Raw genomic sequence first — 54,384 nt, forward strand, 5'->3', positions numbered from 1 at the left:
GCAGCCCGCGAACGGGCCGGAGGAGCCGCGCAGCTCCCGCAGGGCGGGGTCCAGGTGATCGCGGTGCCACACCGACGGCCCGGTGTATCCGCAGGATGCCGGGTCGGTCAGCTCTTGCCACGCCAACCACACGGCGTGCAGGCGGGCGATGGCAACGCTGTGCTCGAACCAGAGGTGGCACCACTTGGCATCGGCCGACGGTTCTGCGAGGTAGCCGGGCACGAGTACGCCCTCGACCCACTCGATCAGGGCCCTCAGCTCGTCGTCGTACTCCGGGGGGTCGAGCAGCAGGATGAACGGCGGGTACTGCCACTCATCCTCTTCCGCCGCTTCCTCGTCGGCCTCCCCGCCGGCCGTCGCCCCGTCGTCGGCGGAGGCCTCGCCCGACTCGGCGTCGCCGTCGCCGGTGAGGGTCTTGACCAGGGTCGTCAGCTGCGCGAGCTGGGCCTTGAGGTCTTCGATGTCCTCGAACATGCCCATCGGCACATTCAACTCCGGGACCTCGTCCGGCTCATCGCTCACTGCGTGCCGCCTTCCGCTCCTCGTATGCGGCGACGGCCCGCTTGGTGATGGCGTACTCCTCGTCCTTCATCTGCGGGCCGATGTGCTCCATCAGCTTCTCCGCGTACCAGGGGCGCAGACCGATCTGGGCGACGGGCATGCCGGTGGCCAGCAGCAGGGCCGTCCCCTTCTTCATGGCACGGATCTCGGCGGGGTCCTTGATCTGCTCGCGCTGCTCGGACCAGCTACGGCTGTGGCCGTCCTTGGACTTGGAGTGCGAGCCGCGTTCGACGTAGTGCGCGCCGGTCAGACTGCTGATGTCCTGCGCGAACTTGGCGTCGTCAATGCCGACACCGATGACCTTCTTGGTGGCCGCCGACCACATCGAGTCCATGCCGACCTCACCCCACGCCCGTACGCCCTGGCGGTAGCTCTGGAGGATCACGAACGGCGTGATCCCCCGCGATCCGAGGTGCGAGTACAAGTCGGGCAGGTCGGCGATCTTGCAAATGTTGGCGGCCTCGTCCAGGACGGCACGCATCGGCTCGGGCAGGCGGCCGCCCGCCCGCTCCCCCGCCTCGGTGCCGGCGGTGAAGACCGCGTCGGCGACCGCTGCGACCAAGGCGCTCGACGGGCCGCCCTTCTTGCTCAGCAGGTACAGCGTGTCCTTGCTGGTGGCGAAGGTTTCGGGATCGAAGCGCGGGCGGCTGCTCTTGTCGGGAGTGACCCACGCGAGGACCTTTTCATCTCGCAGCGCTGACATGGCAGTTCGGGCATTTTGATAGATTCCGGACTGCGTTTCTTCGGCAATGTTGATCGAGCTATCGACCTGCTCGGCGAGCACCGGCTCGTACTGGTAGAGCACGCGGAGCGGCGCCTTCTCCTTCGGGTCGGACAGCCACTTCATGACCTCGCGGACGGTGGCGCCCTCCCACCACGCGGCCCGGAACAGGCCGGTGAGGAGGTCTCCGGCGGCCTGAGACCAGAAGGGATCGGCCTGCTCGCTCGTGATCTGGTTGACGAAGTGACTGGCGAGTCGTTCGGCGCCCTCCAGCGTCTCGGCCTGTGCCACCAGGTCGATCCACACGTCCCGCTCGGCCTGGGCCACGCCCTGGGTGTCGAACAGGAAGGTCGTCCCGATCTGCGCGCGACTGTTCCTTGTCGCGGCGTAGACGTCGGCCTTGTTGCTGGTCATCAGCAGAGCACCCGGCGCCTCTTCGGCGACCGGGATCGCCAGGGCCGTGGACTTACCGGCGCGCGGCGCCATGATGGCGACGTAGGTGTCCTCGTCCGAGCCTCGCAGCTCGACGCCGGACGGCATGTGGTCACCAAGGAGCACTCCCCGGTCGCGGGCCGGAACGTCCTTCGGCTTGATCTCCTTCAACGACGCGCGCAACCGGGTCGCGGTACGGGCGGCCTGTTTCGGTGTCAGCTCCCGCACCTGGTGCAGCGTGGCCAGGCTGGAGGGGTTGCGGTGCCAGCGGAACGCGACCCGCAGTCCCCACACCACGAGGATGACCACGGCGATGTCCAGGAGTGCGGCGCCGATGGTGGACGCGGTCTGGGAGTGCGGCCACACCGTCGACCACTCGGTGGCCATCTGGTAGGCGCCCACCACGGACAGGGGGAAGTCGGCAACGTCATCGCCGGTCACCAGCGCGCCGGCCGCCGCCCCGGCCCATGTCGAGACCGCCAGAGTCACGGCACCGCCGAGGAGAATGCCCCCGCCCGCCCACGCGCGATCGTTCTCCGTCATCATCAGCTACCGCCTCCTGTGGTGATCCGGCGCCGGTTGGTGTCCGTCCGGTACAGCCTCTGTTCGGTCGCGGTCAGCTCCAGCGACGCCGCGATGCCCGGCCGGGTACCGATCTTGATCAGGTACTTGCCGCGGCCCGGGTGCCGGGTGCTCTCTTCATCCAGGGGCGCGTTGCCGTCGGCGTCGTCGAAGGTGGGGTCGATGTCGAGCCCGGTGCTCGTCGCCGACGACCACGAGCCGATCATCATGCGCTCCTGCTCGGTGAGGCTGCGCTTGCCGGTGACCCGTCGCAGTTCCTCCTCGGAGGACGCGCCGATCACCCACGTGTCGCACCGGTCCATCAGGCCCCTGGCCTTGGCTCGGTCCTGCTCTGTCGGCAGTGCCTCGACATCGAGCAGGGAGTGCGTCACGTAGATCGTGACGTCGTTCGTCGTACGGTTCAGGCGGCTGATGGCGTCCATCGCGTCCACCAGGCCCGGGCCGGACCGCAGCGCGCGCCACATCTCATCCATCGGCAGCACGAGCGAACGGTCCATCAGCCCGATGCTGCGGGCGGAGTCGATCGCGGAGTAGGTGTACGCCCACGTCGCGATCATGCCCGCGCTCACGACATCGTGGCCGCGGGCCCGCAAGGCGCTGATGTCGACCGAGACCGCAGGGGCGTTGATGTCCAGCGGGGTCGTGGTCTGCCCGTCGAAAAGGCCCTTGAGCGGGCCGCCGATCAAGTTGTCGAGTCCGGCGATCACGCTGCGGGTCAGGTCCTGGTACCGCTCGCCGTCGGCGGCAAGTTTCGTCCGCAGCTCCTCCGGGGCCGCCCGCAGTACCCGGACGACGTCCGAGACGATGGGGTCGCTGCCCGACTCCTGCGCGGCGGAAGCGACCTGGACGGCGGTGTCGAGCGCGCTGCGCTCGATCTCGTCCGGGGCCCGGCCAAGCCCATGCTTGGTGGACAGCAGCGCCACCAGCGTCTCCAACCGGCGCCCGTTCAGAACGTCCAGCAGGGACTCGCGGCGGTCGACGGACAGCGTGTGCAGACGGCCCTTGAGCGGACCGGAGTCCAGCGGGTTCAGACGGCCGATGCCGTCGCCGATCTTCACCACCGATCCGCCGAGTTCGTGGATCAGGGTGCTGTACTCGCCTTTGACGTCGCCCGGGACGCACACCATGTGCCCGTACGCCGAGTAGACCAGGCACACGCGCTTGACCAGCGCCGACTTCCCCGCGCCGGGCTGGCTCATGACCCACATGCCCGGGTTGGTCGTCAACTTGCCGGTCCAGCCGGACGGGTCGATGCACACCAGTTCTCCGGTGAGCACGTCCCGCCCGACCGGCACGCCGCGCGGCGGCAGACCCGATCCCAACAGGAATGGATAGATGCCGCCGGCCTGGGTCGTCGGCCCGGTGAAGACCGTGCCGGTGTCCTCGACCGGCACACGGCCGCCGAACCGCCCGCCCCATCCCAGCCGCGGGGCGAAGCGGCCCCTGAGCTTCCTCTCGACCCGCCGCTCGTCGCGGCTCGGGCTCTGCTCGGCCGCCCGCACCACGCGCTTGGGAGTGGTGACCGGTACCTGCTTGGGCTTGCGCGCCATCGTCAGTCCTTCACCAGCGGGTTGTAGCCGATGGGCAGTTGGGCCGCGAACACCGCGGCCTGGGCACCGTAGGCGGGCCTCATGCGGATGCCTCGGGTGGCCTTGACCGCGCGGGCCAGCTCCTGGCGCGCGGCGGGCAGATCGGCCGTACGGCGGGCGGTGGCGGTCACCATGAGCGTCCAGTCGACCACCTGGGAGCCGCTGGCCACCTGGGCGGCCGCCTTCTCCGCGCGCTGGGCATCGGCACGCTGCGACCACTTCGCACGGCCCTTGACCTCGGCGGTCGCCTGCGCGCGCTGGTGGGCGTGACTGATCTCCCGCTCCAGCACCGCCTCCCCCTCGTAGGGGTCGAGCACGCGGTAGGCGATGGTGATGCGCCGCTGGTACCGCCCGGGGGCCAGCAACGGCAGCAGCATGCTGTACGGGAGCGGCCGACGCGGCATCTCCCGCAGCACCCAACTCACGGACACCCCGCCGTCGTGCGCGTACTCCTCCCAGCCGTCGTCGGCGGCCTGCGGCCCGCACTCCGACCACGACAGGTCCTCGAACTCGGCGTCCCGCGCGTTGAAGACGTCCGGGTCGTACGCGCTGCGGACGATCCGGCGAAGGTCGACGTCGGTGGCCCGGCGCTCGATGTCCGTGCCGGTCCCCGACAGGTCCAGCCCGTCGACCACCCGCAGCGCCTCGGCGACCTGCTCGGCAAGGTCCGCCGGCGCGTTGACGGTGGCGTTCGGGTCCACCGTGACGCTCATCCAGGGCGCCACGCTGGCGGTCGCGTGCGGCGTCGTGCGCACCAGTTCGTCAATGATCCGTTTGGCCAGCTTCGGGGCGTTCGGGTCCGTACGGGCCTTCACGTCGTCACCAAGCGCCTCCCCCGCCCCCGGGGTGATCTGGATCGTCACGCTCGCGCCCTTGACCTGCTCGTCCGTGCTCATCGCATCGAGCACGGACGACCAGGTACGCAGACTGCTCTGCACCGCCCCGGTCGGCGCCATGAGACTGCCGCCCGGAGCGAGAAGAGTGGTCAGGGTCATGTACCCGGTCATCCGGTTGTGGACGACACCGACGGGCCGACCGGATGTCGGATCGTGGACCTTGATCAGGGTGGAAGAGGCCCCGACCCCCGGAAGGTCCAGGGCGTACGGGTGCGGGAGGAACAGCCTTCGATAGGAGGTGGCGTCGAACCGCGCCGCCCTCTTCCATGAGGCCTTGGCCCAGTAGTAGGCCAGCGCGGACATCCCGTGACGTTTCGCAGCCGCCAGGGCGAACACCATGCCCGTCACCGGCAAGGTGACCAGCAGGGAGAGCGGCGCCTGCGTGGCGATCAGACCGTCCGCCATCAGCACCACGGCCCCGATCATCGTCGCGGTCCGCGACAGCCCGCCGAAGCCGAAGCTCCGGCGGGCACGGAAGCCCTCGACCATCAGGGTCTTCGGCACTTCATGGGCACTCACTGCTGATCTCCTCCGACCGCTCCGCTTGCTCCCTGCACCGCGTCGTTGACGCCGTCCAGGACCTGGATCGCCGCGGCCACCGGGAGGGCGACGCTGGAAGCACCCGCCGCCGTACTGCCGGTGGTGCCCGCGGCGCCTTCCGTCAGGCCCTCCCCGACACCCCCGACGCCTTCGGGTCCGCCCTGGCCGGGCACGCGTGCCCCCTCGTTCCGGGCGGCCTGCGCCTGGGCGTCGCTGCCCGCGCCCTCTTCGCCTTCGCCGCCGCCCTGCGGACCCATGCTCTGCGAGACGCGCTGCGCGTGGCTCACCGCGTCGTCCGGGCCGCCGCCTTCACCGCCTCCACCGCCTCCGCCGCCGCTGTCACCGTCGTCCCCGCCGAACTTTCCGGCGGCGTAGCTGGCGGCCGCACCGAGCGCGCCACTGGCTCCGCCCGCGCTCATCCCGGCGCCGACCGCCGCGCCGAACGGCGCGAAGATCTTCGTGAGCGGACCGGGCGCGATGACCGCGAGGACGAGGGTGGCGCAACCGCGCAACCACTCGGCCAAGGTCTTGGAATGCCCGAATTCCGCGAAGCCGGTGCAGATGATGATGGCCACCGTGGGCTTGTACGCCACGATGACCATGCCGCTGGTGATCAGGGTGGGCGCCCACTTACGGGTGGTGTCACCGCCGGTGCGGCCGCCGCCGGCCACAGGCAGCAGCAGGCAGATGATGGGGATCGCGCTCTGCCGAAGGAAAATCATGACCAGCTGAACGAAGCCGATCAGCAGCAGAACGGCGACCACGGCGAGGCTCGTGATCGGGTTCCCGATCGTGGGGAGCAGTACCTTGACGATCCGCTCGTAGGCCTGTCCGTCGTCGGCGAAGGTCGCGTTGACCAGACCGGCGCTCATCGCGTCCCCGAGGACCAGCAGAAGCGCGAACAGGGACACCCCGAGGGTGGACAGGAAGAGGTTCTCGATCCATCCGGTCATCGCGCGACCGGCGTGTTTGGTCTGCCCGGTGAGCGCCATCTTGCCGATTTGCCACATGATCCCGGCCACGGCGATGAGCAACCCGAACCAGGTCAACATGCCTGCGAGGGTCGCTTTCCCGCCCCACAGCCCGGTGCCCTCCAGGTCCACCGACGGACCCAGCAACGAGAAGGTCAGCGTCTTCTTGATGACCCACTTCCCGACGTCCTGGCCGCTCTTGACGATGTCGCCCAGGACGCTGTCCCAGACGTTCTTCCAGGAATCCTTGATGACCTTCTCGCCCGCGTCGCCGATCGCGTCGCACATCCCTGAGCCGGTGAGGCCGCCGACACCGGTGGGCTTGCCCTTGATGCCGAGGATCGTGCCCAGGACCGGGCCGGTTCCGACTCGGCAGAGCCCTTCGATGCCGTTGCTTATGGGCCCGTCGGCGACCGCGGGCGGCGGCGCGGACACCGACACACCGAACACGGCGACCAGGGCGAGCAGCAGCGTGACGAGCCGCCGCCTCACGACGCTTCCCTTATGGCCGTCCATCCGGACGTGTTGAACTCGGGGTCGCCCGGGGCCGCCATCTCCGGCTGGAGCTGCCCCTGGACGGCCTGCTGCGCACGCTCGGTGGCCACGCTGGTCACCTTCCAGTCGCCGCCCTCCCACTGCGCGCCGGCCAGAGTGCGGGTGTAGGAGCCGGACTCCTTCGTCATCTCGCCGGCCTTCTGGACGGCCCGGGACAGCAGCCACACGCTGACCTCGGTGTCCGACTTCTTGATGACCTTGTAGCCCACCACGGCGCTGCGGACGTACGCGCCCGGCGGCAGCGGCTGCCCGGCCTCCACACTCATCTGCTTGGCGAAGGCCTTGTCGCTGTCGATCGCGTTCAGCTCGATCGCCTTGGCGTTCTCCGAGGACTGGTCGGCCTTGCCGATGTACGAGTGGTAGATACGCAGCTGCTCGTCGACGTTGGACTTCTCGCCCTCGACGGCGGTCGTGTTGGCGGCCACCATCATCGCCACGGCGCCCTCGGTGCTCTTGGGGAAGCCGACCTGGCTGCCTCGCTCGTCGGTGCGCTCCCCCCGCGGCAGCGCTGCCCACTGGCTCGGCTCGGTCCAGTCGTCCGGCGGCGCGTACGACGCCGACGGGGACGGAGCCGCGCTCGCACTCGCACTCGATCCGCCCTTGGCCGGTGTGTCCGCCCCTTCGTCGTCCCCGTTGAGCACCGCGTAGCTCGTCAGCGCGAGCACGGCCGCGAGTGCGACGCCCGCGAACCACATGCCCTTGGTGTTCCATGTCCCCCTGGTGCGTGCCATGTCAGCCTCCTCAGCCTGCGATGCCGTTGAGGATGGCGATCAGGGAGCTGGACAAGAGGATGGCCGCGATGCCGCCGCCCATCCATTTGAAGGGCTCCGACCCGCCGCCGTTACGGGACTTGTCCGCCACGGCGAGCTTGTAGACGCCGTAGCCCGCACCGCCGACCCCGGCCAGGATCAGCAGCCACAAGCCGTATCCAAAAATCTCGGCGACGGGGCCGTCCATCCCGGGGATCTTCGTGGGCTTGGCCCCGGGAATGAGGCCGCCCTTCTTGTCGCCATCCGCCGCCAGGTACATCGTCGCGGCGAGCCGTTCCAGGGCCATGATCAGTTCCTCTCCATCGTGCGCCGCAGCTTCTCGGCCGCGGACTGGACGTCCTTGTACTCCAGGGCCTCGTCAGGCCCCTTAACAGCTCGCAGGACCGGCAGATACGGCACCTTCGCCACCCCGGCCAGACGCCCTTCCAGGGCGCGGATCAGGAAGCGGGCGTCCTGGACCGGACGTACCGGGGCGTCAGCCACCCACACGAGCCACGGCCTCGGCAGGGGCCCCCACCGCAGCAGGGTCTCCTCCACGCGCGTCGCACCGTGCAGGGTCGTGTCGGCCACGAGCACCGGGGCGACTCCGTACGGGATGTACTCCCCCGGCGCCAGGACACGGGCACGGGCGCCGCCGGCGTCACCGTCGAGCATCCGGGCCACCGTCGCAACTGCAATGCCGTTGCCGTCCACCGGCATCAGCGCCCACCGGAGTACAACCGGCGCTGCGCTGCCCGGGGTTGACGCCACCTGTTGGGCGGTCATGCCGCAACTCCCCCCTGTATGCCTTCGTTTAAGTCACGATATTGGGTTCTTGGGATCACTGAGGCTAGCGTGAACCTCCGACAAACCTGGACGGTGTTTTCGCGGTAGCTGGAGGTCAGATCACAGATGCAGCTCTACGCCAATACGCAAAGGCACAGACTCGGCTCGCCAATCAGGAGTTGTTTCGAGATGGCGTCCGCATCACCGCTGGTGACCCCGGCACTCATCGCCGCGTCAACATTCGCATCCATCAGCCACACCCCCGAGTCGCCAACAGTCCCGCGCGGACACCGTCATTTCGCTGCACGAAATGAAGCGGTCCATATTTCGCTGAGCGAAGTCCACCCATGCGAGACCTGATCTGACCCTACGTGAACCGTGGTCACGCTCACGGCCCGGGGGCCCACGCAATGTAGGCGCACATGTCGATCGCACCGTGATCTAGTACGGCAGAAAGTCACACGACTGGCACGACTGCGAAGAGAGAAAAAAGCACGGGGGGATAGCGCGTGAAGGTGCTCGTTGGAGCCGTCGCCGCAGTAATAGGCATCGTCCTGCTGGCGTTCCTTGGGGTGGTGGTGCTGATCGCGGACGACGACGCATCGGCCACCGAGATGTCCGACGGCGGTGGTGGGTTGCAGGGCGTTCCCGAAGAGTTCCGCAAGTGGATCCTGAAGGCGGATGCCGACTGCAAGGAACCGGGGATGACCCCGGCGCTGCTGGCCGCTCAGCTCTACCAGGAGAGCAAGTTCAAGACCAGCCGCGAGGAGGCCACCAGCAGCGTCGGCGCGCAGGGCCCGGCGCAGTTCATGCCGGGGACCTGGGCGACGTGGGGACGCGACTCGGACGGCAACGGAGAGGTCTCTCCGTGGGACATAGGCGATGCCGTCATCGCGCAGGGCCGCATGATGTGCTCGCTGATGAAGTCGGCGAAGAACTCCGGCTACCCCGGTGGTGTCCAGTCGCTCGCGCTGGCCGGGTACAACGCGGGTTGGGGCCGCGTCCAGGAGTTCGGCGGGGTGCCGCCTGAGTCGTTCGCGAAGGGCGAGACCTTCAACTACGTGAAGCTCATCCTGTCGACCATGGACCGCTTCAAGGGCCCCGGCCTGCTCACGGTCTCCGGGTCCGGCGCGGGCGCGGACGCGCTGCGCAAGGCGTCCACCCGGATGGGCACCCCGTACGCGTACGGTGGCGGCGGACCGGGAGGCGCGTCGACCGGCTTCTGCGACGGCACCAACGGCTACAGCGGCGGCCGGTGCGCCGCGAGCAAGACCGTCGGCTTCGACTGCTCCAGCCTCGTCCAGTACGCCTACTGGCCCAAGCTGAAACTGCCCCGGACGGCCGACGCACAGTACGGCGCCACGTCCGACCGGCCCGTCTCCCGAAGCGATCTCAAGCCGGGCGATCTGCTGTTCTGGGCACACGGTGGAAGCGGCTTCATCTACCACGTCGCGATGTACGCGGGCGACGGCAACGTGCTGCACGCGCCGCGCACCGGGCGCCACGTGGAAGTCGCACCGCTCACCTCGGCGATGCCCCAGGGTGACTACGTCGGCGCGACCCGCCCCTGACCCTCAAAACGGCGTGTGCCGCAGACCCGAAAGGGCCTGCGGCACACGTGTGTCGGGGCGTGGACTACCTGGTCTTGCCGCCCTTCGCGATGGGCCCGGTCTCCCGGTGCGGAGCCACCGCCGGTGAGGTAGGCGCCGCGCCCTTCGCCGCGGTCGCCTTAGTAGGTCCCACGCTCGGCGACTGCGACCGGGCGGCCGTGGTGTTCACCTTCACGCGGGACTCCGTCGCGGGCCCGCCGGCCGCCTTGCGCAGTGCATCGTTGGCGGCCTGGACCAGTCGTCCCCCCATCTGTGTCTTCGGTCCCTCCTGCCACGACGTGTCCTTCGACAGGCGTGCCAGGTGGTCCGCAACCGGCTTGCCCTCACGCTCCATGTCGGCCATCCGCGCGGCGACCAACGGCCACTGCTTCGCGGTGACGAGCAGGTCCGCCTCCCGCTCCATTCCGGGCATCGCCTCGCGTGCCATCCGCATGAAGCGTGCGTTCTCCGACGGTGCGATGGCCAGCTGCCGAAGGGCTCGCTCCCGGTCGGACAGATCCAAGTCCTTCGGGATGTCCAGCCCGGTCGTCAGCGGCCCGTACGACAACATCGCGTCGCGACTCGTGGTCGGCACCTCGGCGGCCGCGAGGACCTTCGCGACGGCCTGGTCGACGCCGACGCCTTCCTCGTGCGCGGACGCGAGGATCGCCCGCACGTCGACACCGCGCTCGTCCAACTTCGCCATCGTCGCCGCCATCTCGGGCCACGCCGGAGAGGACAGAATCGCCTCGCGCACCGGTCCCGCCGGCGTCGTCTCCCGCAGCATCTTGGCCCACGTGTCCGTGCCCTCGCGGGCCACCCGTTCGGCGTTCGCAGCGACCGCGTCCCGGACCGTCACCGTGATCTCCCCGACGCGCGGGAGCATCGCCTCCAGGTCCACCCCGGCATTGCGCAGAGCCATGAGCTGCTGCGCGAGTTGCGGCCAGTCCGCGCCATCCATTAGCGCCGCGCTGATGTCCGGCGGCAGGAACTTCTTCACCTCCTCGGAGGCCTCGGTCGTCGCCTTCCCGGCGGGCGGCAGTTCCTCCTCCTTCCCCGCCTTCTTCTGCTGCTGGCGCCGCACCGCGTCCGCGATGGCCATGACCAGACGGAACGCCATCACGGAAGTCTGCACCGCTTCGGCGGCGGCCGCCGCGAAAGCCTCGCTTGCCTGCTCCTCTGGCGTTGGTGTTGCCATGTCTCGCTCCCCTCGTTACCGGGACCGCTTCGGTCCCTTGCCCTGCTCATCGCCCGGCGGCCGACGTGTCGGTCCGGGCGCCCCCGTCTTGCGGGCTGTACCGGTGCGTCCGGTGCCCCCCGTGGACGTCGGCGACGGATTCTTGCCGGAGGTGGGCGCCGTCGAACCTCGTTGGCGCTGCCACCCGTCCAGACGCCATGTAAGCACCTCTGCAACGGAGTCCGCTGAGGTCATCTCCCGGCGTGCGGCGACTGCGGCCAGAACATCGGTGGGGTCTTCGCCCGTCTTCTCGACCGCGATCAGGCGTGTACGCAGTGCGGGCCACGCCGGGTCCGCGAGCACTGCGGCCGCCTGCTCGGGCAGAGCCTGTTGGACGACACCCGCCATCGGCCGCTCGCCTGACACGGCGGGTGTCCGGCGGGGACCACCAGGTCGTGCGACCGCACGCTTGGGGCGGGGTCGGTACTCCCGGGCGGCGGCCGCGCCGGCGGTCACCTCGACCGCCTCACGCAGCAGTCGACCGGCCCGCCCGGAGGCCTGCGCCTGGGCGCGGTGGTCCTGCGCCTGGTGCCATCGCCGGGACGCCTCGATCGCCGTCACCAGGGCCAGCAAAAACCCGAGCGCGGCGACGGTGTCGCTGCGACCGGCCGCAGCCACCGACTGCGACAGAAGTTGCGTCGACTCCCGGTAGAGTCCGCGCGCCTGACCCTCCAGCGCGCGGTCGCCGGGTGCTCGGGCGGCTCGCTCGAACTCGTACGCAGCTTCCTTGATCTTGTTGCGGACCAGGCGCGGCGAGACGACGGCGGCAACCACGATCAGGTCTCCGAGCGCGGCCACGTCCCCTGCCCCCTGGGCCAGCCCGTCGGCCCCGAGCTGATCGGCGGCCGCGCGCACTTTGCCCTCGGCCACGCGCCACATTTCCTCGGGCGCAACGCGCTGTGCTGGAACGGCCGTGTTCCAGCGCTCCCGCACGCGGGGCAGCGACAGGTCCGGCGCAAGTCGTGCTCCGGAGAACCAGATCGGCGTCTGCTCCGGGTTGCGGTCCCCCGGCATCGCGACGGAGTAGCCGGTCACCCTGCTGTCCGGGGCGACCCGCTGCTTCACACGTAGCCCGGACGCTGCCAGTCGAGCGAAGAAGTCGGCCTCGCTCGTTGCCGCTGCGGCCGCCTCGCGCACCGTCCGTTGCAGGGTCACGCGCGGCGCTTCGTTCAAGCCGCGGCGCTCCGCCTTCTCCAGCTCGCCGGCCTTCCGCCAGCGTGCTGCGGTCTTGTCTCCGTGCTTGAGGCGACGGAGTCCAAACTGCACCTCGAAGGCGCGCGCCGCAGCCTGCATCTTGACGATGTCCTGGCGCAAGTTCGGCTGCCGTCCGTCCTCGCGCACCTTGGTCGCCACGAGGTGAATGTGGTCATCCGCGTGCCGGATAGCCACCCATCGGCATGCCTCGTCATCACCGTGCTCAGCGAGCCCGGCGGCGTGCACCATCTCGCGCGCCACCTCCGCCCACTCCTCGTCACTGAGGATGCGATCCTCGGGGGCGTTGCGAACTGCCACGTGGTACACGTGCAGCTTCGGCTTCTTCCCCCGCATCGCGAAGACTGGGGCGTCCAAGAGCAGGGCGAGATCCGAGATCGTCATGTCGGACGAACGGGCCGGGTCATCGACGTACGGATCCCACGCCATCACCATGTGCGGGTCCGTGTGCTCGTCGCGCCGCCCCGGCCCATACAGGTAGTGCAGCAGCCCGTAGGTGTCGCTGCCCTCGTCCAGCTTCTCCGGAATCACCCCCGCTCCTTCCTTTCTCTCATCACCTGGAGCGTGGCTTCGTCCAGGTGCCGGATAGCCGTCAGCAGTGCCCGGTGCACTGCAAGCATTTCCGGGTCGGTCACCACGCCGTCGGAGTTCAGCACCTTCGCGATCTGGTTGTAGTTGACCCCGATCCTCTTGAGCTGCTTCCGCGCATCGATCAGCTCTGCGACCACGGCCTTGGCGTGGACGGGCGTGGGCACGACGATCTCCTCGGCAACGTCCAGTGATACGCGTCCGACCCAGGACGCCGTTGCCTGACGCTCGCGCTCAGCAGCCGCTTTGACGATCGCGTGTTCGTCGTCGTTGTACGACACCTTGATGCGTGTCTCGCGAGTGCCGCCGGCCTCGCGCTCGCGTCGCCGCGCAGCGGGGCGCTGACGTGTCTCATCCGCTGTTGGCTCTGCCACCACAGCCCCTTCCGGTCTTCAACCGGTCCGTGCTCGGACCCATGATCACCGGACGCCACCCTAATGGAGGGGCGAACGGGGATGCCGCTTACTGGGCCCAGTGAGCACTACCTTGCTGCCTGTGGTTACTGCCCTCTATAAAGCGCGGCCCATTCATGACGTGCGGTCAATACCGCTACCGACTGCGGCATTCCACCCGCATTCCGGCTGGCCGTCAGAATGACAGACGCTACGATCACCGCATGCCAAGCGCTGATGAGATCTTGCAGAAGATGAAGGAAGTCCAGGAACGCCGGATGGCGGCCGCGGGCCCGCTGGTGGACGTCCTGGCCAAGCGGAGCACCCTGCTAGACCAGCTGGCCGAACTCGACGAGCCGTACGGCAAGGCGTACGTCGACGCCGAAGCCGCTGGCTGGACGTCGGATGAACTGACGAAGCTGGGCGCGGACGAACCGGCGAAGCGGCCGCGGAAGCGGTCACGGCCGACGGCGAAGAAGGCCGACGGACAGTCCTCCAGGACGACCGCCGAAGGCTCCTCGCCGGCGGGGACGATCCCCGCGCAGGAAGGCACGTCCGCGACTGCGGGCGCCACCTCCTCGGCCTGACCGCTCGACACTCCCAGCCACACAGCGAAGGGCCCCGCGATGCGGGGCCCTTCGCCGTTCAGCCTCTCGCCCGTCCACTCAGACGGCGGGCTTCCAGTCGGTGACCGGAGCCGGGGTGCGCGGGGCGAACAGGGTCCGCAGCAGGGTCTGCTTCCCGAACAGCGTCAGCTGCTCCTCGACCTCCGGCCGCACGGTCGGCTCGGCCGCCGCGTGCAGCTGGTAGACGGCCGCCTGGTAGCCGGTGACCGGCTCGTACCAGTCCTCGCCCTGGACTGCGGCAGAGATGGCGGCGCCGATGAACGGCGAGACGGCGTCGACAATCATCTGCGCGATGTTCCGGGTCCCCTTCGCTCCCGCCCGGGCGGGGATGTATGTCCAGGGGTGATCCCGGGGGAAGCCCACCAGGGCACCCAGATCCGGCAGGGAGATCTTGACGGTGCCCTCGCCCTGGGGGACGTCCGCGGGCCGGAACTTGATCCCGTACCAGGGTGCGGTGGCGCACGGTCCCACTCGGTTCAGGGGGAAGCTACCGCCACCCCGCAGGTGGCCGGTCTCGGGGTTGACCGTGCGCTTGCCGCGGGTGTCGGCCCACCAGTTCGCCGGGAGGTTCAGCGCCTCCGCGACGGTCACCACCGGCAGTGCGGGGCGGCCCTGGTAAGGCTCGATGCGGCGGTCCAGTTCGGGCATCCAGTCGGGCAGCTGCCCGGTCTTCTTGAGCACGTGCGCGAACATCTCGCGGGCCGCCGCCTGGCCGTCGACGTGGTCGGCGTAGCGGGGCTGCTCGTAGCGGGTGGCGACCATCCACGCCCGCTCGCGGTGGGTGGCCGCGCCGAAGTCGGCGGCGTCCGCGATCTGCCACGAGCACCACGCCCAGCCGAAGCCCTCCACGCTGGTGATCTCGGACTGGATCGCCTCCGCCAGGGCCGGGGTCTGCCGGAGCAGGTTCGCCGACTGCTCCATCGTGATGGAGACCAGCGGGGCGCCGATCTGCACGAGGCACATGGGCCAGATCAGCATCTCGGCCATGAGCGCGGTGCGCTCGTCGGAGACCGCCGAGGCGGCCCACTCACGGAACGCGGCGGGGGTCATGCAGGGGGGCAGGTGACCCCCTCCGCACTGGTCGCCCCAGCCGTCCGCGTCGGGGTGATCCTCCATGCCGTCGATGACGTCGCCGTAGTAGTGGTGGGGTCCGCCGTAGAGGCTGCACAGGTCGTCGACCTCCAGGAAGCCGAACGCCTCGGACGCCTGCCACATGATGCTCTGGAGTTCGGAGATCTCCTGCCGATTCCAGCCGGAGCGCTTGCCCCCGTCGGAGAGGGTCTGGCAAGGCGGCGAACCATGGAAGCGGCGGGTGCAGCGGAGGGCGGGGTGGCGGGGGTCCAGCGTCCTGATGTCCGCCTCCACCACCCAGTGACCGGCCGCCCGGGCCGTCGCCGCGGCGTCCCGGTTCTGCTCGATGAGCACCCAGTCGCCGCCGTCGTCGACCAGCTCGCGCCCGGCCGACATGCCACCTGGTCCGCCGAACGCCTCGACGCCGCGCTCCGGCTCGCCCTCCTGCCAGGTGCGCGCCCAGTGCGGCGGGTAGGGGAACGCGAAGTCGGTGCACGCCCGGCAGTCCGCGCAGTCCGCGCCGGTCTCGCAGACGGCACAGTCGTCCTCGCACGTCCAGCCGTCCCAGTCGCTCACCGCTGGCGTGAAGCCGTTCGCGTACGGGCGCCCGCCCTCGTCCGTCGTCGCGGTGACGTCGCGCACATCGCTCATGTGCTCTGTCCTTGTCGTTGAGGTCTTCCGTGGTGCCGGTCCGGGATTCCCGCCCCGTTCCGACACTGCTAATTCAATCAAGTTTTAGGGGTCAGGTCAAGACGTTCATGCAGGTCACATGCCGTTTCCGCTCCGGCGTCGGAACGCCGTACGACGACCCCGGTCGGGGGGCTCCCTCGTCGGTCGGGCAGGCGTCAGCCGCCGCGGGCCGTGTCGGGGTGCCGGGCTCGCCGTAGGCGACCGCCGCAGGCGGCTTGGCCTGGCGGCCCGGCGCGGGCTGTGGCCCCCTCGGGGTGTCCGTCCGGCGAGGGAGCCCCCCGGCCGCCCCCACCCCCGCACCACCCACTCACCGCAAGGTCGGCATCCGTCCCCCCGCCCCCTTGGAGAGAGGGCCAGGGGGTGTGGGGGGCAGCGCCCCCCGCGTCACCACAAGGCGGCCTGCACCGCATCCGCCTCGGGCGCCCGGACGGTCGCTGCGGCCTGTACGGAAGCGGGCTCGGGCGCCGCCGGCGGAGCGGCCGGAGCAGCCTTCGCCTTCGCCGTCGGACGGGCCGGTGCGGGGCCGTCCTTGGGGCACTCGCACCGGCACCACCACACACACGGCTCGCCGCCCGGCCGGGGGATGAACTCGGCGACGGTGCGCCCCTGGTGGCTGGTCACCCAGTCCCGGTTGTTGTCGACGTCCGGGCCGTTCTTCTGCCGGTGGACGCAGATGTCGTGCCGCCCGGAGAGACAGTTCCAGCACGTGCCCCGCTCGCACATGCTCCACCGCTGGAAGCCGAATGGATACCTGTCCTCCGTCGGCTGGAAGTGGGCGGGCCACACGTGCTCACGCACCCACGAACCGTCCTCCTCCGGCATCGGCGACGCGTTGGGGACCGGGTCGGTGATGCCCATGATCAGGGCTCCCTGGAGGTTGAGCAGCGGCATGTCCTGCACCCGCTCGCGCTCCTCTGGAGTAAGGATGCGCTGCGGGCGCCGGATGACCGTACGGACGTCGTGGGCGGACCGCTGCTTGCGGGCGGAGCGCGGGGCGAACAGGCGCCGCAACAGGGGCCGATCGGCTCGCACTGGCGCCGTCACCGGTACCGGCGCCGCTGTCGGAACGGCGGCCGCGGGAACGGGCGCGGTCTCCGTCGGTGCCGGGGCGCCCGCGCGTCGCGCCTCGCCCTTGAAGTAACGCCCCTCGGACTGCAACGGGTAGCCGTTGCTGCGCTCCGGAAGCGGGGTGAGGCGGGCATCCTTCGCCGCGGGTCCGGCGAAGCCCTGGCGCTCCGCGCGCCACACCAGACGGGCCACCCGCCGGCCGGTCGGGGACTTCACGAGATGGCGGCGGCCGTTGCCGTCCGGGCGCACATCCAGCAGCCCGGCCGCCCACAGTCCGGTCACCCGCGCACGGGCCACGCGCTTGTTGACGTCCCACCGGTCCGGGACGCAGTCCAGGGCCCAGAACCCGTCGTCGAACTCGGCCAGCTCGGCGTGCTCGGCCCAGCCCAGTACGGTGCGCTGCGCGTCCGACAGCGGCCAGCGCTCCACCTCGGCGATCTCCTGCTCGTTGAGTCGGTCGTCGGCCGGGCGGTGGGCCTCGTCGTAGTGCGCGTGGGCGGCGTGGGCGGCGTCGTACTTGTCGTTCCACTCGCCGGGCAGCTCGACGCGGATGCCGCCCTGGCACCGGCCGCACTGGATCGCCCACCAGTCGTGGAGCCGGGTCGACAGCAGCGGCAGGAAGTACATGCCGGACGGGAGTTCCGGCCCGGCCGGGCCCGGCCTCACGGCGGGTGCGGCGGCCGCCGTCGGCGCGTCCTCGACGGCCGGGCGGGGCGTCTCGACGCCGGGGCAGTAACCGCCCTCGTCCTCCCACTGCTCGGCGGCCTCGCGTGCGGCGCGGGCCTCCTGCTCGACGAGCGTCACCGGCCGCTGGTACCGGCGCACGGTGCTGGATTCCAGGGCCGGAAGACGGCGGGCGGCCGCCTTCTTGTCGTCCATGCGCTTGTGCCGCTTCGCGTAGCGGGCGTAGCGAGCCTCGTACGCCGCCTTGTCGCTCTCATACAGGCCCTCCGGGTGCAGCCGCGCAAGCTCCAGGGCCACCTGTCCCACGGGGGTGAGTACGAGCCGCTGGATGCCATCGACCGCGGCGACCGCGAGGAGGTATCCGGCGTCGCCCAGAGCCTGCGTGCGCTCCCGGCTGACCTTGCGGCCACCGCTCCACACCCCGTACGCGGCGGCCTGCCGGGCCTGTCCGTCGCGCCCGTACAGGCGGCCGGTCTCCGCAGCCTCCAGCACCCGCACGTGTCCGGCGGTCCAGCCGAGTGCGGGCACGATGCCCTTGGCGAGATGGACGTTCATCGCGGCCAGGTGCCGGTTGTCGGAGTCCATGCCGGTGGCGGCCCGCTCGGCGGCCTCCTGCTCCGCCTCGGCGCGGCGCCGCCCGCCCTCCCGCTCGGCGTACTCCTCGGGGGTGAGCCTGCGCTCCAGCTCGGGGCGCAGCGCGGCAGCCGTTACCTCGACCCCGGCCGCCTCCTGGGCGCGGACGGCGTGGTCGACGGCGCCGCTCGCGCAGTAGCGCAGCGCACTGTCCGGCATCTCCGGGTCGACGGCGTACTCCTGCGCCCGGGCGGCGTGCCGTTCGGCCTCGACGGCTTCCCGGTGCACGGCGTGCATGACCTCTTCCCGGTGGGCCTCGGTGCGGGAGCTGCTGTGGCACATGGCGTTCAGCGCCTTCTCGTCTGCGGCGGCAGCGAGTTCGGCGGCCGCGCGGGCCACTCGGAGACAGGTCTCGGGGGTGGGTTCCCCCGCCTCGTTCTCGGTCATCGGTCGGTCCTTGTCGTTGAGGATTCTCGGCCTGCCGGTCCGGGATTCCCGCCCCGTTCCGACACTGCTAATTCAATCAAGTTTCGGGAGGTGGGTCAAGGCGAAAGCACAGCTCAGAGCCGGTGTCCGTTCCCAGCGGAAGTGACCGAGTCCCGCTCGATCTGCTCGGCGAACTGCGCGGGTCCTGCTGGTTCTGGCCCGTCAAGCGGGCTCATGCCCCCTACGGGCTGAGGCAGGTGTACGAGTACCGTTCCTACTCAACAAAGGAGGGGGCCTCAATGACCAACTACATCGGGAGATGGTTCGCGCGCCGCAGGGCCGGCCGCGTCGCCGTCGCCGCACTGCTCGCCAATGAGCTGGAACAGGGCGACCTGCGGGAAAGGATCATGAGGTACCTGGCCGACCACGGGGCCGATCCGGTGATCCGCGAGGCAGTGGACCGAGAACTCCTACGCTTCCGCCGCACCGCCGACCGGGGCATGAAGTTGGCTCAGCTCAGCGATCTGGTCGATCTTGAGAAGCACGGTACGCCGCCGTTCTTCGCGCCCATCGAGATGGCGGACAAGCGCGCCCAGCGCCTCCTTCCGAGTGGCCAGGATGCCGAATGACGGAGCCATCCGGATGGCACGAGACCGCTCCGCTCACTTCTGCTGGGACCGAATCGGACGTCGAGCGTCCCGGCTGAACTGAACGGGCCCTGACCAGAGGCTGCCTGACCCATCACCTCTGCTGGGAACGGACAGCCGGTTTTCTGACCTTCTCCCGAGACGCACCGGCGGCCAGCGTCCGCCCGGTCGGGACGGTGCTGGCCGGGCGCTCCGCCGTCGGTGGTCAGCCCTGCCTGCGGGCCTCGGTGACGGCGCGCTTCCAGGTGCTCAGCCCCCCGCCGTACTGCTCGGCAAGGGCGGCGGCGGTCTCCCCGGCCTTCCGGCCGGGCTCGGCGGCCAGGGCCTCGACCGCCAGGGCGACCTTGGGGTCCGCCCCCTCCGCCGGCGTACGGCCGGCCACTCCGGCCCGGGGCCCGGAGTCGGCGTACTCCCACAGCTGGCGCCGGGTGCGGTACTCGCGCACACGGCCGCTCTCCAGCCTCTCCTCGCGCGCGGGGCCGGGCCATCCCGGCGGCGGGTTGTCGCGATAGTGGCTGATCGCGCTGGCGTTGATCCCGAGCACCTTGGCCTGGCCCGCCGGGGGCAGTTCCTCGTCGGCGTTGCCGCTGTAGTCGACGCCGTTGCCCTGTCGTCGGTACTCGGTGAACCAGCGCTCCCAGACCTCCAGGTCCCAGAACAGGGCGCGGTCGATCCGGCGGGCGGGCGGGTGGCCGTTGCTCTCGCGCTCCGCCCACAGTGCGCGGAGGGTGGCGTCACCCTTGTACCCGGCGCGGGCGGACAGTTCGGCCCGGGTGGCGTACGGCCGTCCGTCGATGGTCTTCATCAGTGCTGCTCCTTGGTGGTGTGCGGGACGCGTCTACCATGTTGACGCGCTCGGTTGTGGTGGCCTCGTCGTTGAGGGCCCTTCGGCAGCCGGGCCGTTGCGGCCGACGGGATTCCCACGCATTTTGCGCCCCGTCGGCCGCCTTGCGTCTCCGGCCGGCGCCCCGCCGGCTCGTCGGTCGTGAGGCGACGCCCCCACGGCCTGTGGCCAGCCGGGCCCGGGGTGATCCGGGTCCGGCTGGCCGTACGAGCGGCGGGGCGGAGCTACTGGCCGTAGGCGGCGATCAGTTCGCGGACCTTGGCGTCACCGACGCAACCGGCGGGCGCTCCGAACTCCTTGGACGCCGAGTGCCGGTGGGTGCTGGGCAGCTCGCCGTTGCGGCCGCGCTGGTGCGACCAGTAGCGCGGACCCTGCCAGCCGCACAGCTCGCACTCCTGCCACCACGGGTTGTCGCTGCCGGGGAAGCCGGTGTACGGCTTCCAGCGGTGCAGCACGAGCGCGGCCATGACCTTCTCCGCGGCCTCGACGTTGCGGGGGCTCTGCGGCATCCGCGGGTGCAGCAGCGGGACCGGGCCGTCCAGCACGGGCACGGCGGCTGTGACATCGGCCAGGGTCATGGACGTGATGCGACCGGCTGCGTACTCGGTGGCCACCTGTCCGGCCGCCGCCAGTGCGGCTGCCTTGGGGACGCCGCGGCGGCCCTTCTCGGGGCGACCGAGGTTGTTCTCGCCGTCGCTGGTGAGGGTGAGCCAGTCCCGGTGCCAGCGGAAGACGGCTCCGATCACGGTGTCGGCACCGATCAGGACGGGGTAGCGCTGTTCCCAGTCGGGTTCGCCGAGTCGGTAGGCCAGGGTCGTGGTGGTCATGTCGTGCCCTTCGTTGAGGTTGATCGGTGTTCGGCGGCCGGGCCGGTGGCGCGAGCGGGATTCCCGCCCCGCTCGCGCCACCGGCGGCGACCGGGTGTCAGCGACAGGTCGGGGTGCCGTGGACCATGCAGCCGTGCTGCATGTGGTTCATGAACTCCAGGTGCTCCTCGCACATGCGGGGCGTCCACGGGAACAGCGGGGAGACGGGGAAGTAGGTGCAGCGCTCGGGGTGCGCCTGGGCGGCCCGGGCGGCGTCGCAGTCGTCGTACAGCTCGCCGTCGCTGCCGCCGTCCGCGATGCGGATCGCGACCCATCCGCGGCCGCCGTACTCCAGGTGACTGTCGATCACCTCGCCCATGCGGGCCACGGCACCGGCGACGGCGAACTCACGACGGGCGAGGGATGCGGCGTGCGCGTAGCTGGCGGCGGTGTAGGTCAGCAGGCTCAGGTACCCCCCGGCGTCCCGGCAGTCCCCTTCCAGCTCGTCCCACTGGAGCTGGCTGACCACGGGGTGGTCGACCTGGCGCTCGACGTAGACCACGCGGCGCTGGGGAAGCCGGTCTTCGCGGCTGCGCTCGGCCCAGCTGGTGTGCGCGTCGCGGTCGTCGACGATGACGAGGTATCGGGCGGGGTGCTTGTCGAGATCCGTGCGACAGGCGGGGGTGTGGCCGGTGATGGTCATGTGCGTGCCTTTTCGTTGAGGTTGATCGGCGCGGACCCGGGGGTCCTGGTGTCGATTGGGGATTCCCGCCCCTTTCGACACTGCTAATTCAATCAAGTTTTGGGCTCAGAGTCAAGCCAAAACAGCAGCTCAGACGGCATTTTTCGGCGTCCCGCCCGGCGTCCGCACACCGCACGACGGGCCGGTCGGGGGATTCCCTCCGCGGCGGGGCAGGCCCTGCCGACCACGGGCCGTGTCGGGGGGCAAGCCCGGGATCAGCCGCGAAGCGGCCCGGGCTTGCGGCCCGGCGCGGGCCGTGGTCCCCTCCGGGTGCCCCGCCGCGGAGGGAATCCCCCGGCCACCACCACCCGCCACCACCCACCGGCCGCAAGATCAAAAACGGCGCCCCCACCCCTCTGTGGAGGGTCGGGGGGTGTGGGGGGCGGAGCCCCCTGCGTCACCACCGACGGCGGACACCGGGCCGGAATGCCGCGCCCCCACCCTGTTGTGCCAACACAACGGGATGGGGGCGCGAGAGGATGCGTTGTTGGGTCGACACAACGGCGGCGGTCAGTCGTCGTGGTCCTCGCGCCACTCCCTCATCGCCTTGGACAGCGTGGCCGGGGCGACACCGACCAGGGAGGCGAACCTCGCCTGGGAGGGTGCCGGTTCCTCGGCCTCCTTGGCCCGGAGGAAGTCCTCCGCGAGGCGCCGGCGCCCGGCACGGTCCTCGCTGTACGGGCCGCCGGGCTGTTCGCGGCTCTCCCCCACCGTGGTGTCGGCGGCGCCTTCGCGGTACCCGTTCGCGCCGTTCACGGTCGGCCCGGGTGCGTACGCGGAGGTGTTCGCGGCGAGCGCCCCGGCGTTCGCGCCCACCAGTTCGCGGTCGGCTCCGGCTACGGCCCCGTCCGGGTGGTACGGGGCAGGGACGGCGCTCCTGACGACCGCCCTCGGTGGCGCGGCCGCAGGGACCACCGAGCGTTCGCGGTGCGAATCGCGCAGGTCAGAGCCCACATGAGGGGCTGACTCGACGGGCGCGACCGGCAGGCGTTCGCTCGCCGGTTCCCAGGCCGTTCGCGCTGTCTCCATGTCGATGAGGGGACCGTTTGCGGCGGCCGGGTTCATCGACATGTCGTTCGCGGGCACCGCCCCCTCCTCGTACGCGTCACCGTTCGCACCGTTCGCGGAACGGCCGCCGGGGGCGAGTTGTTCACGGTCGCCCTTCGCGCCGTTCGCGGTGAGCGCGGGGGTGGCGTTCGCGGTCGGCAGCTCGACGTTCGCGATCAGGTGCGCGGGGATCGACAGGCCCCGGCGCGCGTCACGCATGGCGCGCAGTTCGAACGCCCGGGCCTCCTTCTTCCACTTCCTGCCGTACCTCTCGCGCAGTTCGTCGCGCAGGGTCAGCCGGTCCCGCTCCAGATCCAGCGCGGCGGAGCGGGTGTAGACCTCCCACAACCGCATGCGCCGCCACACCCCGAAGGTGGAGAAGGGGGCGAGGAACCAGCGGGCGAGACCGAGCGGCTCGTACTCGTGGCCGTCGGCGATGCGGGCCCGGCGGGCGATGGCCCGGCGCAGGGCCTCGGTGATGACGACGACCAGCCCGGGCATCGTGGCGTGCGCGGCGGCCTCGACGTAGTCCATCCACCCGGCGTTGCCGTTCGCCGGCCACCCGCTGGACGCGTTGAAGACGATGGTGGCGACGGTCAGCACCCACGCAAACCACCGCAGGATCGGGGCCGGGGTGCGGATCGCGCACAGGAACAGGTCGGCGGCGATCAGGCCGATGATCCCGACGTCGATGCCGACGGGGAAGACGTAGGCGAACCAGCCCCATCCCCAGTCCAGCGCGAGTTGGCGCACCGAGCGGTACGAGCCGGTGAAGCCGATGACCGCGAGGACGGTGGCCGCGGTGGCGACGACGGCGGCCGCGGCGAGCAGACCGCCGCGGATCGGGACCAGGGCGTCGCCGTCGGCTGCGGCGCGGCTGGCGGGTATCGGCGGTCGTCGCTCGGCGCCGGGCACCGCGTGCGTGGTCACGGCGGGCACTCTCCTCGTTCTCGCGGTCGGGGGCGATCAGCACGGTACGCCGAAGTGGGTGACCGGTGATGCCGCTGATGCCGCCGGGCACGAAGAAACCCCCGCCGGCGGACCGGCGGGGGCTCCTCGCGCGGGAGGTGACGGGCGCTCACCCGGCCCAGACGATGTCCAGCACGTACAGGTACTGGCGGGGCTGGTTCACGAGGTACACGACGGTGAGCGGGCCGATCGAGGCCCGGCGCAGATCGGGTCCTTCGGGGTCTGTCGGGTCCCACTGGGGCCAGCCCCACGGCTGGCGGGAGGCGATGTCGAGCACGTCGCGCACCATCTCCTGCACCTCCGGCGGGAGTCCGGCGAGTACGGCCGACGCGTTCGGGGACAGCCGGGCGGGCCAGGCCGGGGTCACCCGCGGGACCCGATGACGTCCTCCAGGGGGACGCCGTCGGAGGTGTCCGCTCCGCCCGCGAGGAATGCGGCGACCGCCGGGGCGGTGTCCAGGCGGCCGCTCCACTCCCGGATCGTCTCGTGCAGCGGGGTCAGGTCGAACGTCTGCCGGGCCGTCTCCAGGGCGTGGCCCCAGTCCCGCTCGAAGGCGGGCAGCCAGTGCGCGGCGCGCGCGTGCCGGCTGATGCGCTCGCGCAGCTGCGCGGCGGCCGCGGGGGACGGGGGCGGTGCGGACTGATGGACGGGCTGAGCGGTCATCGCGGTCCTTCCGGTGTCTGAGTTCGAGTGTGGCGGGCGGCGGCGAGGGAGTCGAGAACGGCGGCGCAGGCCTGGGCGAACAGGGTGGTGAACGGCTCCCCCTCGCCCTCGGCCTGCTGGCACTCCCACAGGGCCGCGGCCGCGAGGTCGGCCAGCTCGTCGGCGGCCGCCGCGTCCAGGTGCAGCGTGCCGCCGGGGCCGGTGCCGCAGCGGGGCGAGGCCTTCGTCAGCCAGGCGGGCAGCGCCTCGCCGTGGCAGACGGCGAGAGCGGCGTGCAGAACGCCGGGCGCCGCCACGGCGACGGTCGCCGGGCGGCGGGTGGTGATGGTCTCGCTCATGTGCTTTCCTCCCTGGCGGGCACCGGGGCCGATGTCCGCGGCCCCGGTGCCCGCCTCGGTCGGGTCGGCTACGACGCCCCGAGCAGGTCGGCGACCTGCGGGCCGACGTACTCGTTGATGAGTCGGGCGGCGATCTCCACGGCCTGCTGCGCGTCGTCCACCAGCTGCTCGGCGCGGTCGGAGGGGACGAACAGGGTCCAGTCCTTGGCGGGCACAAGCATCGTGGCGGACGCCAGGACGGTCGTGCGCTTGATGTACGCGGGCGCCCACAGCTGGGCGTACGTCCCCTCGTTGAGGCTGTACCTGGCATCCCAGTCGCCCACCTCGTAGCCGGGGCGGCGCTCGCGGGCGAGCGCCCGGTGGGGCAGCGGCACCGTGACCTTCACGATCGGGTCGCCGTCCTCGTCGCGGTCGAACGTGATCGACAGGTCGGGCCGGATGTCGATGTAGCCGGGCGACATCACCGGCGGTGTGGCGATCCGCCACGCCCACGCGGTGAACTCGGCGCGGTCGGTGCGGTCCTCCTCGTCCAGCTCCGCCGTACGGGCGCTGACGTACGAGCCGAACCGGCTGCCGCTGCGGCTGTCGGCGTTGCGGCGGTCGTGGTCGTGGTCGACGCGGACGAGAGTGGTCGGGTTCCAGTCGGACATGGTGGTGCTCTCCTTGTGGGCGGGGGTCAGTTGCGGAAGGGGTTGCCGAGTTCACCGCGGGCGACGGCCCGAACGAGGGCGGCGACCTCGGCGGCGCCGGCGGTGGTGGCGGGGGCGACGATGGAGACGACCGAAGCGCCGTCGGCGTTCATGCTGATGTCCCAGCCGCCGTTGCTGTAGATCCCGACGATGAGGTTGGCGTCTCCGTGGTAGCCGCCGCGCGGGGTCTCGGGACGCCGCTCGACGATCGTCATGTGCTTCCGTGTCCCGGGCAGGACGGTCAGGCCGATCTCGGCAGAGGCCAGGGCCTCTAGCAGGTCCCGGCTCAAAGCGGTGACCTGGTCGCCGGTGCGCTCGGGGCCGGGGGTGCGGGTGTAGCGGCTGGCGATGACCTCCAGCGCGCCGCTGGCCAGACTCACCGTCCAGTCCCACGCCTTGGGCGGGACACCGTGCCGCTCACCGACGGCCCACAGGTCACTCAGCAGGGCGGCGGCCTCGTCGAGCACGCTCGGCGCGTACAGCGCCCGCAAGCCGGTGGCGGCCTTCTCCACGGCGGCGTGCGCCACGGCGCTCGGGTCGGTGTCGGTGTCGATGATACTCATGCACTTCCCTTCGTGGTGGAGCCCGGGGCCGTCGGCCCCGGGCTCAATGCTGTCGTGCCGTACGGACAGTGCGGCGCGGTATCGGGCATCTCCGTCCGTGCGGGGCTACTTGGCGAGGTGATCGAGCGCGCGCTGCAGCAGAGGGCGGTGCGCGGCGTACAGGGTGCGTCCGGCCTCGCTGACCGCGGCTTCGAGCTGGGCGAGCGAGCCGAAGGGGTACCACGTGGCGTCCAGGGCGTCGTCGGCGCCGACGGCGGTCACCGTGGTGGGCAGCAGGTAGAGCGCGCTGGTGGAGGCGACCCACGCCCTATCCGTGTTGCGCCAGTCGTCTACGAGGTCCCGGCCAAGGATGACCGGCTGGTGGTCGGAGAGGTCGACGCCCGTCTCCTCGCGAAGTTCGCGACTCAGGGTCGTCGGAGCGGTCTCGCCCGGGTCGCACATGCCGCCCGGGATGGCCTCCTGCTCGATGTCGTCCCTGGTGATCAGCAGGACCCGGCGCTGTTCGCCGCTGCCCGCGACCACGATCGGGTCCGCGGCGGCGCTCTCGCCCCACTTCCCGAGATTCCGGCCGGTGCGGCCGGTGCGGCCCTGCGGGTTCAGGGGCAAGCCCCGCCCGTCGAGCTGGAATGGTACGAGCGCGACGGCCTGGCGCTGCTCCCAGTCGCGCACCAGGTCCGGGGTGGCGCACCCATCGGCCACCCAGTCGGGCACGTGCCGGGCCAGGGTCTCCGCCCGCAGCTCGGGCGGCGTGATGTCCACCGGTGCGTACGCCGGCCAGCTCGCCGACCAGCAGCGCCGGTCTTCGGGCACGGTCACGCCGGGGTGGTCGACCGGGGCGTAGCCGTCCGGGTCGAGGGCCACGACATCGGTCGTGGAGCGGGTCTCATTCATGGTTTCTCCTGGTCGGGCTCATGTGTGCGGTGCCGGACGGGACTTCCGCCCCGTCCGACACCGCTAATTCAATCAACTTATGCGGAGCGGTGCAAGTGCCCGGCGGTCCGCACTCAGGCCTTCTGCAACTCGCTGCCGTGGCAGAGGACCGGGCCGATCAGCAGGCCGATCCGGTTGACGGTCCACCGGCCGCCGGTGAGCGGCCCGGGGGCCACCTCGTCGACGATCCGCCCGGTCTTGCCGACGGCCCGGGGGTCGTCCGCGCAGGCGACGATCCGCACCTTGTCTCCAGCCTCGAACATGTCGCGTCCTTTCGTGAGCGGGTCAGGCGCCGGAGTGACCGGCAGCGATCCAGGCGGCGTACTCCTGGCGGACGTACGGGCGCTGGCTGGGGTCGAACTCGATCGAGCGGGGCCCGTGCGGCCCGGCGGTCAGCTCCGGGTGCCGGTGGTCGAACTGCGCGAGGTCGAACGCGGCCCGGACGGCGGCGCCCCTGGCCCCGGTCCCGGGGTCGTCGACGGCCATGCGGTCCATGAGGGCGGCCCGGCGCAGAAGGAAGACGCGCTCGGCGGCCGCGGCGTCGGGCGCGGGCGGCCCGGTGACCATCCCGTCGCGACGGCCGTCGCGGACGGCGCCCAGCTCCATCACCTCGTGCATCTCGCGGCGCAGGTCCGGGGCGTCGGCGTAGGCCTCGGCCGGGGTCGGGGCGTCGAACCCGTCGCCGGTGTCGGGGTTCACCGCGGTACTCACACCGCCTCCCGGACGGTGGCGCCGGCGGTGCAGCGCTCGCACCGCACGACGTCCTCGGGGAAGTCGTCGTCGTAGACGGCGAGCAGGTCCATCGGGCCGCGCACCGGCACCCAGGCCGGGCCGGAGCAGCCACCCAGGCACGGCACCTGCGCCTCGAATCCCCAGTCCATCGGGTCGGGGAACCAGGTGCGGTACGCGAGGGTGATCTCGTCGCCGCCGACCGCGAGGGCGCCGACCGGGTCGTGGTTGGGACGCAGCTGCGTCCAGTGGAAGGTCTCCGCGAGGTCCTCGCCGAAGAACCGGCGGGCCAGCACCCGGCGGGCGTGCTCGGTGTGGTCGCCCTCGACCTGGTGGTCGGCGTGGACGCGGTCGACGGCGCGCTGGAGCAGTAACCGCATCCGCATCAGCCGGGTGTCGGTGACGACGTGATCGAACCCTTCGGAGTGCAGGCCGGGGCGGGCGAGGCTGATCTGCTGGTGCTGGCGGCGTACTTCCTCGTCGGGGACGCGCCGGTTGTCCGGGCGGCGGGAGTTGCGGTCCAGGCACTGCGGAAGCGGCGTGGTCAACACCACGGCGGCGGCGGGGAGCTGGTGGGCGTGGGCGATCTCGATCGCCCGCCTCCTGACCTCGATGCCGGTATGGGTCGCGTCCACCACACACGTCAGCCCGCGGGCGAGACGGCGTTCCAGGACAGCTGTCAGGACGAACACCGCGTCGGCGGTGGCCTCCTGGTCGCCCGCCTCACCGGAGACGACCCACCGGTAGGAGTCGAGTCCCAGCCGGTAGTCGGCGGGCCAGGTGCGGGCGAGGGTGGACTTGCCGGAGCCGCTCGCGCCGATCATCACGATCACGGACGGTTTGGGGATCGGGTTCATGTCGGGGTCTCTCCTCGGTCGGGTTCGGAGGGCCCCGGGGGCGGCCGGTGAGTCCTGGCCGGGATGGCGGCCGCGCCCCGGGGATCGTGCGGTACGTGCGGGGCAGGTCAGCTGACGGCGGCCAGCCGCGGGGCGTTCTCGCGCTGGCGCCAGGCGTCCAGGACCTTCTTCGGGATACGGGTCCGCTCCGGCACCTCGTGGCCATTCGCGCGGGCCCACGCCCGTACGGCGCTGGGCTCGTAGTCCCGCTCCGGCCGCTTGCGCTTGGCGCCGGCGGGCTCGGGCTGGAGCGTGCTCTTGCGGGCGCGCAGCGTGGCGAGGCGTTCCTCCAGCTGGTTCTCCTCGCTGGCGATCTTCTCCAGCTCGGCGTCGACGGTGCGGCGCACGCTCAGTCCGGCGAGGACGGCGGCGGCCTGCTCGCCGTCGGTGCGGACCTTGGCGTCGGCGTGGGCGGCGGCCCACGCGAGGAGGGCGGCGACCTCGGGCATGGTCTCGGTGATCGGTTCGGGGGCCGGGGCCGCGACGGGCCGTCCGGTGTCCTGCTCGGTGGTGGTGATGATGGCGGTGACCTCTTCCTTGGGGACGTTCAGCTCGGCGGAGATCTGGTCGGGGGTGTAGCCGTCCCGGCTCATGGACCGGACTACCGCGTCGTAGGCGTTCACCTGGGTGTTCTCCTTGCTGCGGGGATGGATTCGACGGGGAGGAAGCTGAGGGGCGGGCGGCCGGACGACGTCGGGGTGCACCTCGTCCAGCAGGCGCCGGAGGGCGGCGATGGTCATGCCGCGAGGCGCAGGCGCTGCGGGAGGCCGCGCAGGACGGCGAACGCCGGGGCCAGCAGCAGGCGGCGGCCGCGCCGGGTGCGGCCCTTGACCCGGTACATCGCCTGGTCGGCGGCTTTGAGCGCGGCCGTCAGGGTCGGCTCGGGGAGCGCGGCGAGCCGGGCGGCTCCGATGGAGGCGCCGACGGTCAGCGTCACGCCCTGGTGCTCGACGGGCTGGTGCAGCAGTTCGGCGAGGTCGGCGAGCCGGTCGTCCAGGCGGGCGTCGTCCTCGACGACGGCCACGAACTCGTCTCCCCCGAGCCTCCCGGCCGTGCCGTGGGCGCCGCACCATGCGGTCAGCCGCTCGCCCGCCGCCGCCAGGACGGCGTCGCCGGCCGCGTGGCCGTGCACGTCGTTGACGGTCTTGAAGCCGTCCAGGTCTGCAAGGAGGACCGCGGCCCGGGGGCGGCGGCGGATGGTCCGCCCGGCCCGGCGGCTCCATCCGTCGCGGGTCCACAGCCCGGTCAGCGGGTCGTGACGGGAGCGGTCCAGGCGCCGGTGGAGCCGGTGGGCGTGCACCGCCCACCCGGCCACCAGGGCGAGGACGACGAGGCCCTGAACGATGTACGCCGGGTTCGTCATGCCGCACGCCTCATCGAGTTGCGGCGCACGGCGTTGCGCTCGGTGCGGCTCATGCCGCCCCAGATGCCCTCACTGGCCAGGTGCGGGTTAGCCAGGGCCCACGACCGGCAGTCGGCCAGGACGGGGCACGTGTGGCAGAACGCCTTGGGGGGACCGGCGTTCACGCCCTGCTCGGGGAACCAGAAATCGGGGTCCTGGCGGCACGGCTCGTCTCCGGTCATCTCCGGGAAGGGAACCGACGAGTCGGCCAGCGGGATCACGATGACCGGAGTCGGCTTTCCGTCTGTCTTCTGGGTCATGATGGGCAGTGCCCTTTCCTCTTCTGGGGGTTCGGGTGGCCCGGGGCGGGCGCATTGCTTGGTCGTGGTGTCGCCCGCCCCGGGGCGGATCTACATCAGGGCGTCGTGCCAGACGACCTTTATGGCGTCGACGTCGGCGACCGCACCGCTGCGGTGCCGGACCGCGGTGTCGGTGGCGACGTCCTCGCGAACCTTCTCGACCACGTCACCGCGGGCGGGGAAGCGTGACGCCGGATACGTGAACACCTGGACCCCGGTTCGGGGCTGCTCGCCCGGGGTGCGGGTCGGGATCTCAACCGCCCAGTGCGCCATAGGGTCCACCTCCTTCTTGACTCTCTGCGGAGACCGGGGCTGTCCCGGCTCCCCTTGCCGCCCCGCTCCCCCAGGCCGGGCGACGCGGGCAGCCGTCAGCGCAGGGTCTTGGCCAGTCGGGCGACGTCGCAGCCGCACGCCCCGCCGTGGGTCATGGCGTGCAGCTCCTCGACGGTCCAGCCGCTGGTCCGCTCAGGGCGGCCCTCGTAGGAGTAGGCCTGGCCGACGCCAGCGGGGGCCTCGACACCGTGCGGGTAGGTGCTGAACCGCCATCCGGTGATGTGGATCTCACGGCCGCGGGTGGCGACGGTGCCGATCTGCTCGACCCTGAGCTTCGCGGCGGTGCGCTGCCGCTCCGCCGTACGCCGTTCGACGTGTCCGGCGAGCTGCCGGTCGCGGCGCTCCAGGTCCCGCTGGTGGGCGGCGTCGATGTCGGCACGCTGCTGTTCGGCAATCCGGGGGCCCTGGCACTGCTGGGTGGTGTGGCCGGTCACCTGGTGGCCGGAGACGCGGGTGCACCAGCTGCACGCCGGGGGCATCCGGAGCGTGCGCACGGCCGCCTGTAGAAGGCTCAGCAGTACCGCGCCCAGGACGATCCACAACAGGGTGGCGAACACGGTGTCAGCCTTCCTCGGTGCGCGTCGGGGCCGTGGCGCCGGCGGGCACCCGACCGGTGACGGAGTCCAGGACCTCCCACACCCGGGCCCCGGCGGCGGCGCCGTACTCCGGGGCGACGAGGGTGACCCGTACGGAGCGGAAGATGTCGTCCAGGGCGCCGGAGCCGATGCCCGGCCAGATCGTGCGCCGCAGGTTCGCGTCGTCGATGTAGCCGCCGAAGCCCGTGTACGGGCGGCCGTCGCGAAGGGTGACGACGATGCCCCGCTCGCCGGTGTCCAGCGTGTCGGCGACCTCGTAGTCCAGGCCCGCCTTCTCGGCGGCGTTGACCAGGGCGCGCAACAGGTCGTAGTCGCGGACGAAGCCCTCGACGGCGGCCTTCTGCTGCCAGATCAGGCCGTCGAACCCGGTCTGCGGGTCTTCGCCGGGCTGCGAGCCGATGGTGACGTACCCGGCCCGGCAGGCGGCCGCGAGGGTCGGGATCAGTTCGCTGGTCTCCTCGTCCGGCCCCCAGTTCGGCTGGTAGCCGGGCCAGCTGGCGACGATGCCCTCCAGCCAGAGGGCCATAAGCCCTCCGAGCTGACCGACGTTCTGCGTCGCCTTCCAGCGGTTCCGGTCACGGCGGTTCATCCAGGGCAGTCGGATCTTCACGGGGTTCTCCAGACGATGGAACGAACGGGTGGGATGCGCGGTGGTGCTGGCCAGATCTCCAGGGCCCACGTGCGGGACGTGGACCCCGGGCTACCGGTCAGCTGAGGTGCTCGCCCTCCCGACGGAAGCGGAAGAGGTCGGCCGGGGTGTAGACCGTGATGGCGGTGGCCTTCGCCGGCCGGAGGGCGGCGGCCTTGTCGCGCCGTGCGGTCGGGGCTGTGCCCCGCTCAGGGAGGCGGGCCCCTCGGGTGACCCGGGCGGCATCCAGGTAGCTGGCGGCCTCGGTCACGTCCAGTTCGTAGTTGTGGCGGCCGAAGACCAGGGCCACGAGGTCGGCGGGGGTGGCAGCGCTTTCGCCACCGGCTCCGACCAGGTTGAGGGCGGCCTTCATGACGCGCTTGTGGTACTGGCGGTTCAACATCACGTCGATTCCTCTCTTCAGTAGCTACAGGTCAGGCGGTGCGGCGCTCGCCGTCGACGTCGTCCTTGACGACGTGCAGCGGCGGGAGCTGGCCGGTGGCGCGGAGCATGGCGATCGGGTCGAGCGGACCGTCGGCGAGGGCGGCGCGGTGCGCGCGGGCCTCCTCGATGGCGGAGGCGGCCGCGGTCTGCTCGCGGGCGACCTCGATCTGCGCGTTCGCCTCGATCTTGGCGATGGTGATGTCCGCGGTGCGGTCGACCTGGAGCGCGGACATCTCGTTGGCGTGTGCGGTGGCCACGCGGCGGTCGTCGCGGCGGGAGCGGCCGATCAGGACGCTGGAGGCGATGACGGCGACGATCCAGATGATCAGGGCGGGGGCGATCGGGTCGGCGTAGACGCCGACCGACAGGGCGCCGAAGGTCAGCGCCATGGAGGAGAACACCGCGCTGGCCGTCTCCTCGTCGTTCTTGATGGCGAAGTAGCCGGAGGCGGCCCCGAAGGCCAGCATCAGCCCGGCGGCGCCGACGCTGTGCTCGGCACCCTGGGCGTTCCAGACCCGGGCCAGGGCGAGCAGCGTGCCGGCGGCCACGGTGGTGCCCGCGTAGGCGCGGTGCTCGCTCAGGAACTCGGCGGGACTCTTCGGGGCGGGCATCTGGCCGGGGGCCGGGGGCTGAGTGGACATCGGGGCTCCTCGCGGGCGGTTCAGTCGGTGGAGTCGGGGGCGGGGGTCGCGGCCCGGGCCTTGGCCTGGGCGCGGTGCTCGATCAGCTGGCGGCGGACGTACTCGCGCTTGTAGCCGATGGCCTCGCACGCCTCGGTCTGCTTGACCTCGCCGCTGTCGATCGCGGCGGCGACGTCGGCCCAGAAGTCGAACTCCGCGTCGGCCTTGCGCTGGTCGCGGGTGGTCTTCGCGGCCGCCAGGCGCTGCTGGGCCTGCTGTACGCGCTGGGCTTCGGTGGTCTTGTCGGTGTCGGGCTTGGGCATGTCGGGGGCTCCTTCGGGATGGGGGAGGATGGGTTCTCCTCCTGCTCCTGTCTGGAGCGGGTTCGGGGCCCGGGGCGGCCGACTGACCTTGGCCGGGATGGCGGCCGCCCCGGGGCGAAGTCACTCGCTGAGGTCGCGGTGTCCCATCGACTCGGCGGCGGCGCGGATCAGGGCGGCGGTGTCGCTGAGCGCGGCCGCCTCCTCCATCTCGCCGTCCTGGGCGTAGGCGTTGCGCAGCTGCACGGTCAGCCCGTGCAGTGCGGGCAGGGCGTTGCTGGCCTGGAGCGCGAGCCGGATGTCGTCGTAGTTCGCGCCGTTGGCCAGGTCCTCGACGGTGCCCTGGAAGGCCGTGGTGGCGTCCCACAGGTCGTCGCCGTCACGGCTGTCGGGGTCGATGCGGTCGGCGGCGTCGTACGCGAAGCCCTCGACCATCCGGGCGGCGCCCCACACGGCCAGGACCAGCAGGACCGCCACGCCCTCGGTGACGTTCAGGACCGGGGCGAACTCGACGATGTCGTTGACGATCCAGGCCACGACGCCGGCGCCGACCACGCCGATGGCGAGGGTCCCGATGTGGTCGCCCACCAGGTGCAGGACGCGGGCGGTGTGGCGCCGGGCCCGCAGGGCGCGGCCGCGGCTGTCGGTGGAGTTGAGGTGCTGGATCGCGGTCATGAGCGGGGGTTCCTTCCCGTTGGTGCGAGGCCCCTGAGCGGGTCTCGCACTCTTAGAATGCCTACTTTTTGTGGGCCTGTCTAGCGTGTGCCCACTATTTGTAGGCTTCTTTTTGTTTCCGCTGGTCAGGCGGCGTTGGCTACCGGGATGGCGGGGGCCGGGATCGTGGCGTGGGCGGCGGCCGCGAGGCGGGCGACGAGTTCGTGCGCGAACTCACCGGCCTCGACCAGGGCATCGGCGAGGTCGGCGTCACCGAGCGCCACGGCGGTGGTGGTCAGCGCGTCCAGGTAGACGGCCATGTCGTAGGCGTCGCCGCGCAGGTCGATCAGGCCGGGCTGGTAGGCGGCCGGGCTACTGAGGTTGGCGGCGTCGGCCAGGTGCTCCGGCGCGCGCTCGTCGGTCAGCCGCTCGATCTGCTGGTCGAGCACCGCGACGAGCTGCTCGGTGGTCTCGTGCGCCCAGGTCTTGCCGGTGAGACGGGCGGCGAGGGCGGTGAGCTTGACGGGGACGTTCACGGGGTGACTCCTTCGTCGGGTCGGGTCCGGCCGGGGTGACCGGGCGTTCCCGCCGGTCCCGGACTCTGTGAGTCCCGGAGTTCGGGAGTCACAGAGTCCGGGCCAGCGGCAGCGCCGGGGCTACTTGGTGGTGCTGGTGGCGGGGCGGCGCTCGTCCTTGCCCTTGCGGGCGCGCTCCGCGCGACGCTCGGCGGCCGCCAGGGCGGCGGCGGCCGGTCCGTCGCACTCGGTGCAGGGGACGGAGATCCCGGGGGCGGTGATGTGGCCGCTGTCCTCGCAGACCAGGCACTTCGGGCCCTTCTCGGGGGCCTGGACGCCGTACGCCTTGCGATAGGCCGCCGCCGGCGGCGTCTTCGGCTCGGGCGCGGTCCGCTCCTTGCGCCGCCTGGGCTGCTCGACCGGCTGAACGCCACCGGCCTGCCACGCCCACGCGGTGCGCAGTACGGCGGCGACCGGGCGCATGGCCTGCTTCTTCATCTCGCGCTTGGCCTGGCGGACGGGCTTGCGGACGGTCGCCTTCGCCTGCTTCTTCCACTCACGGGCGAGCAGCTTTCCGCCCATCTTCGCCGCGTCGATGATGTCCTTCACCTCCATCGGCGGCGGGGGCTCCTCGCCGAACCCGGCTTCGATCAGCCACAGCCAGTCGATGTCCTGCCGACCCTCCCGGAAGCGGCAGTACGCCATCCACTGCGAGACGTCGACGCGGGGCTCGACCCAGATGTGCCCGACCGGGCAGGCGGCCTCCAGCACGACGTCCGTGCCGACCTTGTAGGCCAGCCGCAGGCCGGTGTCCACCTCGCACACCGGGCAGGCGACCACGGTCGGAATCCACACCCGACGCCACGTGTGCTCGGGGTCCTCGACGACGTAGCGGAAACGGCGCTCGAAGGACAGGTAGAAGTCGCCACCGTCGGGGTTGAAGGACTGCCACGGGCTGATCGGCATCGGATCTCCTCGGGGGAACATTTGTGATCTTCCGGACGTAACAGCAGGGGAACTAGGGGAAACGTGCAGGTCAGGGGCCTGGAACAGGTCCGGAACGAGGTCCCGGGAGAGGAAACATGTTCCGGCCCGGGGCGGGGGTTCCGGCCCTGTTCCGGGCCGGTTCCCCCTCGCTGACCTGCATGTTTCCGGGTGTTCCGGAGCGGGTCAGCTCTCGCCGACGAGTCCCTTGAGGTCGCGCAGGCGGTAGCCCTTGATCGTCTTCTCGGCACCCTTGGGCCGGTACGACTCCTTGGCCCACTTCGCGCCCCGCGGGGCGAGGACCTTGTCGAGCACCAGGGCCAGGACGGCGCCCTTGGTCATGTGCGTGCCGCCGTCGGTGACGAACTTCTCCAGGTCCCACGTGTCCGGCTGGACGCCGTGCAGGGCGTCGAACAGCTCGTCATCCGTCAGGCCGCTCGGGTCACCGAGGGACCGGTAGATCGAGCGGATCACCTGGAGGAGAACCGGCAGCGTCTCCTCCTGGTCCTCGTCGTCGTCCTCGTCCCACGGGTCGCCGCCGCCGGGGTTCGGCAGCGTGACGCCGGGAGCGAAGGCGTTCGACGCCTTGTCCAGCTCGCACATCCCGGCCGCGGCCCGCTCGGTGGCCCGGCGGTCGGCCTCGTCGTCGCTGGTGATGCAGGCCCGGTACGGGATCGGCTCGCAGTAGTCGCCGCCTGCCATCACGTACGCCACGGAGGCGTCGTTGATGGCGTCACCCATCGCGGGTAGCAGCCGGTCCGGCCTCCAGCCCTGGGCCATCGCGCCGCCGGCGGCGATCTGCACGATGTCGTCCTTGTCGCAGGCGCACATGACCTGGACCGGAAGTTCGGACAGCCACGTGTTTGTGCCCACCCGGTCCTTGGTGACGCCCTGTGAGGCGATTTCCAAGCTCACGTCGGACTTGAGCGAGGTGAGGTTGATCTGCTTGACCAGTTCATCCAGCCGGAGCGGCTTCTCCTCACCCTCCTCGGGCTCGGCAAAGGTCTCGCTCTTGGCCGCCACCACCAGAGCCGGGAATTCATCGATAACGACGGTAATTCCGGGGCGCTCCGGGCTGGCCTCCCAATTCATTCCCATTCCGAGCCGGTTGAACAGCTTCGGCCGCCCCATTCCGACCGCCAGGGCCCATTCGAGAACGATGCGGGCCTCCTTCGGCGTCCGGGCAAGCGCGGACATGCACTTGCGGTACGGACCGAACCCCGATCCGTACGATCCCAGGTCGATGCCGACGATGATCCGGTCACTGGTCGCGGTGAGCGCGTCCAGGCGGGCCCGCAGCATCGTCGACTTCCCCGAGCGGGGCTTGCCGATGTATGCGGCGTTAGTCCGCTTGCCCGGAAGGGCCAGGGGACGGCCGGACATGTCGGCACCGAACTGGGCCTTGTGCAATTCGTGAGTGGTGACCGACTTCGGCGCCCGGTACGGAAGTTCCGGAACGGCTTTCCACGGGTCATCTCCCGGAATACGCAGCACGCATTCATTACGGGCCTTGGCGGACTGCTGCAACAGCGCCGAATTCGTGCGCACACCCGGCAGGCACGCCTCCAACAGAGCAAGGTTGTCGGACAGCTTCTCCGGTGTCTGGTTCTTCAACACAACCTGGATCTCGAAGCCCCAGTTGCGCGGGAAGATCTGCAAGGAGTGGACGGCGATGCCGATCTCCTTGGTCAGCGCCTCGTGCAGCATCGCCTCGAAGGCCCGCGGCGTCATGCCCATCTCGAACCGGTCCGGGAGCCCGGACTCGGCGCGCTCCAGCTCCTCCAGCTGCTCCGGCGTCATGTCGGGGCGACGGCCGACACGGGCCAGCACCGCGAGGTTGACGATGACCCCGGCACCGAACCCGATCAGGCCGTCCATGAACACGAACCCGGCGACGTCGATCCCGGCCATCGGCAGGTACGCGGCGGCCGCCCGCTGGAAGAACTTGCCGCGGGCCGTGGAGAGCGCCGCGGTCGCCTGGACCAGGGCCATCGACGACTCCTGCTGCGCGACGTCGGCCGCCTTCTTCTTCGCGTCCCGCTGGAGCAGTGCGAACTGGGCCCGGCGAGCCGACCGCGCCGCCTCCAGCGCGAGCATCTCGGCACGCTGCTTGGCGGCGTCGGCGTTCTGGCCCTCGACCCCGCGGACCCAGCGCTGCACGCGCACCCCGCCGCGGATCGTGGTGGGGACGATGCCGCGCGGCGTCCACTGCCGCGCCGCCCACCGGCGGACCCGGCGCCGGGCCTGGCGCTGGACGTATGCGCGCCGGGCCGTACGGCCCTCCGGGGTCCGCAGCGTCGGGTGAATCCACGGCGCGTCACCCTCCGCGTCCTCCCCCAGCTCCCACTCGTCCTTCGTGAACACGGTCCCCTCGACCGGCGCGTGCACGGGCGCGGCCGCGGGCTTGGTCATGTCGACGCGGGCCGCCGCCGGCGCAGCGGGCTCGGGAACCGTGGTGGTGTCGGAGGCCTCGGGCTCGGCGTCGACGAAGGGCAGTCGGATCACCTTCGCCATCGCCTCGTCGCGGCCGGTCTTCGCTGTCCGCTCGTCGGTCTCGGTCATGCTGGTCTCGCCTCCTCATCTGGGGTGGTGGCGAGACGGGGGCGGCCATCGTCTTGGTCGGTGAGGGACCGGCCCCGTCTCGCACACTCTTCGGTTGTTCAGAACCCGGTACTCCGGGAGTCCGTGAGCCCGGGAGTCACAGACTTACAGACTCCGGTATTTGGCGCGCGTGTCAGCTGGTCGCGGCCAGGTGAAGGACCGCGTCGCCCTTGTGCTCGCGCTCGGCTTCCTTGATCCGCGCGCGGCACCAGGTCTCCCCGCGCAGCACCCGCAACCGCTGCTCGGGCACCTCCTTCTCGAAGTACCGCTGCACGTCCTTCCAGCCGGTCTGCTGGTCCGCGCTCAGCCGCGCGAGGACCCACTCGCGGGCCGCCTTCTTCTCCGCCTCGGCCTGCTCCGGGGTGGCCGCGCGGGCGACCTCCGCAGCCAGCGTGCGGGCCGCGCGGGACTGCTTCGAGCCGTCCCCGTCAGCACCCTTCTGACGACCCTGCGCGGAGGGGGGGTTGTTGGGCTTGACCTGCTCGTTCGCAGTGCGCGTGCGGGCCGCGCGCGGGCCCTGAGCGGCCTCCTCAGCGGAGACCTCGGCGCCCTTTTTGATCTTCGCGGCGGAAGCCTTCGTTCGGTCCGCGCGCAGAGCGTTCGCGGGGTCCGCGAGGATCTTCCCGATGGCGGCGGGGTCGATCATCCACCCCGCGCCGGCGGGCACCTCGCGCACCGGCTCGGCGGGCGCGTCGAACAGTGCGAGCGACGCCGTGGACCTCAGCTCGTCGTGCTTCTCGACGAGACCGGCGACCTTCCCCGAGCGCTTGCCGAACCGCTTGAGGATGCCCTTCGTCACGCCCGGCTCGGCACCGTGCACCTGCCGCCAGGCCCGGTCCCACGCGTCCGCCTCCGACAGGGGCGGGATCGTCGCCGTACGCAGCCATGCGGCCCGGCGCACGACGCGGCCCTGTCCTCCCGAAGCTACGGCGAAGTGACAAGTAGCTCTCTGTAATCAGAGTGACGCTCGGTCAGAGGTAGCGGGGCGAGGTCCGGGGACTTCGCCGACCTGGAGGGCGGTGAAGTCGGCGTGGGCCTGTTCGACGGCTTCGGGGTACGCCTCGCGCTTGGCGTGCTCGGCCAGCGCCCGATAGATGCTCGCCACCGAGGGGTTCTGGCCCTTGCGTTTGCCGGTGGGGATGATCAGGTCGGGCTGGATCTGCTCGACGGACTCGCCGCCCGCGCGGCGCCGGAGCGCGGTGTGGAGCATGTCGTCGGTGATGACCGGGGGCCGGCCGCCGTGCTTGCCTTGCGTGCCGCGGTGTCGAGCCCTTCCAGGGTCGACTCGCGGATGTTCTCCCGCTCGGTCTCCGCCATCGCCGCGAAGAATGCGAACAGCAGCTTCCCCGGGCCGGTGGGGTCGTAGATGCCGGGCAGGGGCCCGGCGAGCATCTCCAGGACCAGGCCGTGGGCGGTGAGGTGGTCGGCGAGGGCGGTGAGTTCGGCGGCGTCGCGGCCGAACCGCTTCATCTCGTACACGGTGAAGATGACACGGCAGTGCGGGGCGTGCGCCTTGACCTCCCGCGCCGTCCTCAGCGCCTCCTCGAACTGCGGGCGGACCTGCACCCGGGTGCTGATCTTCTCGCTGAAGATCTTGTCCCTCGGGATGCCGTGCTTGCTGAGCGCGTCGAGCTGGGAGTCGAGTTCCTGCCCGAGGGTCGAGCAGCGCGCGTAGCCGATGCGGATGTCCGCGCTCGGCAGGTCCGGGTCGATCGGCGCCGGCGGCGGGGTGCCCGGCCGCCACGGCCGTCCCGGTCCGCGGTCGGCCGGGGTGGGCACCCGCAGCGCCTTCTTCAGCCGGGGCACCTTCGTGAAGCGGCGGGTGTGGTAGGCGGAGGCAACGGCGCCGCCGCGTGAGCGGCACGGCGAGCCGGGCTGAGCGTCACACTTCGGACAGGCGTGCTGTTCGACGTCGTCCGCGTCCGACCGGTCGGCCGGGGAAGGCTGCTGAGGGTCCGTCATGAGCCCGGATTTTCGCACAATGCAAGTCTCAGAAGGGGGCCCGTCCCGCTTTTGAGTGAGAACGGGTTCTGCGAACGAATCCGGGTTCGGCGGAGGTCTGACGGCCCGTTTCTGATCTTGCTCGGGCAAAGGACCGTTTATGAGAGTTCGGGCCACGTCGCTTCGGCCGGCGAGCTTCGGCAACTGAGGTGCTTGGTGTTCACCGAGGTGGTGTTACCAGGCCGATCTCGTAGGCGGTGATGACAAGTTGGACTCGGTCGCGGGCTTCGAGTTTGGTGAGTAGCCGCGCTACGTGTGCTTTTGCGGTGGCCACGCTGATGTAGAGGTGGGCGGCGATCTCGCTGTTGGACATGCCGCGTCCGACGAGGGTCAGTACCTCGCGTTCCCGCTGGGTGATGTTCCCGACTGGTCGTGGATGCGGGGCCGGTTCGGGGCGGGCGGCGAACTCTGCGATCAGGCGGCGCGTGACGCTCGGGGCGATCAGGGCGTCTCCGGCGGCGACCACGCGGATCGCCCCGAGGATGTCGTCCAGTGCCATGTCCTTGACGAGGAATCCGCTCGCACCCGCTCGGAGAGCGCCGTAGATGTACTCGTCATCGTCGAACGTGGTGAGGATAAGGACGCGCGTCGCTCCAGCGGCTGCCGTGATCAGCCCGGTGGCCTCGATGCCGTCCATGCCTGGCATGCGGATGTCCATTACTGCCACGTCGGGCTCGGTGTCCCGGACCAGCTCGACCGCTTCGGCGCCGGTTCCGGCCTCTCCCACGACGTCGATGTCGGGGGCGTCGGCCATCAGGACGCGCAGGCCGTTGCGGACCAGTGGCTGGTCGTCGGCGAGCACGACGCGGACCGTCATGAGATGTGCACTCCTTCGGAGAGTGGGAGCCGGGCTGCCACGCGAAAGCCGCCCTCGGGGCGAGGCCCGGCGGTGAACTGGCCGCGTAGCAGGTTGACGCGTTCCCTCATTCCGGTGATGCCGTATCCGGTGCCGGAGGTGGGGCCGCCGCGGCCGTCGTCGGCGACCTCTATGGTCAGTTCACCGTCTTGGTAGCCGATGGTGACGCGGCAGTCGGGGGTATCCGCGTGGCGTACGACGTTGGTGAGGGCTTCCTGGACGATCCGGAAGGCGGCCAGGTCGATATCGAGGGGCAAGGACCGTCGTTCTCCGTGCCATCGGACGTCGACGTGGATGCCCGCGTCCTTCGCCGAGGCGGTCAGCCGGTCCAGGTCGGCCAGCCCCGGGGCAGGCTCGCGCGGCGCGGTCTCCGCCCCGGGACCCGGTTCGGTGCGGCGCAGTGCACCCAGGGTGCGCCGCAGCCCGGCGAGGGTTTCCCTGCTGGTGTCTTCGATGGTGGCCAGCGCGTTGCGGGCTTCGTCCGGCTGTGTGTCGATGACCCGGCGGCCCACGCCTGCCTGGATGGCGATGACGCCGATGCTGTGCGCGATCATGTCGTGCAGCTCACGGGCGATCCGGAGCCGTTCTGCGGCGACGGCCTGGGCGGCGTTCTGTGAGCGCAGTGCCGAGGCGTGCTCGCGGCGTTCGCGAACCGAATGGCCGGTTACCCAGGCGGCGGCGAGCGCGAGGACGAGGACCACGACGGTGCGGGTGAAGCCGTCCGTCCCGGTCCTGAGGCGTGCGGCGAAGGCGATCTGTATGCAGAGCGTCGTGACGGCTGCGGTGACCGCGATGCGGCGAGGCCGGGTGGCCACGATGTATCCGGCGGCGAGGTCGTTCGCCAGAACCAGCAGATACACGACCTGCCAGAACGGGGTTGTCGTCGCCGTGACGTACGTACCCAGGAGCATCAGCGCCAGGGCCGGCAGTGCGCGGCGGCGCAGCAGTCCGAGAGGCAGGACCGTGACCGCGGCCGCCGAAACGGAGGGCAAGCCGGGGGAGTCGAAAGGCGTGCCGCGTGCTGCGAAGAACAGTGCGAAGGGGTAGGTGATCGCCCCGCACCAGGCCAGAGCCGCCCGCGCGGCCGGCCGCAGGTGCCAGGACAGCAGAGGACGCGGCTTGGCGGACATGGGGCGATCGTAATCGCCTGACCAGGGGCGGAACATTGGCCCGTGGGCGTACGCCCACGGGATACAAGCCCTCCCGCGAGTGCAGCCGACGGGCCGATGCCGGACGGGCACTCTCCCCGGCACCGTTGGCCGGGTGATCGAAGTCAACGAACTGACCAAGCGATACGGCAAGGCCACTGCCGTCAACGGCCTGACTTTCACCGTGCGCCCCGGGCACGTCACCGGGTTCCTCGGTCCCAATGGTGCCGGCAAGAGCACCACGCTGCGGATGCTCCTCGGCCTGACCGAACCCACCAGCGGCACCGCCACCATCGACGGTCACCTGTTCCGGGACCACCCGCGCGGCCTGCGCCACGTCGGTGCCCTGCTCGACGCCCATGACGTCCATGGCGGTCGCAGCGCAGTGGCCTATCTGTCCGCCCTGGCTCGCAGCAACGGTATCCCGCGGCGCCGGGTGGACGAGGTCCTTGAGGAGGTAGGACTGGCTCCTGCGGCCCGGCGCCGCATCGGCGGGTTCTCCCTGGGCATGAAGCAGCGGCTCGGCATCGCCACGGCTCTGCTCGGCGACCCTCCGGTGCTGCTGTTCGACGAGCCGGTCAACGGCCTGGACCCGGAGGGCGTGCGGTGGGTGCGCGGCCTGTTCAGGCGGCTGGCCGCCGAGGGGCGCACCGTGTTCGTCTCCAGCCACCTGATGAGCGAGATGCAGAACACCGCCGAGCACCTGATCGTCATCGGCCGGGGCGAGCTGATCGCCGACGAGAGCGTGACGGAGTTCGCGGCCCGCGGCACCCGCCAGAGCGTGACCGTGCGGACGCCCGACCCCACCGAGCTGGCAGCTGTGCTCGAAGCCGAGGGCGCTTCGGCGCAGCCGGACGGCTCAGGCGCAGAGGAGTGGCTCACCGTGACCGGCCTGAGCGCGGCCCGCATCGGGGAACTCGCCTCCCACCACCGCATCGTGCTCCTTGAGCTGGCCACCCGCACCTCCTCACTGGAGGAGGCATTCATGGAACTCACCGCCGACAGCGTCGAATACCTCGCAGGAGAATCCCGATGACCTCGACCACCACACAGCAGACGGCCGTCTCGACCGCCGTACGCGCCGCCGAGCCCGGCGCCCGCTTCCGGGACCTCCTTGCCGCCGAGTGGATCAAACTCTGGTCGCTGCGGTCTATTTCCTGGGCGTTCGGGGTCAGCGCGCTGGTCATCATCGCCATCAACATCAGCGCGGCCGTCGCGGACTACAACAACTGGCCGACCTACAACGAAGGGATCCGGGCCCTCTTCGTTCCGATCTGGGCCATGCGGGACGCCTTCACCATCGGCGCCTGCATGGTCCTGATACTCGCCACCGGCAGCATCGGCGCCCTCACGGTCGTCGGCGAGTACAGCACCGGACAGATCCGCACGACTTTCGCGGCAGTACCGGCCCGCCGATCGGTCGTAGCGGCCAAGATGACCGTCGTGACGGCAGTCATGCTCGTCTACGGCACCGTCGTCGCCGGAACATCGTTCGGCGTGACACAGGCCATCCTGTCCGGTCGGGGCATCGGCCTGTCCCTCGGCTACCCAGGCGCGCTCCGCGCCGTCGCGGCGTCCGCTCTGCTCGCTCCGGTATGTGCGCTCGTCGGGATGGGCCTCGGCGCCCTCATCCGGCACACCGCAACCACCCTCGTGACGTTCACCGGCATTCTTCTGCTGCTGCCGTTCCTCCTCAACGACCGCCACCGCTGGTCGTCCGCCATCCTTCACGCGCTGCCCCGCAGTGCGTGGGAACGACTGGTGCAGATGGGCGACCCCTTCGGATCGGCCCCCTACCCGGCGACCATCAGCGGGTCGTGGATCGTGTACGCGGCTTGGCCTCTCGCCGCAGCAGTCGTCGCTGTGGTCGCCGTCCGCCGGCACGATCTGTGAGCCCGCAGGGCCTGGCTGCCAAAGATGTACACCGGGCCGTTGCAGCAGGCTCTTGGTCTTGGTCCGTACTCGCCGGGTGCCAGGCGGGAGTGTGACGGCTCCGCCCCGCGCTCAGGCTTCCGGCCTGGTCGTGCCACGCGGTGCCGGTTGAGGGGTCTGCGAGTCGGACGCCGTACGGGGGCCGGGCACCATGGACGCCGCGGCGGCAAGGGCGAGGTGTGAGTTCATGTCCAGCTCGAACCGGCCGTAGGGGTTCACGTGGGTCCAGAACAGCGGGGACAGGGCCCGCCGGTCGGCGTCGGTGAGCCGCTTCTGCCACTTCTCCTCGCTCAGGATGCCCTGAAGCAGGAGGGTGTTGACGTGCACCAGCGCGGACTGGAGCAGGTGCAGCGCCAGCATCGAGACCTCCTGGGACTCCTTGTCAGAGCCGGTCAGGTCGCCGTCCTTGCCGTAGAACAGGTCGTGGTTGGCGGAGTTCCAGTTCTCCACGACCTGGAGGCCGTCGTTGATCTCGCGCCGCAGGTCGGCGTCGGCGAGGTAGTCGCAGATGAACGCCGTACGCACCGCCCGCCCGAGTTCCTCAATCGCGCGGTAGGTGGGGTGCTTGGGCCCGCCGCGGGTGAAGCGCCGTAGGACCTGCTCAGCCTCGGCGGTACCCAAGCGCAGGGCGGTGGTGTACTTCACGATCTGGTCGTACTGCTGGCGGATCAGGTCCCAGTCGATCGTCTTGGTCGACAGCACCGGCGCCAGGTTCGGCCACTTCTCGTCCTCGCCGGCCGCCGGCCGGTACAGCCGCGCCGAGCCGACGTTCTTCAGCCTGGGGAGCAGGTTGAAGCCGAGCATGTGGGCGAAGGCGAACCCGACGATGGAGGCGCCGTGAGTGTCGGTGTACTGCCGGTCGATCTCCACGTCCGTGCAGTGCCGCAGGACGCCCTCGATCATCGCGGCGACCTCGGAGGCCGAGCAGGATTTGAGCTGGCTGTAGACGCACAGCGACTTCTTCTCGACGTGCCAGTAGATCATCACGCCGGGGCCGCGGTACCGCTGGTGCCACTCGGTCATGAAGTTCGAGCTCCAGGAGCCGAACTTCTTGGAGTCGCTCGCGCAGGCGGTGCCCTCGCCCCACCACGCGGCATCGCGAGCGGCGAAGGTGGCGTTGACCAGCCGCACCAGCGCCGCGCGCAGGTTCGTCCGGTTGACGAACAGGTGCCGTACCCGGCGCAGGACGGCCTCGCTCTCGCCGTGCTTGCCGGTGACCGCGACCCGCTTGATGCCCATGTTCGTACCCAGCGCGAACAGCACCAGCAGCAGCCGGCGCCGCAGCACCGCCTTCGGGACCGCCTCCCTGGTGGCAACCGAGGTGAACTCGCCGGTGAAGCCGGTGGCGAACTCGGCCTCCTTGAGGATGTCGATCAGGTCGATGGTGCCCCAGCGGCGTTCGATCTCCGCCTTCAGCGCGACGAGGTTCTCCGGCTCCTCCTGCTTGCCCAGCGGCGAGACCTTGATCCACGGCTCGCCGTGCTTCTTGACGATGTCCACCCCGCCTGTAGTGCCCAGCTCCAGAGCCGTGTCGAAGCGGGTCAGGGCCTCGCGCAGCCTCTTCTCCAGGGCCTCGATGAACTTCTCCGGGTCCTGCGGCTGGCGGATCGCGTCGTAGTGCACATCGCGGTTGTCCTCGAAGTCCGGCGGCAGATCGTCCTCCGGGTTCTGCCACCGGTTCGCGCCCGGCACCCAGATCTCCCGCCGCCGCAGCGCGTCCCGCAGCGCCACGAGCACGCACAGCTCGTACGGGATGCGCTCGACCCGGCCGCGCTCATCCACGACCGCCTTGCGCCACTCCTCGCGCACCACCCCGGCCAGCGGGATCTTCTCCGCCTCGTCGAAGAACGCCCCCTCCTTCGCGATGGGCTGGTCCAGGTACCGCTTGAGCAGGTCGATGGCGTCCATCACCGGCCGGTAGGCGGTGTTGTTGCACTTCAGCTCCAGCGCGTTCAGCAGCGGCGAGAGCATCCGCCGCCAGTGGTTCGAGTACGACGAGCGCAGCACCGTACGCACCCGGGCCCGGTAGCGGGCCTCGTTCGCCGCGGCCTCCGCCGCCAGCGCCTTCAGCGTGGACTCCCCGGCCACCGGATAGATCACCTTGCGGACCGTGCCGCCCGGCTCCGCGACCGCCGCCTCCGCCAGCCGCAGCAGGATGCCCTCCTTGCCGCGGACCCGCTTGAGCTCCTTGTTGAACTCGCCCTCGACCTTCTTCTCCGCTCGCGTGTTGATCTTCTGCACGAGCTGGATGAACAGCTCCACCAGCGAGTCGGTGATCTCCGTCTCCCGCACATGACACAGCGTCGACAGCAGTGTGTACCGCACGGGCCCCGCCGCCGCCCGAAGGTCCGAGGGATACTCCTTCGCCGCCCGCGCCCGCCAGGCCGCCACCAGCTTCCCCGAGATGTCCCCGAACAGCTCCGGCGGCAACTGAATCCCGCGCACCCGCTGGAGCTTGTTCACCTCCGCCAGCAGGCTGTCCAGCCCCAATGCGCCCGGGTCCGCCTTCAGCTCGGTGAAGAAAGTGCCCCCGCCGCCCGCGCTCTCCTCGTCCGCTCCGGCGTCCTCGGCGATCAGGTCGTCCAGCCGGGACCGGGTCGCCGCCGACAGCCAGCCCACGGTGGCCGCGCAGAACCGCTCCTCAAAGGTGCTGACCGCCCTGCCCACCAGCCGGGCGATCTGTCCCGGGGCCGGCGGCTCCAGCCGGTCCTTGCGGCAGCGGGCCACCACCGCCTCCGCGAGCCGATCCCGGTTCAGCTCCACCCCGCACAGCTCGACCGCCAGCCACTCGGCGAGCTGGGTCTGGTCCCCTTCGGAGCACTCACGGAAGCCGAACGCGCCCCGGATCTCCATCCGGTGCCGCTTGATCGCCCGCCCCGACCAGTCGTACGCGGCCCACTCCTCCGCGGGCACCTTCACCTGCTGGGCGACGTACGACACCGCCGGCACCGGGATCTCCCCGGCGTCCTCCGGGAACCGGGCCTCCACCTCGAAGAACTTCAGCAACAACGCGAACCCCAACCGGTTCGCCCCCGACTTGTTGCGCAGCCGCTCCTGGTCCTCCTCCAGCAGCGTCCAGACCTCGATCAGGTCCTCCGGCTCCCACTCCTGCCGCACCCCGCGCTCCCTCCGGTCGTCATGACCGGACCAACCTCGCCGAGCACGGCCCCCGATGAGCCCAGAAGATCAAAAGCCCTGACAAGCACACCCCAGATCCGCTACAGAGAGCTACTTGTCACTTCGCCGAAGCTTCGGGAGGACAGGGCCGACGCGCGGGTGCTTGATCCTGCGCAGCAGCGCGATCCGGATCTCCTCCGCACTGCGGCCGCCGACGCGGTGCATCTGGGAGTGGAGGTAGATCTCGAACACCCCGACGCCGAACAGCGACGACGCGGCGAAGACGACCGCGAGTTCGGGCTTGTCCGCGTGGTGCCAGGCGTTGAGCGCGGCTGCGACGGACGCGAACAGCCACGTCATCACGGAGTACAGCTTCGCGGGCTTGTCGTTCTCGACCGCCCACTTGCGCAGCCACGCCATCGCCCAGGTCGCGCCCTCAATGAACACCGGGACCAGCAGCGCCAGTACCCAGAACACTCCGAGGTCGACCACAGCCGAGAACTGGCCGGGGAACGCGAAGGCGATGCTGGTGACCACCACGGTCATCACCCACGGCATCGGCTGGCCGACCGCAGCCCCCAGCCGCGCGTTGCGGGCCTTGCGGGCGGCCGCCCGCTTCTCCCGGCGCTTGGCCTTCTCCTCCAGCTTCTTCGTCTTCGCCGCCTGCTTGCGCAGGTGGTTGCGCTCGGTGGCCTTGTCGCGGGCCTCGGAGATCTCGATGTCCGCCAGGGCGTTGGTCCGCCGCCCGTCCGCCTCGGCCTGGGTGGCCGCCGCGCGCGCCGTGACCTTGTCCATCTGACGGCGGCCCTCGTAGGTCGACGTCTCCATCAGCTGGTCCTTTCCTGGCCGTGACCCTGGCGGGCCCGGGTGACGCGGGTGATCGGGTCGGAGACGTTCAGGGAGGTCAGGACCTCCCACGAGTCGAAGTCAGCGCCGGTCCAGTCCGCCATGTCCGCGGACTGCGGGGCGGCCTCGACCTGGCGGTCGTTCGCCGGGGTGGTCGCGGTCGTCATCACGCCGCCTCCCTCTCGTCGCGGTAGCCGCCCGCAACCGTGCGGAAGGCGGGGGAGGCGAGAGCGCCCGGCGGGGTGAGGACGGCGTCCAGGACGATGACCACGAGCGCGATCAGCACGAGGCCGATGCGGGCCATGACGTCCAGCTCGATCCCGAACAGCCAGGCGCCGCCGGCCAGCGCGGCGAACAGCCGCACCCGGCCCAGCATCACGGGCAGCAGGGAGAACAGGACGGTCAGGCGGGGGTTGGAGGTCGTGAAGTTCATGCGGCCCGACCACCCTTCACGGTGCTCAGGGCGGCGGTGCCGCGACGCGGCAGCGGCACCACGTTCGCCGGCGGGCGGACGCCCAGCACACGGCGCAGGTGCTTGATGTTCTCGCGGTCGATGGGGCTGTCCGGGTCGCTGGTGTCCACCAGGAACTCCACGAAGTCGGAACGCAGCTCGGGGGACGCGGCGCGGAGGGCGGCGAAGTCGGTACCGAAACCCATCGCGGCCTCGATGTACTCGCTCTCGCTGCCGACGATCCGGCCTGCGACGATGGTCCTCATAGGGTCGTGCCTCTCTACTCGTTCGGCCCTTTCGCGGGCTCTCCGGCTTGGCTTGCAGGCGGCCGGAGGGCCCGTTTTTGACATGGCGGTGCCCCTGGAAAAGGCTTGGGGAATCTCGCCTTCACTTCTCATGAGAAGTGATGTTGACGACGTTAGGCGGGCCCCCGCCGTCCGTCAACCACCTCTCATGAGAAGTTGCCGGGGCTGGAGGGGACACAGAGTTCAGTGCGCACCCGACACCGAGAGGGGCGGGCCAGGCGGCCCCATCTGCACCCGCTCGGAGGAATGATCGCGAGGCGCTTAACTTCTCATGAGAAGTTGGGTTATGGTCAGGCCATGCAGAATCGACCTCGCCGCAACGACACCACTCCGCGTGTCAACGAGATCGCCGCTGATCTTCGTTCTCGGATCGACGCGAGCGAGTTTCCGCCGGGCACGAAGCTGCCCAGCACCCGGATACTTGCAACCCACTACGCGATCAGCGAGCAAGCCATCGCCCGCGTCGTCGCGCTACTCAAGGCGGACGGTCTCGTTGAAGGTAGGCAGGGCGCTGGCGTCTTCGTGAGGAGATGGGAACCGCTGGTCTACCGGCCACAGTCGGAGTTCAAGCGGCTGCCGCCCAACGTGGACGTCTTCACCAACCTGCTCAGCGGTGAAGATCGAGACGGCAGCCAGACGATCACGGTCACGACCGAGCGACCAGACGAAGCCGTTCGGGCACGGCTGCAACTGGCTGATGACGAGTTGGTCGCAGTACGGCGCCGGACATCCCTCGTCGACGGAGAGCCGTACGGCACCGACGACTCGTTCGTAGCGCTGCGACTCGTCGAAGGGTCGGAGTGGATGAGCGAAGGCAGCGTTGAGCGAGGGACCAACGCGGTCCTTGCCGAGGTCGGGCACGAGCTGGTGAAGGCTCTGGACGAGATCTACGTCCGGATGCCGAAGCCCGCTGAGACGAAGCGGCTCGCCCTAAGCCCCGGCACCCCCGTAGCTGAGCTGATCTCCACAGGCCACGATCCGGAGGGGAAGCCCATCCAGGTGACGGTCTGCCTCCTCCGAGGGGACCGGCACGTGATCGTCTACGAGCGCGAGAAGTACCCCCAGCAACCCGAGAGAACCGATACGTGATCATCGTTCGAGCCGAACTCACCGACCTGCCCCGTCTGCTCAGGTTCCGTACGGATGCGGCCGGCTGGCTGGAGCGGCTGGGAACTGACCAGTGGTCCCGGCCCTTCCCTGCCTCGAACATCGCGGCGAGCATCCAGGCCGGGGAGGTCTTCCTGTTCAAGGAGGACCAAGCCCTCGACGCGGTCGCGACCGTTACCCTCGATCGGACCATCGACCCTGAGCTGTGGGCCCTGTGGAGGCCGGAAGAACGGGCCGAACGCGCTCTGTACGTGCACAAGTTGGTCGTCGACCGGCAGTACGCCGGGCGGGATCTCGGTGGACGAATCCTTGACTGGGCTGGTGATCTAGCAGCTCGACAGGGAGATCGGTGGCTGAGGTTGGATGCGTGGACGACGAACTCCCGGCTGCACCGGTACTACCTCGACCACGGGTTTCGCCACGTCCGTACGACGCAGGACCCAAACGAGGTGTCCGGCTGGCTCGCTCAACGCCCGGCCCGGCGCACCCCACACAGCTTCGGTGACCCGACGGGTGTGTCCCCCGTTGGAGCAAAAGAACCAGATAGGAAGATGGGGACATGACCCACGAACAGCCCCCGTAAACGCCGCGACGGCCGCCCTGTGCCACCAGGAACGGCCGTCCTTGAGTCGACTCGCACGCCTAGAGAGCAACCGAGTCGTACGTCGGCGGTAACGCCGGGCAACCTGACCACGAGGGCCCGGGTACCGATATCAGAATAGCCAGACCTGGCCGCACCAAACAGCCACACGTGCGCCGCGTCACTCCTATCTGGTGATGATCCACCGTCGTACGGCTCCCCGATATACAGGGGAGACACCAGCACCATGCGCACCACTGTTCGACCGCCCGGCACGATCGCTGTGTCCGGGACGGACTCCGCCACCCCGAGAGGGGGTGCGCGTTGAGGAAGCGTTCAGGACGACCGCCACGGTTCGCCGCCGTCCCCAATGAGACCGTCGACAACGCCAACAGCCTTGATCTGGAGGCCCTGGGCCTCCTGACCGTGGTCCTGCGTCACAGGGACGGTTACGAGATCACGTTGCCGGAGATCGCGGAGAAGTACGGCTACGGCCGGGACGGCCTGGCCGGTGCCTGGGGCCTGCTCCAGGTCGCGCGGTACATCATCAAGGTCAAGATCCAGTGGGCGCGGGACAACCAGTGGGCGACCGAGGTCGTGGTGTACGACACACCCGCCACGGACGACGAGGTCCAGGAGCTGCTGGCCAGCATCGCGGGCGAGGACAACGTACGGATCGCGAAGCTGGAGCCGCCGACGAAGACCGCGAGGGAGCGGGCGGCCAAGCACGCCGCCAAGGTGGAGGCCAAACGGAAGTCGAAGCCGGAGCGCCGGAAGGTCGACTTCGACGTGCCGGGGCAGTCGGCAGGGGAGAGCGGCCGGGGCCGCGGGCGCCGCGACGGCGGCGAGGACCAGGGGAGCGGAGCCGCCGGCGCGGCGGCGGCCGCGGCCCCGGCCAAGCCGCCCCGGAAGGCGCCCGCGCCGAAGAAGCCGAAGAAGCAGGAGCCGGGCAGACGGCTGACGCAGCAGGAAGCGGCCGCGGTGAAGCTGGTGGAGGCGGCGTTCCCCGAGGAACTGCAACTTCCGTCGTACCGGCCGCCGGTGCTGCGGGACGCGATCCTGGAGGCGCTGAGTGCGCGGCCGCCGGAGGTCGTGGTCGAGCGGGTGAAGCGCCGGTGGTGGAAGCACGGCTACGAGGAAGCCGTGATGCCGGGCGGCAAGGGCATCGGGTCGGCGATCGGTGTCGCGGTGGCGTTGGTGCGCCCGTCGATGGACTGCCCGGACCCGATGTGCGAGGACGGCGTGGTCCTGGACACCGGGGCGCCGTGCCGGGCGTGCGAGCAGCGCAAGGAAGACCGGAGGAGGGGCCCCGTGCCCACGCAGCGCGGCGAGTCCGACGAGGGCCAGGGCGACGGTGCCCCGGCGCCGCGGCGGTGGAAGTGCCGCAGCTGTCACACGCTGGGCAAGTCGGGGCTCGAAGCTCCCGAGGACGGCCTGTGCGGTCCGTGCCGCAAGGAGGAGCAGGAGGCGGCGACCGCAGTCGCGGCCGCGCGCGAGCGAATGGCGGAGGCGGACGCTCGCCGGGAGCAGCTGGCCCGCGAGCAGTGGATCGAGCTGGTGGAGGACGCTTACAGCGAGCACGCCGAACGCGAGCGGGACGCGGCTGAGGAGCGAGAGAGGCGCGAGGCGGAGAAGCAGCGGAAGCTGCGGGACGCGGAGGAGCGGCGCCTTATCCAGGAGCAGATCGCCCGCGAGAACCCGGAGCTGCTGGCCTACTCGCAGACCGCCTGACGGCGGCCGGACGGCCGTACCCCACGCCGGGGTACGGCCCTTCGGCATGTCCGGAGTCCGGGACTCTGTAAGTACGGGACTGCCGGAGTCTGTACTCCTGGCCGTGCGCATTGCGCGCACCGTGCGGCGGTGAGGGGATGCACGAGGCACGGCGCGTAGCGTCGTTCCTCGAGCAGGACCGCCCCGGGCGACGGCGGCCCGGCTACACGTCCGACGCGGCGGCCGCGAGGACGTCGACGGTGCTGTCGAGCATCGCGCACAGCGCGGGCAGGTCCTCCTCGACGGCGCTGATGGGGTCGTTGGCGAGGGCCTTCGGCATGGCGAGCACGCAGCCGGTCACCGCCACGATCACCGCCCGGTGCGCGGGGGAGAACCACTCGGCGGTGGGCAGGCCGTACGCGACGTCCAGCCGTTCCCGGAGTGCCTGGGGGACTCCCCCTTCTCCGTACCGGCCGACGTCGTCGCAGTCGGCCGGGTCCAGACCGGCGGTCGCCTCCTGGACGGCGTCGGCCAGATCGCCCGTGATCGGGTTCCCGGGCGGGCCGGGCAGGGAGCGCAGCCAGTCGGCCGCCCGGCGCCCGGCCACGGCCGCCGTCTCCAGCGCGGCCTTCTGCCCGGGAATCGGCTCGGTGGTCGCGGGGTCGGCCGGCGGGACGGCGGCGGGGCGGGGCAGGTCGTAGAGGCTCACGCCCGGATCAACGACGGCCGGAGGGTCGGGGACACCCCGGGTTCGCCGGCGGCCGCGGCGCGTTCCTCGGTGCCGGACTCCGGCAGTACGAGACTGCCGGACTACCGGAGTCCGGCACTCCCGGGTCGGCCGGGCCGGTCCGGGCCTGGTCCGAGCAGGCGCCGTATGCCGCGCGGTGCCAGCTGGCGGTCGACGTCGACGGCGGGCAGCGGCTGGTCGGCGGCCCGGTCGGCGGCGGTGCCCGGGCGCGGAACGGCGGTGTCCGGCGCGAGGGGGCTGGGCTGGGGTCCGGTGCCCAAGGGGCGGCGGGTGTTGCTCACGAGCCTCATCCTGGCAGGCCCGGGCGGGGTATCTGACCTACTCGGCGGCTGCGGCGGGCGGCGTGCTGAGCGGCGCGAGAGCGGTGTAGCAGGGGGCGCACACCGGAAGGGGGTCGGTGATGTCGGCCGGGGAACTGTGCTGCTCGACGCCGGGCGTGACTACGCGCAACAGGTGTCCGGGCTCGGCGGCCGCGGTGCAGGTGCCCGGGCCGTGGTGGTACAGGGCGCACACGCAGCGGCAACCGCCGGGCCGGTGCTGTTCCCAGGTGAACAGCCACGTCTTGGTCAGGTAGAGCACGGGGTGCTCGGGTTCGCCGGACATGTCGGAGACGGTAGCGGTCCCACCGGCCGGGGGTGTGCGCGTTGCGCACGGTTCACCGGGGCGGGGCGTCACCCGGAGTGATGAAACCTGTACGATCCACCCGGTAACAAGCTGGATCAAGAAATGCGAAACGGCCCCAAAGGTTTGGTCGCCAGGGGGCCGCTCGCTGTGATGCTTCGGTCCCACTGTACGGGCTGCTCCTGATTTCGGGGCACCCCGCGCGGGGTCCCGAGGCGGGAGAGGCGTACCCGCATGACCCCTGAACAGGCGAAAGACGGCCTGATCCACGAGCAGCCCCAGGGCTATTCGATGACCCCCCAGTGGGTGATCAAGGCGGCTTTCAAGCACGTATGGCTGTACGACTGGCTGCGCGCCCGGTACGGCGGCCTCGACGAGACCTTCCCGGGCGTCGACACGCTGGCGAAGGAGTTCGGCGTCTCCCGCTCGACGATCGAGCGGACGATGCGAGAGCTGCGGAAGGTCGGGGCGCTGGAGGTCCACCCGCGCTTCCGGAACAACGACGGCACCATCGTGACCCTGCGCGACGGCGAGGCGTACACCGGCAACGGGGCGCAGACCACGAACCTCTACGTCACGAAGTTCTACCCGCCGGCGGCGTCTGACTGACCGCCGGACTCCAGCCCAGCACGCAGGCCCCTGTCATCTTTGACGGGGGCCTGTCGGCGTCTCCGGACCCGGCCGGGGACCCCCCTGTCAGATCTGACAGGGGGGTCCCCGGCAGATCTGACAGGGGGTCACCCCAGCAGGAATGACGGGGGGACCCCGTCAGAAATGACGGGCAAAGTACACAGAGTTGATCTACATAGAGAAGCTGAGTCACACAGAGCTATGAGCCACACAGAGATCGTGTGCTGCGCACTCTCATCGACTGCCGGGGGCTAACGCCGCCCCCGGCCGCCCCGCGCCAGCGCCTTGGATGCGCTGGACCATCCCTTGGTCATGGTCCTGCGCTTCGCGCACCACTCCAGGCCCTGGGGGCCTTCCATTGGACCAAGCCCCCTGGAAGTAGTGGTTGATCACCATCGTGGCTGGGGTCCTACCTGATGTAGGAACAGAAACCACAGGATGCGCGTGCGCGCGAGGCGGCGGCCGCGCTCAGCCGCCGTCGATGTGCCGGTGGCCCGCGTCGTACTGGCGGCGGACGGTGGACTGCTTCTCCGGG

62 protein-coding genes (1 of these 62 only partly in view) are annotated in these 54,384 nt (G+C 70.7%); 9 read left to right on the plus strand and 53 right to left on the minus strand.

The window, feature by feature from the left end:
* From AB0M67_RS35575 to AB0M67_RS35610, 8 genes are all read right to left on the minus strand, one after another.
* A partial coding sequence (locus tag AB0M67_RS35575) for a DUF4913 domain-containing protein (protein WP_365751727.1) occupies positions 1–522 on the minus strand: 522 nt, incomplete at its 3' end.
* Positions 512–2,260: a TraM recognition domain-containing protein gene (locus tag AB0M67_RS35580; RefSeq protein WP_365751728.1), complete on the minus strand. Its 1,749-nt coding sequence runs from the start codon at positions 2,258–2,260 to the stop codon at positions 512–514. The genes AB0M67_RS35575 and AB0M67_RS35580, both read right to left, overlap by 11 nt.
* Positions 2,260–3,846, minus strand: a complete 1,587-nt coding sequence (locus tag AB0M67_RS35585) for an ATP-binding protein (protein WP_365751729.1) — start codon at positions 3,844–3,846, stop codon at positions 2,260–2,262. The genes AB0M67_RS35580 and AB0M67_RS35585 overlap by 1 nt, the downstream gene beginning before the upstream one ends.
* Positions 3,847–3,848: 2 nt before the next feature.
* Complete coding sequence (locus AB0M67_RS35590; protein ID WP_365751730.1) at positions 3,849–5,300, minus strand: SCO6880 family protein; 1,452 nt, start codon at positions 5,298–5,300, stop codon at positions 3,849–3,851.
* A complete protein-coding gene (locus tag AB0M67_RS35595) occupies positions 5,297–6,784 on the minus strand; it encodes a hypothetical protein (protein WP_365751731.1) in 1,488 nt (495 codons plus the stop codon). Before AB0M67_RS35595 ends, AB0M67_RS35590 begins: the two co-directional genes overlap by 4 nt.
* The gene (locus AB0M67_RS35600; protein ID WP_365751732.1) at positions 6,781–7,578 is read right to left on the minus strand and encodes a hypothetical protein; all 798 of its coding nucleotides are present in this window, start codon (positions 7,576–7,578) and stop codon (positions 6,781–6,783) included. The genes AB0M67_RS35595 and AB0M67_RS35600 overlap by 4 nt, the downstream gene beginning before the upstream one ends.
* 10 nt (positions 7,579–7,588) lie before the next feature.
* Positions 7,589–7,903: a hypothetical protein gene (locus AB0M67_RS35605; RefSeq protein ID WP_365751733.1), complete on the minus strand. Its 315-nt coding sequence runs from the start codon at positions 7,901–7,903 to the stop codon at positions 7,589–7,591.
* Positions 7,904–7,905: 2 nt separating this feature from the next.
* Positions 7,906–8,382, minus strand: coding sequence for a hypothetical protein (locus tag AB0M67_RS35610; protein WP_365751734.1), 477 nt, complete (start codon positions 8,380–8,382; stop codon positions 7,906–7,908).
* Between the two features lie 509 nt (positions 8,383–8,891).
* Between AB0M67_RS35610 and AB0M67_RS35615 the strand changes: the two genes are divergently transcribed.
* Complete coding sequence (locus AB0M67_RS35615; RefSeq protein ID WP_365751735.1) at positions 8,892–9,953, plus strand: bifunctional lytic transglycosylase/C40 family peptidase; 1,062 nt, start codon at positions 8,892–8,894, stop codon at positions 9,951–9,953.
* 64 nt (positions 9,954–10,017) lie between these two features.
* Here AB0M67_RS35615 and AB0M67_RS35620 read toward each other — a convergent pair whose 3' ends face one another.
* From AB0M67_RS35620 to mobC, 3 genes are read right to left on the minus strand one after another with little or no spacing between them, the layout of a single operon-like run.
* A complete protein-coding gene (locus AB0M67_RS35620) occupies positions 10,018–11,169 on the minus strand; it encodes a hypothetical protein (protein ID WP_365751736.1) in 1,152 nt (383 codons plus the stop codon).
* A gap of 15 nt (positions 11,170–11,184) precedes the next feature.
* Entirely contained in the window at positions 11,185–12,951 is a 1,767-nt protein-coding gene (locus tag AB0M67_RS35625) for a mobilization protein (RefSeq protein WP_365751737.1), read from the minus strand.
* Complete coding sequence (gene mobC / locus AB0M67_RS35630) at positions 12,948–13,382, minus strand: plasmid mobilization relaxosome protein MobC (RefSeq protein ID WP_365751738.1); 435 nt, start codon at positions 13,380–13,382, stop codon at positions 12,948–12,950. Before mobC ends, AB0M67_RS35625 begins: the two co-directional genes overlap by 4 nt.
* Before the next feature lie 242 nt (positions 13,383–13,624).
* On the opposite strand from mobC, the gene AB0M67_RS35635 reads away from it, so the two are divergent.
* Positions 13,625–13,987 carry a hypothetical protein gene (locus AB0M67_RS35635; protein ID WP_365751739.1) on the plus strand — a complete coding sequence of 121 codons (363 nt, stop codon included), beginning with the start codon at positions 13,625–13,627 and terminating at the stop codon, positions 13,985–13,987.
* A 78-nt stretch (positions 13,988–14,065) separates the two neighbouring features.
* Here AB0M67_RS35635 and AB0M67_RS35640 read toward each other — a convergent pair whose 3' ends face one another.
* Positions 14,066–15,748 (minus strand): hypothetical protein, encoded by a 1,683-nt coding sequence (locus tag AB0M67_RS35640; RefSeq protein ID WP_365751740.1) that lies wholly within the window; start codon positions 15,746–15,748, stop codon positions 14,066–14,068.
* A 423-nt stretch (positions 15,749–16,171) separates the two neighbouring features.
* The gene (locus tag AB0M67_RS35645) at positions 16,172–18,559 is read right to left on the minus strand and encodes a DUF6248 family natural product biosynthesis protein (protein WP_365751741.1); all 2,388 of its coding nucleotides are present in this window, start codon (positions 18,557–18,559) and stop codon (positions 16,172–16,174) included.
* A gap of 278 nt (positions 18,560–18,837) precedes the next feature.
* On the opposite strand from AB0M67_RS35645, the gene AB0M67_RS35650 reads away from it, so the two are divergent.
* Positions 18,838–19,167, plus strand: coding sequence for a hypothetical protein (locus tag AB0M67_RS35650; RefSeq protein ID WP_365751742.1), 330 nt, complete (start codon positions 18,838–18,840; stop codon positions 19,165–19,167).
* 223 nt (positions 19,168–19,390) lie between these two features.
* Here the strand turns inward: AB0M67_RS35650 and AB0M67_RS35655 are convergent, their stop codons facing one another.
* The 31 genes from AB0M67_RS35655 to AB0M67_RS35805 form a co-directional block, all read right to left on the minus strand.
* A complete protein-coding gene (locus AB0M67_RS35655; protein ID WP_365751743.1) occupies positions 19,391–19,990 on the minus strand; it encodes a hypothetical protein in 600 nt (199 codons plus the stop codon).
* A gap of 263 nt (positions 19,991–20,253) precedes the next feature.
* Entirely contained in the window at positions 20,254–20,856 is a 603-nt protein-coding gene (locus AB0M67_RS35660; protein WP_365751744.1) for a hypothetical protein, read from the minus strand.
* 97 nt (positions 20,857–20,953) lie between these two features.
* The gene (locus tag AB0M67_RS35665; protein WP_365751745.1) at positions 20,954–21,538 is read right to left on the minus strand and encodes a hypothetical protein; all 585 of its coding nucleotides are present in this window, start codon (positions 21,536–21,538) and stop codon (positions 20,954–20,956) included.
* Positions 21,539–22,087: 549 nt separating this feature from the next.
* Complete coding sequence (locus tag AB0M67_RS35670) at positions 22,088–23,554, minus strand: DUF2637 domain-containing protein (protein WP_365751746.1); 1,467 nt, start codon at positions 23,552–23,554, stop codon at positions 22,088–22,090.
* A gap of 148 nt (positions 23,555–23,702) precedes the next feature.
* On the minus strand, positions 23,703–23,960 hold the full coding sequence (locus AB0M67_RS35675; RefSeq protein WP_365751747.1) for a hypothetical protein: 258 nt from the start codon (positions 23,958–23,960) through the stop codon (positions 23,703–23,705).
* A complete protein-coding gene (locus AB0M67_RS35680; RefSeq protein WP_365751748.1) occupies positions 23,957–24,256 on the minus strand; it encodes a DUF6247 family protein in 300 nt (99 codons plus the stop codon). The genes AB0M67_RS35675 and AB0M67_RS35680 overlap by 4 nt, the downstream gene beginning before the upstream one ends.
* Complete coding sequence (locus AB0M67_RS35685; protein ID WP_365751749.1) at positions 24,253–24,594, minus strand: hypothetical protein; 342 nt, start codon at positions 24,592–24,594, stop codon at positions 24,253–24,255. Before AB0M67_RS35685 ends, AB0M67_RS35680 begins: the two co-directional genes overlap by 4 nt.
* 68 nt (positions 24,595–24,662) lie before the next feature.
* Entirely contained in the window at positions 24,663–25,244 is a 582-nt protein-coding gene (locus tag AB0M67_RS35690; protein WP_365751751.1) for a hypothetical protein, read from the minus strand.
* A gap of 26 nt (positions 25,245–25,270) precedes the next feature.
* On the minus strand, positions 25,271–25,846 hold the full coding sequence (locus AB0M67_RS35695) for a hypothetical protein (protein ID WP_365751752.1): 576 nt from the start codon (positions 25,844–25,846) through the stop codon (positions 25,271–25,273).
* Between the two features lie 105 nt (positions 25,847–25,951).
* A complete protein-coding gene (locus AB0M67_RS35700) occupies positions 25,952–26,737 on the minus strand; it encodes an NUDIX domain-containing protein (protein ID WP_365751753.1) in 786 nt (261 codons plus the stop codon).
* Between the two features lie 113 nt (positions 26,738–26,850).
* A complete protein-coding gene (locus AB0M67_RS35705; RefSeq protein ID WP_365751754.1) occupies positions 26,851–27,039 on the minus strand; it encodes a hypothetical protein in 189 nt (62 codons plus the stop codon).
* 22 nt (positions 27,040–27,061) lie between these two features.
* A complete protein-coding gene (locus tag AB0M67_RS35710; RefSeq protein ID WP_365751755.1) occupies positions 27,062–27,487 on the minus strand; it encodes a hypothetical protein in 426 nt (141 codons plus the stop codon).
* Positions 27,484–28,362, minus strand: coding sequence for an AAA family ATPase (locus AB0M67_RS35715; protein ID WP_365751756.1), 879 nt, complete (start codon positions 28,360–28,362; stop codon positions 27,484–27,486). Before AB0M67_RS35715 ends, AB0M67_RS35710 begins: the two co-directional genes overlap by 4 nt.
* A gap of 107 nt (positions 28,363–28,469) precedes the next feature.
* Positions 28,470–29,141, minus strand: a complete 672-nt coding sequence (locus AB0M67_RS35720) for a histone-like nucleoid-structuring protein Lsr2 (protein WP_365751757.1) — start codon at positions 29,139–29,141, stop codon at positions 28,470–28,472.
* On the minus strand, positions 29,138–29,764 hold the full coding sequence (locus tag AB0M67_RS35725; protein WP_365751758.1) for a GGDEF domain-containing protein: 627 nt from the start codon (positions 29,762–29,764) through the stop codon (positions 29,138–29,140). Before AB0M67_RS35725 ends, AB0M67_RS35720 begins: the two co-directional genes overlap by 4 nt.
* A complete protein-coding gene (locus AB0M67_RS35730) occupies positions 29,761–30,063 on the minus strand; it encodes a WhiB family transcriptional regulator (protein ID WP_365751759.1) in 303 nt (100 codons plus the stop codon). The genes AB0M67_RS35725 and AB0M67_RS35730 overlap by 4 nt, the downstream gene beginning before the upstream one ends.
* 90 nt (positions 30,064–30,153) lie before the next feature.
* Complete coding sequence (locus AB0M67_RS35735) at positions 30,154–30,375, minus strand: hypothetical protein (RefSeq protein WP_365751760.1); 222 nt, start codon at positions 30,373–30,375, stop codon at positions 30,154–30,156.
* Positions 30,376–30,470: 95 nt separating this feature from the next.
* Complete coding sequence (locus AB0M67_RS35740) at positions 30,471–30,992, minus strand: hypothetical protein (protein WP_365751762.1); 522 nt, start codon at positions 30,990–30,992, stop codon at positions 30,471–30,473.
* Positions 30,993–30,996: 4 nt separating this feature from the next.
* The gene (locus AB0M67_RS35745; RefSeq protein WP_365751763.1) at positions 30,997–31,641 is read right to left on the minus strand and encodes a hypothetical protein; all 645 of its coding nucleotides are present in this window, start codon (positions 31,639–31,641) and stop codon (positions 30,997–30,999) included.
* Positions 31,642–31,738: 97 nt separating this feature from the next.
* Positions 31,739–32,062 (minus strand): hypothetical protein, encoded by a 324-nt coding sequence (locus AB0M67_RS35750; RefSeq protein ID WP_365751764.1) that lies wholly within the window; start codon positions 32,060–32,062, stop codon positions 31,739–31,741.
* 31 nt (positions 32,063–32,093) lie between these two features.
* On the minus strand, positions 32,094–32,744 hold the full coding sequence (locus AB0M67_RS35755) for a hypothetical protein (protein ID WP_365751765.1): 651 nt from the start codon (positions 32,742–32,744) through the stop codon (positions 32,094–32,096).
* Between the two features lie 20 nt (positions 32,745–32,764).
* Positions 32,765–33,046, minus strand: a complete 282-nt coding sequence (locus AB0M67_RS35760; RefSeq protein ID WP_365751766.1) for a hypothetical protein — start codon at positions 33,044–33,046, stop codon at positions 32,765–32,767.
* Positions 33,047–33,166: 120 nt separating this feature from the next.
* Positions 33,167–33,718 (minus strand): hypothetical protein, encoded by a 552-nt coding sequence (locus AB0M67_RS35765; RefSeq protein WP_365751767.1) that lies wholly within the window; start codon positions 33,716–33,718, stop codon positions 33,167–33,169.
* Positions 33,719–33,843: 125 nt separating this feature from the next.
* Entirely contained in the window at positions 33,844–34,233 is a 390-nt protein-coding gene (locus AB0M67_RS35770; RefSeq protein ID WP_365751768.1) for a hypothetical protein, read from the minus strand.
* A 120-nt stretch (positions 34,234–34,353) separates the two neighbouring features.
* Positions 34,354–35,178, minus strand: a complete 825-nt coding sequence (locus AB0M67_RS35775) for a hypothetical protein (RefSeq protein WP_365751769.1) — start codon at positions 35,176–35,178, stop codon at positions 34,354–34,356.
* Between the two features lie 204 nt (positions 35,179–35,382).
* Positions 35,383–37,758, minus strand: a complete 2,376-nt coding sequence (locus AB0M67_RS35780; protein ID WP_365751770.1) for a hypothetical protein — start codon at positions 37,756–37,758, stop codon at positions 35,383–35,385.
* A 172-nt stretch (positions 37,759–37,930) separates the two neighbouring features.
* Positions 37,931–38,698 (minus strand): hypothetical protein, encoded by a 768-nt coding sequence (locus tag AB0M67_RS35785; protein ID WP_365751771.1) that lies wholly within the window; start codon positions 38,696–38,698, stop codon positions 37,931–37,933.
* Between the two features lie 54 nt (positions 38,699–38,752).
* Positions 38,753–39,007, minus strand: coding sequence for a hypothetical protein (locus AB0M67_RS35790; RefSeq protein ID WP_365751772.1), 255 nt, complete (start codon positions 39,005–39,007; stop codon positions 38,753–38,755).
* On the minus strand, positions 38,941–39,759 hold the full coding sequence (locus AB0M67_RS35795) for a recombinase family protein (RefSeq protein ID WP_365751773.1): 819 nt from the start codon (positions 39,757–39,759) through the stop codon (positions 38,941–38,943). Before AB0M67_RS35795 ends, AB0M67_RS35790 begins: the two co-directional genes overlap by 67 nt.
* A 199-nt stretch (positions 39,760–39,958) precedes the next feature.
* Positions 39,959–40,615, minus strand: coding sequence for a response regulator transcription factor (locus tag AB0M67_RS35800; RefSeq protein WP_365751774.1), 657 nt, complete (start codon positions 40,613–40,615; stop codon positions 39,959–39,961).
* On the minus strand, positions 40,612–41,784 hold the full coding sequence (locus tag AB0M67_RS35805; RefSeq protein WP_365751775.1) for a sensor histidine kinase: 1,173 nt from the start codon (positions 41,782–41,784) through the stop codon (positions 40,612–40,614). Before AB0M67_RS35805 ends, AB0M67_RS35800 begins: the two co-directional genes overlap by 4 nt.
* A gap of 133 nt (positions 41,785–41,917) precedes the next feature.
* On the opposite strand from AB0M67_RS35805, the gene AB0M67_RS35810 reads away from it, so the two are divergent.
* Together AB0M67_RS35810 and AB0M67_RS35815 are read left to right on the plus strand one after the other, a co-directional pair.
* On the plus strand, positions 41,918–42,838 hold the full coding sequence (locus tag AB0M67_RS35810; protein ID WP_365751776.1) for an ABC transporter ATP-binding protein: 921 nt from the start codon (positions 41,918–41,920) through the stop codon (positions 42,836–42,838).
* Complete coding sequence (locus tag AB0M67_RS35815) at positions 42,835–43,695, plus strand: ABC transporter permease (RefSeq protein ID WP_365751777.1); 861 nt, start codon at positions 42,835–42,837, stop codon at positions 43,693–43,695. Before AB0M67_RS35810 ends, AB0M67_RS35815 begins: the two co-directional genes overlap by 4 nt.
* A gap of 111 nt (positions 43,696–43,806) precedes the next feature.
* On the opposite strand, the gene AB0M67_RS35820 is transcribed toward AB0M67_RS35815, so the two are convergent.
* The 5 genes from AB0M67_RS35820 to AB0M67_RS35840 all read right to left on the minus strand — a co-directional run bounded on the left by AB0M67_RS35820 (position 43,807) and on the right by AB0M67_RS35840 (position 48,414).
* A complete protein-coding gene (locus AB0M67_RS35820; RefSeq protein WP_365751778.1) occupies positions 43,807–46,851 on the minus strand; it encodes a Tn3 family transposase in 3,045 nt (1,014 codons plus the stop codon).
* Positions 46,852–46,962: 111 nt separating this feature from the next.
* A complete protein-coding gene (locus AB0M67_RS35825) occupies positions 46,963–47,679 on the minus strand; it encodes a DUF2637 domain-containing protein (RefSeq protein ID WP_365751779.1) in 717 nt (238 codons plus the stop codon).
* Positions 47,679–47,864 carry a hypothetical protein gene (locus AB0M67_RS35830; RefSeq protein ID WP_365751780.1) on the minus strand — a complete coding sequence of 62 codons (186 nt, stop codon included), beginning with the start codon at positions 47,862–47,864 and terminating at the stop codon, positions 47,679–47,681. The genes AB0M67_RS35825 and AB0M67_RS35830 overlap by 1 nt, the downstream gene beginning before the upstream one ends.
* A complete protein-coding gene (locus AB0M67_RS35835) occupies positions 47,864–48,130 on the minus strand; it encodes a hypothetical protein (RefSeq protein WP_365751781.1) in 267 nt (88 codons plus the stop codon). The genes AB0M67_RS35830 and AB0M67_RS35835 overlap by 1 nt, the downstream gene beginning before the upstream one ends.
* On the minus strand, positions 48,127–48,414 hold the full coding sequence (locus AB0M67_RS35840) for a hypothetical protein (RefSeq protein WP_365751782.1): 288 nt from the start codon (positions 48,412–48,414) through the stop codon (positions 48,127–48,129). Before AB0M67_RS35840 ends, AB0M67_RS35835 begins: the two co-directional genes overlap by 4 nt.
* A 336-nt stretch (positions 48,415–48,750) precedes the next feature.
* Between AB0M67_RS35840 and AB0M67_RS35845 the strand changes: the two genes are divergently transcribed.
* The 3 genes from AB0M67_RS35845 (at position 48,751) to AB0M67_RS35855 (ending at position 51,871) form a co-directional block, all read left to right on the plus strand.
* A complete protein-coding gene (locus AB0M67_RS35845) occupies positions 48,751–49,542 on the plus strand; it encodes a GntR family transcriptional regulator (RefSeq protein WP_365751783.1) in 792 nt (263 codons plus the stop codon).
* Positions 49,539–50,123 (plus strand): GNAT family N-acetyltransferase, encoded by a 585-nt coding sequence (locus AB0M67_RS35850; RefSeq protein WP_365751784.1) that lies wholly within the window; start codon positions 49,539–49,541, stop codon positions 50,121–50,123. The genes AB0M67_RS35845 and AB0M67_RS35850 overlap by 4 nt, the downstream gene beginning before the upstream one ends.
* 341 nt (positions 50,124–50,464) lie before the next feature.
* Entirely contained in the window at positions 50,465–51,871 is a 1,407-nt protein-coding gene (locus tag AB0M67_RS35855) for a hypothetical protein (protein ID WP_365751785.1), read from the plus strand.
* 202 nt (positions 51,872–52,073) lie between these two features.
* Here the strand turns inward: AB0M67_RS35855 and AB0M67_RS35860 are convergent, their stop codons facing one another.
* From AB0M67_RS35860 to AB0M67_RS35870, 3 genes are all read right to left on the minus strand, one after another.
* Complete coding sequence (locus AB0M67_RS35860) at positions 52,074–52,559, minus strand: hypothetical protein (RefSeq protein ID WP_365751786.1); 486 nt, start codon at positions 52,557–52,559, stop codon at positions 52,074–52,076.
* A gap of 101 nt (positions 52,560–52,660) precedes the next feature.
* Complete coding sequence (locus tag AB0M67_RS35865; RefSeq protein WP_365751787.1) at positions 52,661–52,879, minus strand: hypothetical protein; 219 nt, start codon at positions 52,877–52,879, stop codon at positions 52,661–52,663.
* Between the two features lie 37 nt (positions 52,880–52,916).
* A complete protein-coding gene (locus tag AB0M67_RS35870; RefSeq protein ID WP_365751788.1) occupies positions 52,917–53,201 on the minus strand; it encodes a DUF6372 family protein in 285 nt (94 codons plus the stop codon).
* A gap of 252 nt (positions 53,202–53,453) precedes the next feature.
* Between AB0M67_RS35870 and AB0M67_RS35875 the strand changes: the two genes are divergently transcribed.
* The gene (locus AB0M67_RS35875; RefSeq protein WP_365751789.1) at positions 53,454–53,828 is read left to right on the plus strand and encodes an HTH domain-containing protein; all 375 of its coding nucleotides are present in this window, start codon (positions 53,454–53,456) and stop codon (positions 53,826–53,828) included.
* A 489-nt stretch (positions 53,829–54,317) separates the two neighbouring features.
* On the opposite strand, the gene AB0M67_RS35880 is transcribed toward AB0M67_RS35875, so the two are convergent.
* Positions 54,318–54,384, minus strand: partial view of a hypothetical protein gene (locus tag AB0M67_RS35880; protein WP_365751790.1) — the end only. Its footprint extends 347 nt past the window's final position; the window shows 67 of its 414 coding nt (coding positions 348–414); the start codon falls outside the window, past its right edge; the stop codon is at positions 54,318–54,320.

Origin of the sequence: Streptomyces sp. NPDC051662, from assembly GCF_040681655.1 — a bacterium.
Classification (GTDB): domain Bacteria; phylum Actinomycetota; class Actinomycetes; order Streptomycetales; family Streptomycetaceae; genus Streptomyces.

Excerpts from the sequence above, each read along its gene's own strand:
- AB0M67_RS35580 (WP_365751728.1), bottom strand. The coding sequence starts at position 2,260 with ATGATGACGGAGAACGATCGCGCGTGGGCGGGCGGGGGCATTCTCCTC.
- AB0M67_RS35585 (WP_365751729.1), bottom strand. The coding sequence starts at position 3,846 with ATGGCGCGCAAGCCCAAGCAGGTACCGGTCACCACTCCCAAGCGCGTG.
- AB0M67_RS35600 (WP_365751732.1), bottom strand. The coding sequence starts at position 7,578 with ATGGCACGCACCAGGGGGACATGGAACACCAAGGGCATGTGGTTCGCG.
- AB0M67_RS35605 (WP_365751733.1), bottom strand. The coding sequence starts at position 7,903 with ATGGCCCTGGAACGGCTCGCCGCGACGATGTACCTGGCGGCGGATGGC.
- AB0M67_RS35610 (WP_365751734.1), bottom strand. The coding sequence starts at position 8,382 with ATGACCGCCCAACAGGTGGCGTCAACCCCGGGCAGCGCAGCGCCGGTT.
- AB0M67_RS35620 (WP_365751736.1), bottom strand. The coding sequence starts at position 11,169 with ATGGCAACACCAACGCCAGAGGAGCAGGCAAGCGAGGCTTTCGCGGCG.
- AB0M67_RS35635 (WP_365751739.1), top strand. The coding sequence starts at position 13,625 with ATGCCAAGCGCTGATGAGATCTTGCAGAAGATGAAGGAAGTCCAGGAA.
- AB0M67_RS35640 (WP_365751740.1), bottom strand. The coding sequence starts at position 15,748 with ATGAGCGATGTGCGCGACGTCACCGCGACGACGGACGAGGGCGGGCGC.
- AB0M67_RS35645 (WP_365751741.1), bottom strand. The coding sequence starts at position 18,559 with ATGACCGAGAACGAGGCGGGGGAACCCACCCCCGAGACCTGTCTCCGA.
- AB0M67_RS35650 (WP_365751742.1), top strand. The coding sequence starts at position 18,838 with ATGACCAACTACATCGGGAGATGGTTCGCGCGCCGCAGGGCCGGCCGC.
- AB0M67_RS35655 (WP_365751743.1), bottom strand. The coding sequence starts at position 19,990 with ATGAAGACCATCGACGGACGGCCGTACGCCACCCGGGCCGAACTGTCC.
- AB0M67_RS35660 (WP_365751744.1), bottom strand. The coding sequence starts at position 20,856 with ATGACCACCACGACCCTGGCCTACCGACTCGGCGAACCCGACTGGGAA.
- AB0M67_RS35665 (WP_365751745.1), bottom strand. The coding sequence starts at position 21,538 with ATGACCATCACCGGCCACACCCCCGCCTGTCGCACGGATCTCGACAAG.
- AB0M67_RS35680 (WP_365751748.1), bottom strand. The coding sequence starts at position 24,256 with ATGACCGCTCAGCCCGTCCATCAGTCCGCACCGCCCCCGTCCCCCGCG.
- AB0M67_RS35685 (WP_365751749.1), bottom strand. The coding sequence starts at position 24,594 with ATGAGCGAGACCATCACCACCCGCCGCCCGGCGACCGTCGCCGTGGCG.
- AB0M67_RS35690 (WP_365751751.1), bottom strand. The coding sequence starts at position 25,244 with ATGTCCGACTGGAACCCGACCACTCTCGTCCGCGTCGACCACGACCAC.
- AB0M67_RS35695 (WP_365751752.1), bottom strand. The coding sequence starts at position 25,846 with ATGAGTATCATCGACACCGACACCGACCCGAGCGCCGTGGCGCACGCC.
- AB0M67_RS35700 (WP_365751753.1), bottom strand. The coding sequence starts at position 26,737 with ATGAATGAGACCCGCTCCACGACCGATGTCGTGGCCCTCGACCCGGAC.
- AB0M67_RS35705 (WP_365751754.1), bottom strand. The coding sequence starts at position 27,039 with ATGTTCGAGGCTGGAGACAAGGTGCGGATCGTCGCCTGCGCGGACGAC.
- AB0M67_RS35715 (WP_365751756.1), bottom strand. The coding sequence starts at position 28,362 with ATGAACCCGATCCCCAAACCGTCCGTGATCGTGATGATCGGCGCGAGC.
- AB0M67_RS35720 (WP_365751757.1), bottom strand. The coding sequence starts at position 29,141 with ATGACCATCGCCGCCCTCCGGCGCCTGCTGGACGAGGTGCACCCCGAC.
- AB0M67_RS35725 (WP_365751758.1), bottom strand. The coding sequence starts at position 29,764 with ATGACGAACCCGGCGTACATCGTTCAGGGCCTCGTCGTCCTCGCCCTG.
- AB0M67_RS35730 (WP_365751759.1), bottom strand. The coding sequence starts at position 30,063 with ATGACCCAGAAGACAGACGGAAAGCCGACTCCGGTCATCGTGATCCCG.
- AB0M67_RS35735 (WP_365751760.1), bottom strand. The coding sequence starts at position 30,375 with ATGGCGCACTGGGCGGTTGAGATCCCGACCCGCACCCCGGGCGAGCAG.
- AB0M67_RS35750 (WP_365751764.1), bottom strand. The coding sequence starts at position 32,062 with ATGTTGAACCGCCAGTACCACAAGCGCGTCATGAAGGCCGCCCTCAAC.
- AB0M67_RS35755 (WP_365751765.1), bottom strand. The coding sequence starts at position 32,744 with ATGTCCACTCAGCCCCCGGCCCCCGGCCAGATGCCCGCCCCGAAGAGT.
- AB0M67_RS35760 (WP_365751766.1), bottom strand. The coding sequence starts at position 33,046 with ATGCCCAAGCCCGACACCGACAAGACCACCGAAGCCCAGCGCGTACAG.
- AB0M67_RS35765 (WP_365751767.1), bottom strand. The coding sequence starts at position 33,718 with ATGACCGCGATCCAGCACCTCAACTCCACCGACAGCCGCGGCCGCGCC.
- AB0M67_RS35775 (WP_365751769.1), bottom strand. The coding sequence starts at position 35,178 with ATGCCGATCAGCCCGTGGCAGTCCTTCAACCCCGACGGTGGCGACTTC.
- AB0M67_RS35780 (WP_365751770.1), bottom strand. The coding sequence starts at position 37,758 with ATGACCGAGACCGACGAGCGGACAGCGAAGACCGGCCGCGACGAGGCG.
- AB0M67_RS35790 (WP_365751772.1), bottom strand. The coding sequence starts at position 39,007 with ATGCTCCACACCGCGCTCCGGCGCCGCGCGGGCGGCGAGTCCGTCGAG.
- AB0M67_RS35795 (WP_365751773.1), bottom strand. The coding sequence starts at position 39,759 with ATGACGGACCCTCAGCAGCCTTCCCCGGCCGACCGGTCGGACGCGGAC.
- AB0M67_RS35800 (WP_365751774.1), bottom strand. The coding sequence starts at position 40,615 with ATGACGGTCCGCGTCGTGCTCGCCGACGACCAGCCACTGGTCCGCAAC.
- AB0M67_RS35805 (WP_365751775.1), bottom strand. The coding sequence starts at position 41,784 with ATGTCCGCCAAGCCGCGTCCTCTGCTGTCCTGGCACCTGCGGCCGGCC.
- AB0M67_RS35815 (WP_365751777.1), top strand. The coding sequence starts at position 42,835 with ATGACCTCGACCACCACACAGCAGACGGCCGTCTCGACCGCCGTACGC.
- AB0M67_RS35825 (WP_365751779.1), bottom strand. The coding sequence starts at position 47,679 with ATGGAGACGTCGACCTACGAGGGCCGCCGTCAGATGGACAAGGTCACG.
- AB0M67_RS35830 (WP_365751780.1), bottom strand. The coding sequence starts at position 47,864 with ATGACGACCGCGACCACCCCGGCGAACGACCGCCAGGTCGAGGCCGCC.
- AB0M67_RS35835 (WP_365751781.1), bottom strand. The coding sequence starts at position 48,130 with ATGAACTTCACGACCTCCAACCCCCGCCTGACCGTCCTGTTCTCCCTG.
- AB0M67_RS35840 (WP_365751782.1), bottom strand. The coding sequence starts at position 48,414 with ATGAGGACCATCGTCGCAGGCCGGATCGTCGGCAGCGAGAGCGAGTAC.
- AB0M67_RS35845 (WP_365751783.1), top strand. The coding sequence starts at position 48,751 with ATGCAGAATCGACCTCGCCGCAACGACACCACTCCGCGTGTCAACGAG.
- AB0M67_RS35870 (WP_365751788.1), bottom strand. The coding sequence starts at position 53,201 with ATGTCCGGCGAACCCGAGCACCCCGTGCTCTACCTGACCAAGACGTGG.
- AB0M67_RS35875 (WP_365751789.1), top strand. The coding sequence starts at position 53,454 with ATGACCCCTGAACAGGCGAAAGACGGCCTGATCCACGAGCAGCCCCAG.